Origin of the sequence: Dyella flagellata, assembly GCF_030160275.1 — a bacterium.
GTDB lineage: Bacteria > Pseudomonadota > Gammaproteobacteria > Xanthomonadales > Rhodanobacteraceae > Dyella_B > Dyella_B flagellata.
In genome coordinates, this window is record NZ_BSOA01000003.1 from 54846 (window position 1) to 111140 (window position 56295).

The 56295-nt window shown below is 62.0% G+C and carries 53 protein-coding genes (1 of these 53 cut by a window edge); 15 read left to right on the forward strand and 38 right to left on the reverse strand.

What is annotated here, in order from left to right; genetic code table 11:
• The 9 genes from fliG to QQJ96_RS01755 all read right to left on the reverse strand — a co-directional run.
• Nucleotides 1-323 carry the start of a flagellar motor switch protein FliG gene (fliG, locus tag QQJ96_RS01715; protein ID WP_284330188.1) on the reverse strand. 691 nt of this gene lie to the left of the window's left edge, so only the first 323 of its 1014 coding nucleotides appear in the window; it begins with the start codon at nt 321-323; its stop codon lies off the left edge, out of view.
• Nucleotides 313-1986, reverse strand: a complete 1674-nt coding sequence (gene fliF, locus QQJ96_RS01720) for a flagellar basal-body MS-ring/collar protein FliF (RefSeq protein ID WP_284330189.1) — start codon at nt 1984-1986, stop codon at nt 313-315. The genes fliG and fliF overlap by 11 nt, the downstream gene beginning before the upstream one ends.
• A 72-nt stretch (nt 1987-2058) precedes the next feature.
• A complete protein-coding gene (fliE, locus tag QQJ96_RS01725; protein ID WP_284330190.1) occupies nt 2059-2391 on the reverse strand; it encodes a flagellar hook-basal body complex protein FliE in 333 nt (110 codons plus the stop codon).
• A gap of 36 nt (nt 2392-2427) precedes the next feature.
• Nucleotides 2428-3891, reverse strand: coding sequence for a sigma-54 dependent transcriptional regulator (locus QQJ96_RS01730; protein WP_284330193.1), 1464 nt, complete (start codon nt 3889-3891; stop codon nt 2428-2430).
• Between the two features lie 364 nt (nt 3892-4255).
• Nucleotides 4256-4852 (reverse strand): PilZ domain-containing protein, encoded by a 597-nt coding sequence (locus QQJ96_RS01735; RefSeq protein ID WP_284330194.1) that lies wholly within the window; start codon nt 4850-4852, stop codon nt 4256-4258.
• Between the two features lie 93 nt (nt 4853-4945).
• A complete protein-coding gene (gene fliT, locus QQJ96_RS01740) occupies nt 4946-5251 on the reverse strand; it encodes a flagellar protein FliT (RefSeq protein ID WP_284330195.1) in 306 nt (101 codons plus the stop codon).
• Nucleotides 5248-5682: a flagellar export chaperone FliS gene (gene fliS, locus QQJ96_RS01745; RefSeq protein WP_284330197.1), complete on the reverse strand. Its 435-nt coding sequence runs from the start codon at nt 5680-5682 to the stop codon at nt 5248-5250. The genes fliT and fliS overlap by 4 nt, the downstream gene beginning before the upstream one ends.
• 2 nt (nt 5683-5684) lie before the next feature.
• Complete coding sequence (fliD, locus tag QQJ96_RS01750; RefSeq protein ID WP_284330198.1) at nt 5685-7136, reverse strand: flagellar filament capping protein FliD; 1452 nt, start codon at nt 7134-7136, stop codon at nt 5685-5687.
• 184 nt (nt 7137-7320) lie between these two features.
• Nucleotides 7321-8553 carry a flagellin N-terminal helical domain-containing protein gene (locus tag QQJ96_RS01755; RefSeq protein ID WP_284330199.1) on the reverse strand — a complete coding sequence of 411 codons (1233 nt, stop codon included), beginning with the start codon at nt 8551-8553 and terminating at the stop codon, nt 7321-7323.
• A 343-nt stretch (nt 8554-8896) separates the two neighbouring features.
• On the opposite strand from QQJ96_RS01755, the gene QQJ96_RS01760 reads away from it, so the two are divergent.
• Nucleotides 8897-13888, forward strand: a complete 4992-nt coding sequence (locus QQJ96_RS01760) for a glycosyltransferase family 92 protein (protein ID WP_284330200.1) — start codon at nt 8897-8899, stop codon at nt 13886-13888.
• A gap of 64 nt (nt 13889-13952) precedes the next feature.
• Here QQJ96_RS01760 and yiaA read toward each other — a convergent pair whose 3' ends face one another.
• Nucleotides 13953-14357, reverse strand: a complete 405-nt coding sequence (gene yiaA, locus QQJ96_RS01765) for an inner membrane protein YiaA (protein ID WP_284330201.1) — start codon at nt 14355-14357, stop codon at nt 13953-13955.
• Nucleotides 14358-14652: 295 nt separating this feature from the next.
• On the opposite strand from yiaA, the gene QQJ96_RS01770 reads away from it, so the two are divergent.
• On the forward strand, nt 14653-14895 hold the full coding sequence (locus QQJ96_RS01770; protein WP_284330202.1) for an AAA family ATPase: 243 nt from the start codon (nt 14653-14655) through the stop codon (nt 14893-14895).
• Between the two features lie 195 nt (nt 14896-15090).
• On the forward strand, nt 15091-15465 hold the full coding sequence (locus QQJ96_RS01775) for a hypothetical protein (RefSeq protein WP_284330203.1): 375 nt from the start codon (nt 15091-15093) through the stop codon (nt 15463-15465).
• Between the two features lie 83 nt (nt 15466-15548).
• Here QQJ96_RS01775 and QQJ96_RS01780 read toward each other — a convergent pair whose 3' ends face one another.
• Nucleotides 15549-15845 carry a hypothetical protein gene (locus QQJ96_RS01780; RefSeq protein WP_284330204.1) on the reverse strand — a complete coding sequence of 99 codons (297 nt, stop codon included), beginning with the start codon at nt 15843-15845 and terminating at the stop codon, nt 15549-15551.
• 229 nt (nt 15846-16074) lie between these two features.
• On the opposite strand from QQJ96_RS01780, the gene QQJ96_RS01785 reads away from it, so the two are divergent.
• On the forward strand, nt 16075-16374 hold the full coding sequence (locus QQJ96_RS01785) for a hypothetical protein (RefSeq protein ID WP_284330205.1): 300 nt from the start codon (nt 16075-16077) through the stop codon (nt 16372-16374).
• A gap of 1 nt (nt 16375) precedes the next feature.
• Here the strand turns inward: QQJ96_RS01785 and QQJ96_RS01790 are convergent, their stop codons facing one another.
• From QQJ96_RS01790 to QQJ96_RS01855, 14 genes are all read right to left on the reverse strand, one after another.
• Entirely contained in the window at nt 16376-17095 is a 720-nt protein-coding gene (locus tag QQJ96_RS01790) for a class I SAM-dependent methyltransferase (RefSeq protein WP_284330206.1), read from the reverse strand.
• Between the two features lie 45 nt (nt 17096-17140).
• Nucleotides 17141-17809: a class I SAM-dependent methyltransferase gene (locus QQJ96_RS01795; RefSeq protein ID WP_284330207.1), complete on the reverse strand. Its 669-nt coding sequence runs from the start codon at nt 17807-17809 to the stop codon at nt 17141-17143.
• A 39-nt stretch (nt 17810-17848) separates the two neighbouring features.
• Complete coding sequence (flgL, locus tag QQJ96_RS01800; RefSeq protein WP_284330208.1) at nt 17849-19087, reverse strand: flagellar hook-associated protein FlgL; 1239 nt, start codon at nt 19085-19087, stop codon at nt 17849-17851.
• 14 nt (nt 19088-19101) lie between these two features.
• Entirely contained in the window at nt 19102-20997 is a 1896-nt protein-coding gene (gene flgK / locus QQJ96_RS01805) for a flagellar hook-associated protein FlgK (protein ID WP_284330209.1), read from the reverse strand.
• Between the two features lie 106 nt (nt 20998-21103).
• Entirely contained in the window at nt 21104-22063 is a 960-nt protein-coding gene (gene flgJ / locus QQJ96_RS01810) for a flagellar assembly peptidoglycan hydrolase FlgJ (protein ID WP_284330210.1), read from the reverse strand.
• 102 nt (nt 22064-22165) lie between these two features.
• Nucleotides 22166-23299 carry a flagellar basal body P-ring protein FlgI gene (locus QQJ96_RS01815; protein WP_404649378.1) on the reverse strand — a complete coding sequence of 378 codons (1134 nt, stop codon included), beginning with the start codon at nt 23297-23299 and terminating at the stop codon, nt 22166-22168.
• Nucleotides 23299-23985, reverse strand: coding sequence for a flagellar basal body L-ring protein FlgH (gene flgH, locus QQJ96_RS01820; RefSeq protein WP_284330211.1), 687 nt, complete (start codon nt 23983-23985; stop codon nt 23299-23301). Before flgH ends, QQJ96_RS01815 begins: the two co-directional genes overlap by 1 nt.
• 9 nt (nt 23986-23994) lie before the next feature.
• Complete coding sequence (gene flgG, locus QQJ96_RS01825; protein WP_284330213.1) at nt 23995-24780, reverse strand: flagellar basal-body rod protein FlgG; 786 nt, start codon at nt 24778-24780, stop codon at nt 23995-23997.
• A gap of 20 nt (nt 24781-24800) precedes the next feature.
• Nucleotides 24801-25541: a flagellar basal-body rod protein FlgF gene (flgF, locus tag QQJ96_RS01830; protein WP_284330214.1), complete on the reverse strand. Its 741-nt coding sequence runs from the start codon at nt 25539-25541 to the stop codon at nt 24801-24803.
• 14 nt (nt 25542-25555) lie between these two features.
• Nucleotides 25556-26782 (reverse strand): flagellar hook protein FlgE, encoded by a 1227-nt coding sequence (flgE, locus tag QQJ96_RS01835; protein ID WP_284330216.1) that lies wholly within the window; start codon nt 26780-26782, stop codon nt 25556-25558.
• Nucleotides 26783-26831: 49 nt separating this feature from the next.
• Entirely contained in the window at nt 26832-27509 is a 678-nt protein-coding gene (locus QQJ96_RS01840; protein ID WP_284330217.1) for a flagellar hook assembly protein FlgD, read from the reverse strand.
• A 2-nt stretch (nt 27510-27511) separates the two neighbouring features.
• Nucleotides 27512-27940 carry a flagellar basal body rod protein FlgC gene (flgC, locus tag QQJ96_RS01845; protein ID WP_284330218.1) on the reverse strand — a complete coding sequence of 143 codons (429 nt, stop codon included), beginning with the start codon at nt 27938-27940 and terminating at the stop codon, nt 27512-27514.
• Nucleotides 27940-28347 (reverse strand): flagellar basal body rod protein FlgB, encoded by a 408-nt coding sequence (gene flgB / locus QQJ96_RS01850; RefSeq protein ID WP_284330219.1) that lies wholly within the window; start codon nt 28345-28347, stop codon nt 27940-27942. The genes flgC and flgB overlap by 1 nt, the downstream gene beginning before the upstream one ends.
• A gap of 193 nt (nt 28348-28540) precedes the next feature.
• Nucleotides 28541-29467 carry a chemotaxis protein gene (locus QQJ96_RS01855; RefSeq protein ID WP_284330221.1) on the reverse strand — a complete coding sequence of 309 codons (927 nt, stop codon included), beginning with the start codon at nt 29465-29467 and terminating at the stop codon, nt 28541-28543.
• Between the two features lie 160 nt (nt 29468-29627).
• On the opposite strand from QQJ96_RS01855, the gene QQJ96_RS01860 reads away from it, so the two are divergent.
• The 5 genes from QQJ96_RS01860 to QQJ96_RS01880 all read left to right on the forward strand — a co-directional run bounded on the left by QQJ96_RS01860 (nt 29628) and on the right by QQJ96_RS01880 (nt 33955).
• Nucleotides 29628-30938 carry a methyl-accepting chemotaxis protein gene (locus QQJ96_RS01860; RefSeq protein WP_284330222.1) on the forward strand — a complete coding sequence of 437 codons (1311 nt, stop codon included), beginning with the start codon at nt 29628-29630 and terminating at the stop codon, nt 30936-30938.
• On the forward strand, nt 30935-31714 hold the full coding sequence (flgA, locus tag QQJ96_RS01865; protein WP_284330223.1) for a flagellar basal body P-ring formation chaperone FlgA: 780 nt from the start codon (nt 30935-30937) through the stop codon (nt 31712-31714). Before QQJ96_RS01860 ends, flgA begins: the two co-directional genes overlap by 4 nt.
• Before the next feature lie 105 nt (nt 31715-31819).
• The gene (gene flgM, locus QQJ96_RS01870; RefSeq protein WP_284330224.1) at nt 31820-32131 is read left to right on the forward strand and encodes a flagellar biosynthesis anti-sigma factor FlgM; all 312 of its coding nucleotides are present in this window, start codon (nt 31820-31822) and stop codon (nt 32129-32131) included.
• 11 nt (nt 32132-32142) lie between these two features.
• Nucleotides 32143-32589 carry a flagella synthesis protein FlgN gene (locus tag QQJ96_RS01875; RefSeq protein WP_284330225.1) on the forward strand — a complete coding sequence of 149 codons (447 nt, stop codon included), beginning with the start codon at nt 32143-32145 and terminating at the stop codon, nt 32587-32589.
• A gap of 79 nt (nt 32590-32668) precedes the next feature.
• Nucleotides 32669-33955, forward strand: a complete 1287-nt coding sequence (locus QQJ96_RS01880; protein WP_284330226.1) for an EAL and HDOD domain-containing protein — start codon at nt 32669-32671, stop codon at nt 33953-33955.
• 104 nt (nt 33956-34059) lie between these two features.
• Here the strand turns inward: QQJ96_RS01880 and QQJ96_RS01885 are convergent, their stop codons facing one another.
• The 4 genes from QQJ96_RS01885 to QQJ96_RS01900 are packed head-to-tail and all read right to left on the reverse strand — an operon-like array spanning nt 34060 to nt 36472.
• Nucleotides 34060-34416, reverse strand: a complete 357-nt coding sequence (locus QQJ96_RS01885) for a helix-turn-helix domain-containing protein (protein ID WP_284330227.1) — start codon at nt 34414-34416, stop codon at nt 34060-34062.
• Nucleotides 34413-34649: a type II toxin-antitoxin system HigB family toxin gene (locus tag QQJ96_RS01890; RefSeq protein ID WP_284330228.1), complete on the reverse strand. Its 237-nt coding sequence runs from the start codon at nt 34647-34649 to the stop codon at nt 34413-34415. The genes QQJ96_RS01885 and QQJ96_RS01890 overlap by 4 nt, the downstream gene beginning before the upstream one ends.
• Nucleotides 34646-35179, reverse strand: coding sequence for an energy transducer TonB family protein (locus tag QQJ96_RS01895; RefSeq protein ID WP_284330229.1), 534 nt, complete (start codon nt 35177-35179; stop codon nt 34646-34648). Before QQJ96_RS01895 ends, QQJ96_RS01890 begins: the two co-directional genes overlap by 4 nt.
• Before the next feature lie 6 nt (nt 35180-35185).
• Complete coding sequence (locus QQJ96_RS01900; protein WP_284330230.1) at nt 35186-36472, reverse strand: acetyl-CoA C-acetyltransferase; 1287 nt, start codon at nt 36470-36472, stop codon at nt 35186-35188.
• Between the two features lie 230 nt (nt 36473-36702).
• On the opposite strand from QQJ96_RS01900, the gene QQJ96_RS01905 reads away from it, so the two are divergent.
• Together QQJ96_RS01905 and QQJ96_RS01910 are read left to right on the forward strand one after the other, a co-directional pair.
• Nucleotides 36703-37824, forward strand: coding sequence for a hypothetical protein (locus QQJ96_RS01905; protein ID WP_284330232.1), 1122 nt, complete (start codon nt 36703-36705; stop codon nt 37822-37824).
• A gap of 452 nt (nt 37825-38276) precedes the next feature.
• Entirely contained in the window at nt 38277-40751 is a 2475-nt protein-coding gene (locus QQJ96_RS01910) for a sensor domain-containing protein (protein ID WP_284330233.1), read from the forward strand.
• A gap of 27 nt (nt 40752-40778) precedes the next feature.
• On the opposite strand, the gene QQJ96_RS01915 is transcribed toward QQJ96_RS01910, so the two are convergent.
• From QQJ96_RS01915 to QQJ96_RS01945, 7 genes are all read right to left on the reverse strand, one after another.
• Nucleotides 40779-41804: an HDOD domain-containing protein gene (locus QQJ96_RS01915; protein WP_284330235.1), complete on the reverse strand. Its 1026-nt coding sequence runs from the start codon at nt 41802-41804 to the stop codon at nt 40779-40781.
• Between the two features lie 160 nt (nt 41805-41964).
• Nucleotides 41965-43902 (reverse strand): M61 family metallopeptidase, encoded by a 1938-nt coding sequence (locus tag QQJ96_RS01920; protein ID WP_284330236.1) that lies wholly within the window; start codon nt 43900-43902, stop codon nt 41965-41967.
• 246 nt (nt 43903-44148) lie between these two features.
• A complete protein-coding gene (locus QQJ96_RS01925; RefSeq protein ID WP_284330237.1) occupies nt 44149-45690 on the reverse strand; it encodes an amino acid permease in 1542 nt (513 codons plus the stop codon).
• A 180-nt stretch (nt 45691-45870) separates the two neighbouring features.
• Nucleotides 45871-46287 carry a DoxX family protein gene (locus tag QQJ96_RS01930; protein WP_284330238.1) on the reverse strand — a complete coding sequence of 139 codons (417 nt, stop codon included), beginning with the start codon at nt 46285-46287 and terminating at the stop codon, nt 45871-45873.
• Between the two features lie 233 nt (nt 46288-46520).
• A complete protein-coding gene (locus QQJ96_RS01935; RefSeq protein ID WP_284330239.1) occupies nt 46521-47789 on the reverse strand; it encodes a sterol desaturase family protein in 1269 nt (422 codons plus the stop codon).
• Entirely contained in the window at nt 47786-48517 is a 732-nt protein-coding gene (locus QQJ96_RS01940; RefSeq protein WP_284330240.1) for a lysoplasmalogenase, read from the reverse strand. The genes QQJ96_RS01935 and QQJ96_RS01940 overlap by 4 nt, the downstream gene beginning before the upstream one ends.
• Nucleotides 48518-48655: 138 nt before the next feature.
• On the reverse strand, nt 48656-48919 hold the full coding sequence (locus tag QQJ96_RS01945; RefSeq protein WP_284330241.1) for a hypothetical protein: 264 nt from the start codon (nt 48917-48919) through the stop codon (nt 48656-48658).
• A 174-nt stretch (nt 48920-49093) separates the two neighbouring features.
• On the opposite strand from QQJ96_RS01945, the gene QQJ96_RS01950 reads away from it, so the two are divergent.
• From QQJ96_RS01950 to QQJ96_RS01960, 3 genes are all read left to right on the forward strand, one after another.
• A complete protein-coding gene (locus QQJ96_RS01950) occupies nt 49094-50131 on the forward strand; it encodes a hypothetical protein (RefSeq protein WP_284330242.1) in 1038 nt (345 codons plus the stop codon).
• Between the two features lie 187 nt (nt 50132-50318).
• On the forward strand, nt 50319-51047 hold the full coding sequence (locus tag QQJ96_RS01955) for a hypothetical protein (RefSeq protein WP_284330243.1): 729 nt from the start codon (nt 50319-50321) through the stop codon (nt 51045-51047).
• Between the two features lie 11 nt (nt 51048-51058).
• Nucleotides 51059-51643, forward strand: coding sequence for a C39 family peptidase (locus tag QQJ96_RS01960; RefSeq protein ID WP_284330245.1), 585 nt, complete (start codon nt 51059-51061; stop codon nt 51641-51643).
• A gap of 77 nt (nt 51644-51720) precedes the next feature.
• On the opposite strand, the gene QQJ96_RS01965 is transcribed toward QQJ96_RS01960, so the two are convergent.
• Nucleotides 51721-52797: a hypothetical protein gene (locus QQJ96_RS01965; RefSeq protein WP_284330246.1), complete on the reverse strand. Its 1077-nt coding sequence runs from the start codon at nt 52795-52797 to the stop codon at nt 51721-51723.
• Between the two features lie 487 nt (nt 52798-53284).
• Nucleotides 53285-54361, reverse strand: coding sequence for a hypothetical protein (locus QQJ96_RS01970; protein WP_284330247.1), 1077 nt, complete (start codon nt 54359-54361; stop codon nt 53285-53287).
• A 450-nt stretch (nt 54362-54811) separates the two neighbouring features.
• On the opposite strand from QQJ96_RS01970, the gene QQJ96_RS01975 reads away from it, so the two are divergent.
• Nucleotides 54812-55747, forward strand: coding sequence for a GNAT family N-acetyltransferase (locus tag QQJ96_RS01975; protein WP_284330248.1), 936 nt, complete (start codon nt 54812-54814; stop codon nt 55745-55747).
• Nucleotides 55748-56295: the final 548 nt, after the last annotated feature.

Here is a 56295-nt window from a genome sequence, read left to right on the forward strand (position 1 = left end):
GTGGAGCGGCCCAGCAGAATGCGATCGATCAGGCTGCCGGCCTTGGTTTCGCCCAACGCGCTGACCAGCACTTTGCGGATGTAGTCCTCAGTGCCTACGCCGAGCGCGGTCTGGCGACCGATGTCGTCGCTGAGGCGACCAAGTACGTGCTCGACCTGGTCGCGCGAAACGTTGCTGAGCGTGGCCATCGCGGTGCCGACCGCCTGTACGTCGCGCGCACTCAAATGCTTGAGCACCTCGGCGGCATCTTGTTCGCCCAGGGTCAGCAGCAGGATGGCGGCACGCTGCGCGCCGTTGAGCGCCGGGTTGTGCTCAGCTGCCATCTTCGCCCACCCAGTTCATCACCACTTGCGCGACCTGCTTGGAATTTTCCTGCACCAACTTGCGAGCGAGGCCGATCTTCTGCTCGTACGCCATGTTCTGGATCTGCGGTGAAGTGATACGCACCGGCTCATCATGGTCGTCGTCGGCGATGCGCACGGAAACCGTGGGCACCGGCCCGGCCAGGGCCGGCATCGGTTCGGGCGCGCGCAACAGGCCCTTGAGCAGGGGCCGCAACAAGCCGAACGCGATCAGCAGCGCGATCAGGATGCCGACGCCCTGCTTGATCAGGTCCAGCATGCCCGGCCGCAACCAGAACGGCTGTGCCACCGGCGCGGCATCGGGCGCCGTATCGTCGGAAAACGCCTGGTTGATCACCGTGACGCTGTCGCCGCGCTGTTCGTTGTAGCCCACCGCGTTCTTGGTGAGATCGGTCAGATGCTGTATTTCCTGCGCGGTGAGCGGAATGCTCTTGCCCTTGCCGTCCGGCGCAGGCTTGTTGTCGACCACCACGGCGACCGTCAGGCGCGTCATCCGGCCGGCAGGATCGGTGACGTGGCTGATGGTACGGCCAAGTTCGTAGTTGCGCGTAGCACTGGACGAAGTGTCGGTCGGTGTTGCGTTGGCGGTATTGCTCGCTGCGGCGTTCGCGGCGGGTGGCGTGCCGGCGTTGGGCTTGGCCGCGGTGGGCTGCGCCACGGTATTGGGTGGCTGGTTGCTGAGTGCGCCGGCGACCTCGCCGCTGGCGCCGTCATGTTTTTGGTCGCTGCTGGTTTGCTCACTGCGCAATGCCGGCTTGTCACCGTCATAGCTCTCGCTGGCTTTCTCGGTTTCGCTGAAATCCAGCGCCACGTTGACCTGGGCGCGCACGCGACCGCTGCCGACCAGTGGCGTCAGCAGCGTTTCGACACGCTGCGCATAGCTGTTTTCCATGCGCGTGACCAGGCGCATGTGCGCATCGCCCACCGCGGCCGGGCTATTGGGATCGGAAACGGTGAGCAGCGTGCCTTGCTGATCCACCACGGATACCTGCGAGGGATCCAGATCCGGCACGCTGGAAGACACCAGGTGCACGATGGCCTGGACCTGGCTGTTGTCGAGCTGGCGGCCGGGATACAGCGTGAGCAGCACGGATGCACTGGCCGGATGATTGTCGCGGATGAAGGCGGACGGTTTGGGCAGGGCCAGATGCACGCGCGCGGCGCGCACGAACTGCAAGCCGGCGATGGTGTTGCCCAGGTCCGTTTCGAGCATTTCGCGGTAGTGCGTGCTTTCGGCCAGATCGCTCATGCCGAACGGTGAATCGCTTTGCGGCAACGTGGCGCCAGCCGTGCTGCCTTGTGGCAAGCCTTGGGCTGCGAGCTTCAGGCGGGTGTCCGCCAACACCTCGGCCGGCACCGAAATGGAAGCGCCGTCCGCACCAAGCCGAAAGGGGATATTGCTGGTCTGCAGGACTTGCGTTACCGCCGCCGCATCTTTGGGATCAAGTCCGGCATACAGCAAGGTGTAGTTGGGTCCGCGTGACCACAGCACAATGCCGACGCCCAGGGCCACGGCTGCGGCAACACCCACCAACAACATCAGCAAACGCGTTGTCGGATTGCGCAGGAGAACTTTCAGCTGGTCCTGGCGCGAGTTGGTAGTAGCGGGAATGTTGTCGGCCATCGGGGCGTATCAGTAATTATTTTTGCCGTCACTCCCCGCGAACGCGGAGATCCAGTAGCGAAGCGCTTGCGATCAAACCGGCATGTTCATGATAGTGGTATACGCATCCACCAGCTTGTTGCGCACTTCCACCAGGCCGCGAAAGGCGAGATCCGCTTTCTGTCCCGCGATCGAAGTCTTGACGATGTCGGCGCCGGGATCGCCGCGCTCGAATGCGTTGACCTGCTTTTGCGCTTCGTTCTGCTGCGCGACCACAGATCCGATGGACTGCTTGAACAGCGTGCCGAAATCCGTGCCTGCGCCCTTGGATGCGGCGGACAGCGCGGCGGACGGCATGCCGCCGGTAGCGAGCGAACTCAGCGCGCGCATTTGCGAAAGCACACTATTGACGTCGATCTGACTCATGTCGGTTTTCCAACGCTTGAGCGGTTACTGGGTGCTTCAAGCAACGGCTGTGCCACTGTGTGGAGATGCTTCATTGCCGCGGCAGGCCGATTGCAAACCGTACTTGCGCAGCTTCTCCACCAGTGTGGTGCGCTGCATGTGCAGCAGCTTCGCCGCATGTGCCACGACGCCATCGGTGATGTCCAGCGCTTGGCGGATCAGCCCTACTTCGATGTCGGCCAGGTGATCCTTCAGATCCACACCACCTTCCGGCAATAGCACTTCGGTATCCAACAGGCTGCGGTGATGATGCGTCGGCACGGGCTTGGCCTGGCCATCGAGCATCGCGCGGATCACGCTGCCGCCGGTTTCGTCGATCGGCTGAGCGCCGCGGTATTTTTCCGGCAGGTCGGTGGCACGTACTTCGCCGTTCGGATAAAGAATGGCCAGGCGCTCGACCAGGTTGGAAAGTTCGCGCACATTGCCCGGCCAGGAGTGCTGGCGCAGCGACTGCAGCGCACTGCCGCTGAAGCGCACGCTCTGCAGGCCGCGGCGCTGCAGGCGCTGATTGAATTCGGTGATCAGTTCCGGCATGTCTTCCAGGCGCTCGCGCAGCGGCGGCATCTCCAGCGGAAACACGCTGAGGCGGTAATAGAGGTCTTCGCGGAAGCGGCCTTCGGAGGTGGACAGTTCGAGATTGCGGTGGGTGGCGGCAATGATGCGCACATCGCAGCGCTGCGTACGGTTGCTGCCGACGCGCTCGTACACGCGCTCCTGCAGCACGCGCAACAGTTTCACTTGCATCGGCAGGCTCATGTCGCCGATTTCATCGAGGAACAGTGTGCCGCCCTCGGCCATCTCGAAGCGGCCCTTGCGGGTGCTGATGGCGCCGGTGAAGGCGCCCTTCTCGTGACCGAACAGTTCGCTTTCCAACAGTTCGGCCGGAATCGCGCCGCAGTTGATGGCCACGAACGGCTTGTCGCGACGCGGGGAGCAATCGTGGATGGCGCGCGCCACCATTTCCTTGCCGGTACCCGATTCACCCAGCACCAGCACGCTGGAATCGAACGGCGATACCTGGCGGATCAACGCATTGACGCGTCCCATGGCGGTCGAACTGCCCACCAGGCGCAGCGGCGCCGGGCTGCTGCTGGCGCGCAAGGTCGGCGCGCGGCGCACGGCTTCGGCCAGGCGCTCGTAGCGCAACGGGAAATCCAGTACTTCAATCTGTGTCGCATAAGGCGAGCCGAGCTTGGTCAGCCGGTCCAGCTGCGGCGAATCGGAACCCACCAGCACCAGCAATTGGTCCGCCGGTACGTCTAGCGACGCCAGCAATTGTTCGCAAAGCGCTTCGTCCTCGATTCCGCCGATATACACCGCTCGCCAGTCGTGCGTTTGGGAATCGGTAGGCAGCGACGCGTCCCAACGCTGCGGGAAAAATCCCATGAACTGCATGGCCGAGGTGACGATGTCGGCACGGGTCCCGTTGGATTCGATGATGAGTACGTTGCTATTTGGCATGAACACGAGTCCTGCTGCGTTACTGCGACTGCTAATGAACAACGACGATCCCGCATCAAATGTCGTGTGTCCCCTGCGTGTCAGCGGTTCGCCGCGACACGTGTGCCAATCCAGCAAGAAGAACGCCAAAAATTTCGCGGCAATTTGGGTCTGTGCGGCACATCCCGTTTGCTGCGTGACGGATTTCGCACGTCGAACCTCGACGCCTTCACATTTGCAGCCCACCAAAGAAACCGTTTACATCAAGCACTTAGATCGATTTTTATACTCGACGGCAGCGACGGTTCAGCTGCCCGAAATGCTGGGCCCCGCGTAGGCGGGGTGGAAATCCGGCATTTACGGATGTTTCATCGCGTGATAACGATCACATTCTGTGCTTGCTGCCCAACACAGTTTCCGACGCGCCTGTCAGTCTCGCCGAGGCCACTTTGCGTCGGTGGTGACAAAAAACGAAACGTTCCAACCCATCCTCGACCACTTCGCTTAAATCCTGAAAGAAAAGGAAAACGTTGTCACCGGCTAGCGTTTTTCCACGCGCCACCGGCAGCTCCAGTGGCAAGGCGCGACAGCCGTCAAAATGCAGGCGCACAAGCAGGCCCCTGTCAGGCGGAAGCAGACTTTCCGGCACGACCAGACCCACGGCGTTGAAGCTCACCGCCTGGCGCGGGGGCAACAGCGTGGCGGGAAGCAGCAGCCGATCGACGATGTCGAGCAATACGTTGAGCTTGCTGTCCATCCGCTGCAGCTCCTGCATCAGCGGGTCGTCGTCGTCCTTGGGATTGTCGGCCTTGCGCTCGTCCAGCGAGGCGAGCGACCGCAGCACATTGAGGTTACGCTCGTTAAGACGCGCGATGTCCTCGGGCGTGGGCTCGAAAGGCTCGATGGCTAGATGCACGTGACCTTCATAGGTCACCCGCTCGGAAAACGCCTGCCATTTTTCTTCGGTTTGCGTGAATTGCATAACACCCTCCCTTGCGCCGGCTTTATGACGGAACGCCAGCTACAGGCAAGCATCATTCATGAGCCGTGCCATGAACAGTGCGAAGGCCGGGTATTAGAAAGATGAGGTAACGTAGTGGCTCAACGCCCGATGCTTATACTGGTGCCGGCTAAGCTCCTGCTCCACCGCCTCGTGCGCTTGCTGCGCACGTTCCAGCAAAACGAGGTTGTGCGCCTGCAAGGTAGCCAGTAGTTCTTGGTGCTGGAGGCCAAGCGAACCGCTTTGTACGTGCTGCAAGTGCAGCTGTCGGCGCGCGTCCAACTCGATAACCAGCGTCCAGTTGCCGGCGGCCGCCGCATCGCACATTTCAATGGTGAGGGCCAACGCCTGCTGCAGGTCGTCTTGCACGCTGCCGTTCATGGCACCGCTACTTGCGCCTTCATCTGGGCCAGTTCGGCCAGGTACGGTTCGCGGATCGCATGCCAGGCTTCGCGGATCGGAGCGATCAGCCGCTCGCATTCGTCGAGCGCGCGCAAATCGTCATTGAGCTGCGCATGCAACAGGCGGCGAGTGATGTAGTCATATAAGGCGTCGAGGCGCCCGGTGAGTGTGGGCTCCACGTTGTGATCGAGGCTTTCGCGCAAAGCGACGAGGATGCCGATCGCCTTGCCGAACGCCTGGCCCTTGGCGGGTATGTCCTTGTGCAGGATGTGGCCACGCGCCTGGTTGATGCGGTCGACCAGGCCATCGAGCAGCATCGCCAACAACTGGTGACGGTCGGCGCCCTCCAGGCTGCCTTGCGCACGTGTCTGCGCATACAGCGAGCTGCCAAGTCGGGATGGGTAACTCATGATCAACCCTTGTTGCTGGTATTGCTCATCGCATTGACCGCCTGCGTGAGGTACGAGCTGGTGTTGTTGAGCGAGGACATCAGGGTGCTCAGGTCGGTGTACTGCTTGACCAGTTGCTGCTGGTAAACCGCCATGCGCGCGTTCAGAGCGGTTTGCTGCGATGACAGCGAGGTCAGGTCGCTGTTTAGGTTGTTGACGCGCGACTGCAGCACGCCCGAACTGCTATTGAAATTGGTGACCAGGGTGCTTAGCTGGGTGGCGATACCGTTGGTGCCGGTGAAAAGCTGCTGCACCGACAAGGGATTGCTGGCCAGTGCATTGGCCAGCGTGGTCGAGTTCAAGGCGAGGGTACCGTCCGCGTTGCGGGTGATGCCCAAGTTGGCCAGGCTGCCGATGCTGCTGGCGGAAACCTTGCTGCCCAGTACGCTGGAGATCTGGCGCTGCACCGCCGACAACGTGGCATCGCCCAGCAGCACGCCGGCCACCTTGGTGGTGCTGTTGTAGCTTTGCAGCTGGTTTACCGTGTTGGCGTAGGTGGTGTATGCGCTGACGAAATCGTTCACCGCCGTCGTGATCGGCGTCGTGCTTTGCGCAACGGTAAGCTGTGAAGTACCGGTGGCCGCAAGGTTCAAGGTCACCCCGGTCAGCGCGCCGCTTACGCTATTGCTGGGGCTGCTGACCGAGATGCCATCGATGGTCAGCTGGGCATTGCCGGCCGTGGTGCTGGGCGTGTTGAGCGCACTCGCCAGCGAGGTGACACCGGCGCTGCTACCGGTGCCGGCGCTAATGCTGAAGGCATTGGCCGTGCCGGTGCTGGTCGAGGTGAGCACCAGCTGGCTGCCATTCACGCCCGCCACGATGGTGGCGGTCACGCCGGGATTGCCGCTGGCGTTGTTGATGCTGCTAGCGATGGAAGACAGCGTGTCGGTGGCGCCAACCGAGACGCTCACGCTCTTGCTACCCACCGTGATGTTGAGCGTGCCGGTGCCCACCGTGGCCGTGCTGGACTGTGCCGCACTGATGCTTCTCTGGGCCGTGGCGAGCTGGGTCACGTTGAGGCTGTGGGTGCCGGGCGAGGCATCCGGTAGCGTGGTCACCGTGCCGAGCGCGGTGCTGGACAGGGTCGCATTGAAGGTGCTGTAGGTATTGGTGGAGGTCAGCTCGTTCAGCGCCGACTGCACGCCCGAAAGCGCGGTCTGCAAGGCGGTAAGCCCGGCGATCTTGTTGTTGTCTTCGTTGGTCTGGTTGGTGATCTGCGCCTGCGGGCCAGCTTCCTGCGCGTTGACCAGTGCCGAGATGATGGAGTTGACGTCCAACCCCGTGCCCAGGCCCAGCGAGCTGAGCAGGCCCGTACCGCTGATGCTGCTGCCGGAGCTGCCGGTGGTGGAAGTGGAGCCGGCGCTCGCGCTGGTCAGCGCGCCCGAGCTACCACCTACACTGGAAATGCTGCTCATGAAAGGCCTCGTCGAAGGATTTCTGCTGTCATCGAGCTGCCGGCAAAACTCACTCTTGGCTTGCTACCTGGACCGAATGAGAGCTTTGCCCGCCGCTCGTGTGGGTTTTCTGGCGGCTTGGACGCCGCCAGAACCCCTTCAAGCAAAATCCCGGCCATGGCTGGTGCCATGGCCGGGCCACTAGTTACTGCAACAACTTCAGGATCTGCTGCGGCTGCGAGTTCGCGGTGGCCAGCACCGAGATACCTGCCTGCTGCAACACCTGGGTCTTGCTCAGCTGTGCCGTGGTCGCCGCAAAGTCGGTGTCCTGGATCGAGCTTTGCGAAGCGGTCAGGTTGGTCTGTTCCGCGCTCAAGGTGGCGATCGTCGACTGGAAGCGGTTCTGCACGCCGCCCAGCTGGCTCTGGAAGTTGCTGACCTGGGTCAGCGCCACGTCCACGCGGGAGATCAGGTTGTTGGCATCGTCCACCGTCAAAACATCGCCGCCCGCCAGCGAACCGGAGGAGTTGATCACCGAGCCGTCGGTGTAGCTGGCACCCGTGGCCGCAAAACCGGTGGCCGAGGAGCCCACGCCGCTAGCGCCGAAGGCAACAGCACCGGTGGTCAGGTTGAACGCCGTACCGGCCGCACCAGTCAGTGCCGCACCCGTGACGGCCAGTTCGCCGGTGGAGTAGATGTTGATGCCGCCGCTGGCATTGACCGCCGCACTGACGCCCGCGATGCCCGCTGCGTTGATGGCATCAGCCAGGCCCTGTGAGCTGCTCGCGCTGGCGCCGCTCAGGCTGTAGCTCTTGCCATCCGAACCTTCGATGCTCAGGCCGCTCAGGCTGATCGACTGGCCCGATACGCCGCTGGCATTGACGAACGCACCACTGAGGTTCTTGGTGGAGATTTCCGACACCTGGCCGAGCTGCGAGGTGGTGGCGCCTTGGCCGAGCTGCACGTTGATGGCCTGGCCCACGTTCGAACCGATCTGGAACGACAGCTGGCCGACCGAACCATTGAGCACGTTGGTGCCATTGAAGCTGGTCTGGTTGGCGATGCGGGTGATTTCCGACAGGTACTGCTGCACCGAGGTATCGATCGCGGCGCGGTCGGACGACTGGTACGTGCCGTTGGCCGACTGCACGGCCAGGTCGCGGATGGACTGCAGGTTGGAGGTGATCTGGCTCAGCGCCGAGCCCGCGGTCTGCGCCAGGTTGATGGCATCGCTGGCGTTGGTGCTGGCCTGGCCCAGGCCACCGATCTGCGTCTGGAAACGCGTGGCGATGGCGTAGCCGGCGGCGTTGTCCGCGGCGCTGTTGATCTTCAGACCCGAGGACAGATCGCGGGTGGCGGTGGCCAGCGCGCTGCCCGACTTGCTCAAGTTGTTCTGGGCCTGCAGCGAAGCGATGTTGGTATTAAGAACGAGTGACATGGAAGTCTCCTGAAACCGGTAAGCGGTACTTGGGCCGGCGGGATCCGTCACCTAGCTGTGCCGACCGCCTCAGGAACTTTTTCGGCGCCCGGGGGCATTACTTGAGATTTTTTTTGCAGCCACACCAACGAGATGGCGGCGAAAAGTGTGATCGACAGCGCTAAAGATTTTGGTGCTGCTGTCGAAGACGCGCCCGCTCCTCGATGAAGACCTACCGCCCGGCGCGATCATCCGTTGGCACCAACATTGCTCCCACCCCCTCATACCTGGTGCGGACGCACCGGAAGCGTCGGAATTCCGACGCCTGCGTGCCCGTGCTCTATCGATCAGACGAGGAAACCACATGCGTTGCGTGCTTGCGATTTGCGCAGTGTTCAAAGACGAAGCCACGTACCTGCGTGAATGGGTCGAGTTCCACCAGCTCATGGGCGTGGAGCGTTTCTACCTATATAACAACAACAGCTCCGACCCCTATCTAGATGCGCTTGGGCCGCATATCGCCTCCGGCGCGGTGATCCTGCACGAGTGGCCGCAGCACCCCGCACAGCTACAAGCGTACGAGCACTGCCTGAAGACGCACGGCAGCGAAGCGGACTGGATCGCCTTCATCGACCTGGACGAGTTCCTGTTCGCGCCCGATGCCAGGCTTTTGCCCGATGTGCTGGCCGAGTATGCGGATCACCCCGGCGTAGGCGTGAACTGGGTGATGTTCGGTTCCAGCGGCCACACCACGAAGCCGCCGGGCGGCGTACTGGAGAACTATCTGCGGCGCGGCCCGCTTGAGGGCGGCATTCCCTACCGGCAGGCCGACGGCAGCTATCGCCCGGAGAATGCGCACATCAAGAGTATCGTACAGCCGACCAAGGCCCTTGCCTGCACCAATCCGCACTTCATGCGCTATGCCGACGACGCGCACGCGGTGGACGAAAACGGCCGTCCGATCGACGGGCCTTTCACTAAAAACGTGTCGGTGGAAAAGCTGCGCATCAACCATTACTGGAGCAAGTCCGAAGAGGAATGCCGGCTGAAATTCGCCAAGCCCTTGGCCGACAGCACGGGCTCCAGGGACTGGAACTGGTTTCTGGAGCACGAGAAGGTCCTCAATGAAGTGCACGACGACGTAGTGCTGCGTGTCGTTGCACACCTGGGCGTGCAGCCGCCGCAGTGGCCGCTGGATACCTTCGTCCGCGATGAGGAGGGCGTGTGGCATTCACCGCTGCGCGAGCATCCGCCGCACAAGGCCATCCACGCCATCGCCACGCGCCTGCATGACGTCGTGCGCGAGACACCAGACACGAGCTTGTATTCGGCGGTCTTGGCGAAGGAGATTCACCACCGTACCAGCGCCTTGCATCTATCGCCCAGGCGCGCCAATGCATTGCATCTGCTCGAACCCATTGCCGAAGGCAGCCGTGTGCTGGACCTCGGTTGCGGCGGCGGCGTCAGTACCATGGCGTGGGCCGAGCGCGGCTGCAGCGTGGACGCTGTCGAGTTTGCGCCGCACTGGGCAAGGGTGGCGGCAGCGCGACTGCGCGACTATCCGCAGGTGCGCGTATTCCAGGCCAGCTTGCGCGAACTGTCGCTGCAACCGGTCTATGACGTCGTTTCGTTGACCCTGGCGGACGACTATGCCGAAGCATGGCCGCGCGGCAACCCGCTGCGCGAAGCGCTTGCCTTGGCGGCAAGCGCGTTGAAACCCGCGGGCACGCTAATCCTGGCCGTGCCCAACCGCCAGGCTTCGGCCGGCCAAATGCATCTGCCCACGCGCGTGCAGCTCGACGCCATGCTGCGTGCGATGGGGCTTGCGCAGATCGACCTCCAGCTCGCGTTTCCCGATGCGCTGCTGCCGGAAGTATTGGTCTCGGCACATGCGTCGCAGGCCACGCCGGCTTGGCGCCCGGACGAACTGATCGCACAACGCCCGCTGCTGCGCGAAGCCGGCAAGGAAGCGACCCAGTGGGAGCTTCACGCCGAAGCGGGCACGCTGAGCGAACATGCACCCGGATGGCTGTGGATTGCCCGCCGCGAGGGCGCGCCTTCGCCGCTGCATCCTGATGTCCTGGCGCACAGCTTCACTGACAATCGGGTACCTGCACTCAACACGGTCACCGAATATGTTGAGCGTGATGGCGCCATCCAAGCCGTACCGCGACCCATGCAGCCTGGGCAGGACTGGTACGGGTCCGCTTTCGAACCAGTGCAGGAACCCTACCTGCTCCCGCCAGGACGCTCGCTGCTGGTCTTGCTGCGCAAGGCCATCTACCAGCAGCGCACCGACCTGCTGGTAGGCCTGCTGCGCAAGTGGATCGCACTGATCTACACGCAAGCCGACGACGAAGACAAGATTCCCGGCGAGTGGCTCGACGCGCTGCCTGCGCACATCTATTTGCAGGCCGATGGCGAAACCCTCGCCTTGCATGGCGGCGAATGGCGTGCGCGACAAGCGGTGGAGAAACAGATTCCAGTCTATGTGGGCCTGTGGCAGATCGCCTACGAAGCCGGGCTGGAAACCCTGCTCGGCCAGGCATCGCCGGCCGAACGTGTCACATGGTTGTGCAAGCGCTTGCAGATTGACGCCTCGGCGGAATGGATCGGGCACGGCCGCAACATCAATGAAGCCTTTGCCCGCGAAATCCACGAAGGCGACTGCTGGAACCGTACCGATCGCCACCTGAAGATCATCCCGGAATGGCTGATCCCGCCACCGGTTTCGGATGTCTACCGACCTTGGCAAGCGCAGCTGCAACTCAGCGACACGGCCGTGGCCCAGGCCATGCGCCGCATCGAAATGTATGGCAAGCCACGCGTGCAGGTGATCGTGATCGATCATGCCAACGACGTGCAGGCCGTGCAGGCGACACAAGCCAGCCTGGAACAGCAGTATTACCCGCATTACCAGCTGAGCGTGATTGGCAGCGACGACGATCTCATGCTGCGCCTGCATAGCGAAATCGCCGCTAGCGACACCGATTGGGTGCAATTGCTTTACGCCGGCGACCTGCTGCATCCGGCCGCCTTGCTGCTGCTTGCCGAACGCGTGGTTTCTCATCCCTATCTGCGCGCTGTCTATTTCGATGAAGACGCCAACAATCACGGTGTGTTCGAGCAGCCGATCTTCAAGCCGGATTTCAACCTCGACATGCTGCGCAGTTATCCCTATGCCGGTCGCGCGCTCGCCTTCCAGCGCCAGCGCTGCGTCGAGCTGGGCAACCTGCAGGCGCGCTATGGCGACATGGCCCTCTACGACTTGCTGTTCCGCTTGATCGAAACCGACGGGCTGCAGTCCATCGGCCATATCGCCGAGGTCATGCACCATGCCGCACTGCCTTTTGGCCAATGGCTGGCGTCGGAAGAGGTCAAGGCACACAGCGCCGGCATCGTCTCCGACCACCTCACACGCATTCGCGTGGCGCATCGCATGGAACCGGGCGCCCTGCCCGGCTTCAACCGCGTGGTGTACCAGCATGCGCGGCAGCCGCTGGTGTCGATCATCGTGCCGACCAAGGACCAGCTGCCGCTGCTCAACGGCCTGATCGACAGCCTGCTCTCCAAGACCTGTTACCTCAACTACGAGCTGCTGATCGTCGACAACAACACCGAAGAGCCGGCCGCTTGCGCCTATCTCGACGGCATCGAACGACTCAACAGCCCGCAGCTGCGCGTGTTGCGCTATCCGCATCCGTTCAATTATTCCGCCATTAACAACTTCGCGGCCGCGCAGGCGCGGGGCGAATACCTGATCCTGCTCAACAACGACACCGCCGTGCTGCATGCCGAATGGATCGAGGCGCTGCTCAATCATGCGCAGCGCCCGGAAGTCGGCATCGTCGGCGCCAAGCTGCACTATCCCGATGGACGCATCCAGCATGGCGGCGTGGTGCTGGGCCTGCGCGGCCCGGCCGACCACCCCTTCATCGGCCAACCGATGGAAGCGGACGGCTACATGCATCGCTTGCGCGTGGACCAGAACTACAGTGCGGTAACCGCGGCATGCCTGATGATCCGCAAAGCCGTCTACGACGAAGTAGGCGGCTTCGACGAGCAGGATTTCAAGGTTTCCTACAACGACGTCGACCTGTGCCTGAAAGTGCAGCAGGCCGGCTATCTCACTGTGTGGACGCCGTACGCACGCCTGATGCACGTGGGCAGCGTAAGCCAGACCAAGGTCGACACGACCGCGCAGGAGGCCAAGCAGAAACGCTTCCAAGGCGAACAGGGCGCGATGTACCGCAAGTGGATGAAACTGCTTGCGAGAGACCCCGCGTATAGCACCAATCTCAGCATCGACGGCGCCGGTTTCGAACTGGATCCGCTGCGTGGCAAAGCCTGGCAACCGTTCGCCAGCCCCTTGCTGCCGCGCCTGTTCTGCGTGGCGGCCGACGAACACGGCTGCGGCCATTACCGCATTCGCCAGCCGTTCGCCTCGATGCAGCGCGAAGGCATGGTTGAGGGCCTCATCGCCGGCATGCACCTGCCGCCGGTGGCGATGGAGCGCTTCCAGCCCACTTCGCTGGTGCTGCAACGCCAGATCAACGAACACCAGATCAAGCTGCTGGAGAGCTATCGCGACTATTCCAACGCCTTCAAGGTGTTCGAACTGGACGATTTGATCCAACAGATTCCGGTCAAGAGCATGTTCCACGGCCTCATGCCCAAGGACGTTGTGAAATCCTTGCGCCGCGCCGTAGCCACGGTGGACCGCTTCGTGGTTTCCACCGATGCCCTGGCCGAGGAATTCAAAGGCTTCCACTCCGACATCCGGGTGGTGCTGAACCGTCTGCCGGTGGACTGGTGGAGCGACCTGTCTTCGCAGCGTCGCGTCGGCCGCAAACCGCGCGTCGGCTGGGGTGGCGGCTCCAGCCATCGCGGCGACCTGGAACTGATCGCCGACGTCGTGCGCGACCTGGCCGACGAAGTGGAATGGGTGTTCTTCGGCATGTGCCCGGACAAGCTGCGACCTTACGTGCACGAATTTCACACCGGCGTGCCCATCCATGAGTACCCGCGCAAGCTCGCCTCGCTAAACCTCGACCTTGCGCTGGCGCCGCTGGAAGAGAACTCGTTCAACGAATGCAAGAGTAACCTGCGCCTGCTCGAATACGGCGCCTGTGGCTTCCCGGTGGTCTGCACCGACATCGTCGGCTACCGCAACGACCTGCCTGCCACCCGCGTGAAGAATCGCTACAAGGATTGGGTCAGCGCGATCCGCATGCATCTGGAAGACATGGATGCGACGGCAAGCATGGGCGATGGCTTGCGCGATGCGGTGCGCAAGGATTGGATGCTCGAAGGCGACAAGCTGGTGGCTTGGCGGGATGCGTGGTTGCCGAACTGACCACGCATACCTGTAGGCTGGGATGCCAATCCCAGCTTCGTGACGCTGGGATGATCATCCCAGCCTACGAAATTTCCGCCACCGAACCGTCGCGGGTGTTCTTTTGCACAGCGATCGCGGCAAACAGGCTCAAGGCGTAGGCCATGCCATAAAAGCCCTTTTCGCTGGCCGACAGCGTGGCGTTGTAGAGCCCTATCACCAGCAAGGCGATAGCGATCAGCGTCGATGCCCAGGCGAGACCATAGTAAAGAGCGGTGACGGGAATGCCTTCGAGCCGGTCGCGCACGCTCTTTTGCACGGAAATGGCCGCGAACAAGCCATACATCAACACCGCGAAGTAGTAACCCTTTTCGTTGAGCTGCATGCCGGCATGCCAAAGCCCGATGAGAAAGGCCACGACCCCGGCCAACAAGGCCACCCAGGATGCGGCGACAAATGCGAAGGAAGGTTTTTGCGAAGTGCCCTGCATGATTCATCTCCTTTGAGTAAAAGCATCAGCCGGAATGAAGGGCTCCCTGGCTCGCAAGACATTCAGTGGCTTGCGCCGTGCGCCCCCGTTCGCATCGGCCGTGCTCCATCATAGCGATGTACGCAGAAGATGAACAATGCGTAGGCTTGGATGCCAATCCCAGCGTTCTTTGCAGCATCGTGATGCCGGGACTGGCATTCTGAGGTGTCCCAGCTTTTCTGGCAGTCATTCCCGCATAGATCAGATCTACGTTGATGCCGTTTCAGAGCGATTCGTCATTCCGGCGAAGGCCGGAATGACGAGCAAAACGCTACGCTACCTCTTGTGGATCGCCGCACTGGATACACCGCGACCGCCGTCCCTGATGGTACTGAACGAACCAGGGATCAGCCTGCATCCCGATCTCCTGCCCGCCCTCGCCCGCCTGATCGGCCAGGCCACTGCGAAGAGCCAGGTGGGGGTGATATCGCACGCGTCCCGACTGATCGCTGCGCTCGAAGACTTGCCTGCAACGCCATCGCGCTGGAGAAAGAACTGAACCAGACGCACATCGCCGGTCAACGCGAACCGGATGAACCGGCCTGGCGTTGGCCGCAGCGATAAGCGAAACCGTGCGCAGGCTGAGGCGCCAAAATCTGCATTTTCAAACTTCTTTTATGGCTGCGAGGGCCGTCCCTGTTTATACATATCTGAGCAGTAGCGACGCCCATCCCCCTTGCATGAGAGTTGATCCATGCCCGCCATAGATCATGTGGTACACGTATGCCCCTCGGTTCGCAACGAACCATCACCCACACCCCATCCGCCCGACAGCCGTCCTCCCGATGGAGAGCTTGGGCTGGATAAATTGAACACCTACGCAGCCAAACTGGCTGGCATTTCATGGTCCGAGCATGTCATCCGCATCCTGCTGGAACGCAATGAAGCCTACAAGCAGAGATACCCTACCAGCTCTCCCACCAAACGTATCTGCTGGCCGCTCAATCCCGTGCAAACCACCGCATTGCAAACAGCCTTGTATTTCCTGCAGCAACACGCCGATACGCTCAGCCCTCCGCCGTTGAGCAGATATCCCTGCGATGAATCCACTCAGATCGCTTCTGAATGATGGATACGCATCAAGCGTCGGCCATCACGATCGACCACCAGGGGCCTAGCTGAACATCTCTTACTCAACCAGCCCCTTTTCTACTAAAAATCGACGCCAATAATTGAATCAATTTCGTCGACCACGTCGCTTTTGGCGCCCAGAAAAACCAACATCCATTGCGCATCCACCCCTTGGAAACGGCTCGCTACCTCCTTATAAATTAAAGCGCGCAAATCTTTGTTAGATACAGTCATAGCCGTTTCTGGCGCCCTGAAAAGCACAAATTTGCCGCCATCTTGGATCTCAAAATCAGCAGCGGCACTTATTCCTTGGAGTGTTGAAGAAAGCCAATCCGCGACATCCTTCATTTTATCGTCGAGATCAGAAATATTAGTCATAACTACTTACCCGCCTTGTTGAAGCAGGAGTATTTACCATTTGATAAGCCTTGGGAGGTACTGTACATCCTTTTGCTTCGGCTCTCGCAATCATCGCCTGGCGGCAACGGATGCCACCCACCATGCAAACGTCAAAGCGCGACGTCATAGCAGCAGCACCTACCAATCTAAACCGAGATGATCATTTCTTACTCAACTGGACACCGATTCGCTGGCTGGCGACGCGCGCATGGCCCTGGCTTACGACATCGTCAATACCACCTCCTACATACCGGAGGACGGCCTGGCGTTGTCGCTGAAAGGCACACGCAGCATGTTTGTCGCCCGTGTGGAGCTAACGGATTTCGCACTGGATTGCGAAGTAGCCGATCCGCGCACGCGAATCGGCGAGATCCTGGATGCTTGCGAAGCAACCCTGGCCACGCACGCTGCGTTGCTAGAGGATTTCTCCTGGCTTGAGTTAGCTATCCCGCACGGTCTGGATCAATTTAAAGCAACCTATGGCTCGGCCACGCGGGCGAGCGCATGATTCAAGTCAGCTTGAACAATTTCCCCGGTATATTCTGAAAACCGGTCGCACTCGCCAGCATCGTGCCACGATGGTAGGAGAAGTTCTTGTCGGTGGTCGGCTGGAAGAATTCGATGAAATCCAGGCTGCGCTTGCCGAGCACAAAGCCACCGATCAGCGGCGGATTGACCGCATACATCAGCGGGATCAGCGCCATCATCGAGCTGGCCGGCACGCCGATCAGGTGTTCTTCCAGGTCGCCGCTTTGTTGGCTGTGCTGCGGATAAAACCACAGCGGCGTGCTGATGAAGAGAAAGGAATCGTTGCCCATGCCGGTGAGCAGGGTGCGTAGCAGCCACTTCGCGGTTTCCGCGCTGAGGTGCTCGATCACGTCCAGCAGGCAGATGATGTTGTACTTGGCGAGGCGATCGGAGGGGATGCTTTGCGCCAGGCCGTGCCAGGCGTTGCGGTAGATCTTGCGTTCGAACAGGGCATGGTTGGCGAAGGCACCCTCGAAGCCGTCCACGCCGTCGACGGACCAGTGCTGGGTGGCAGGATGGCTTTTGATCAATTCGCCAAGACCGCCCCTGCCGAAGCCGATGTCGAGCACTTCGACGTTCGCGGCATTGTCCTGCATGATATGGAAGATCAGCTCTTTCGGCGACGCCGAATCACCCGCGGGCAGCAGCTGCGTGTCGATGGAATCGATCTGTTGATAGTCTTTAAGAACTTGCCGCAGCATGCCCAGGCCTTCGATGGATGAGGGTTGATGAATGATGGTCTCGAATCAGACCGGGATGACTTTGACGACGAACTGGAACACGTTCGCATCCTGCACGGCCTGCTCCGGGTCCCCACCGGCCGCCTGGGCCATGGCGCGGATGTACGGGGCGAACTGCGCGCCATTGGGATTGTTGAGCATGCGCGTGACGCCGGTGACGATACCGAAACCCGCTCGTTGGAACATCTCCAGCAGGGTGACGCGGGTAAACCAGCGCAGATGGGTGCGGTCCAGCAGGCCGGCAGGTTCGTAGCGGAAATCGCCGCAGCTCAAGCGCGCCTGGATGCTCCAGTGCTGCACATTGGGAACGCAGGCCAATAGGCAACCGTCGGCAGGCATGATCTCGCGCAGGTTGGCCAGCAGCTGCCAGGGATCGCGCAGATGCTCCAGTACATCGGCAAACACCCAGCAATCAGCGTGAAAACGGTCGCGCAGGAAGTCCTTGTCCATGGCTTCAATGTCGAAGGAAAGCACTTCGTCGCAATGGGCGGCGGCCATTTCGGTGTATTCCGGCACGATATCCACGCCCACGTAATGCGCCTGCGGATTGCGCTTCTTGTACTCGCGGGCGAGTACGCCGGAACTGCAGCCGATCTCAACGACGCGCTTGCGGTCCAGTGGCATCAGGTTGAGTACGTCCTGGTTGTGAATTTGGTTGACGGGGGTCTGTTGCATGATTGGGAAACTCCTCAGTCGCAAGGCCGCGCGAACGGATCAGCGCAGGTAGTCGAACAGGCTGGTGCCCTGGATCTTGGCGAACACCTGTTGCGACGCTTGCAGCGCCGTGGATTGCAGGGACAGGTTGCTGATGGCCGTGGCCATGTCTACGTCCTGCACGTCTGACAGCGCGCTCTTGTAGGTCACGTTGAGATCGGAATAACTGCTGCTTTGCTGCTGCAGGGTATCGATGCGGCTGCCGACCGAAACCTGTGCGTTGGAAACGGAGTTCATCGCCTGGTTCAGCGATTCGAGCTGGCGGTTGAGGGTGTTGGTGATCGAGGTCGAACTGCCGCCGCTCTGCAAAGCCGAGATCATGTTGTTGAGCGTAGTGAAGACGTCCTGATTGTTGGACGCGTTGTCCGACTTCAGACTGACCGTGTCGCCGGCTTTCGGCGTACCGCTCATGCTGATGGTGACTCCGTTGAAGCTGATGCTGCCGCCGTCGGTGTAGGTACCGGTAATCGGATTGCCGCTGCTGTCGGTCACCGGATTGCCGGCAGCATTGGTCACGCTGTAGCTGCCGTTGGCGCCGAAGGTGATGGTGTCGTTGACTGGCCCTGCCGCAGTGGCAGCACTCCATGCGGCCGTATTGGTAATGCTGTTGGAGCCCACCACCAGCGTACCGGTATTGCTGCTGCCCGCACTGGCTACAAAGGAACCGTTACCGGCGGACAGGTTCATGAAAATGGCGCTGCCCGAATCGCTGCTGGCCACCTGCAAGCCGGTGCCGATCGCGGTGAAGGACTGTTGATCGTTGCCGGCATAGCTGACCGCGCCAGTGCTGCTGTTCGTCACGAACGGTGTGGTGGTGGTACTGGTGCCGGCAAATAGCGCCTGGCCATTCCCATCGGTGGCGTTAGCCAGCTGCACGAGCTGGTTGCGGTATTGCGTAAGCTGCGTCGCCATGTTGCCAAGGTCGGCGGACGACATGGCCCCGTTGATCGCGCTCAAGCCGATGTCGTTCACGCTGTTCAGCAGGTTGCCGATGGTGCTGAGGGTGGAAGACTGGGTGGACAGGCGCGTATTGGCGGCATTGATGTTGCTGGTGAACTGCGTGTTCTGGGCAAGGATGTGGTTGAGCCCCACGATTTGCGCGGCGCCGGTGGGATTGTCCGAGGCCACGTTGATGGCCAGGCCGGTACTCACCTCGTTTTGGGTCTGCGCCAGCGTGCTCTGCTGGTTCAGCATGGTGCTGAGCTGCAGTTGATACGTCCAGACGGTGGAAATGCGCATGGGAACCTGGGCCTTTAACCGGATTGAAGAGCGGTGATCAGGCTGCTGAAGATCTGCTCGGCGGTGCTGATCACCTGCGCCGATGCCTGGAAGGCCTGTTGGAATTGCACCAGGTTGGCCGCTTCCTGGTTCAGGTTCACGCCGGCATAGCTTTGCTGCGCGCCCATCGCCTGGTTGTACATACTGGTTTGCGTGCTGAGATTGGCGCTTGCCAGGCTGCCCGCGCTGCCGATTTGCGCGGTGAGGTTGCCGTAGCTGGCCACCACCGAAGTCTTGCCGCCATTGATCACGCCGGTGTTGGCCAGCGCCGCCAGCGACAAGGCATTGCTGTTGTCGTTGAGGCCATTGCTATTGGCCGCCACCGTGAACTTGTCGCCACTGGCCGGCGTACCGCTCAGGCCCAGGCTCCAGCCATCGGCGATGATCGGCTGGCCGGAGGTATACGTGCCGGTCGTGGTGTTGCCTGCGCCATCCGTGATCGTGTAGTTGCTGCCCGCGCCAAACGTAATGGTCGCGCCGGAAAGCAGGTTGGCGTTGGCGGAATTGGTGACGCTCACTGCACCCGGCTTGCCGCTGCCGGCATTGCTCGTGGCCGCCGAGGCGGTGAGCGCAGCGGCGGCGGCAATGCCGTTTGGATCGGTCATGCTGAGCGCCAGCGAGGTCGAAGCGCCGCGCGTTGGCTGGATTTCATAACTGTCGCCGGTCTGCGCCGTGCCTGACACGCTGAAAGTAAGGCCAGCGGCGGAAAGCGTGCCGTTGGCATTGGCAGTGAGTGCAACGCCTTGGCCGCTGGTGGTCGACAACGTCCAGCCATTGGTGCCCGAGCCTGCACCGGTGTAGCGCAACACGTAGTCCGACGTCGTGAGTTGCGCGACGTTGCTCACGGACGCGGTCACCGCGGCGGCGCCGCTGGAATTCTTGCTGGAGGGCAATACTGCGGGCGCGCCGACGCTGAAGATAGGTTGGCCTTGTTGGCCATTGAGGTTCAGGCCCGCTGCCTGTTGTGCGTTGACGCTGGAAGCCAAGGCGATCGCCGACTGACCTAGCGCGTTCTGCGCCGGCTGCAGCACGTTGTCGCGATAACTGATCAGCGCACCAAGGTTGCCGCCGCTCAGCTGCGAGGTGATGTCGTTGCCCGCGCTGTCGAACACTTCGGTGCTGCCCGGATCGTACTGATTGGGCGCGCTGGACAGTGCATACGATTGCGCGCCGCTCACCAGCGTTCCTCCGGCCGAGGTATACACACTGATCGATCCGTCGTTGTTGCTCGATGCGGAAATGCCGGTCAGCCCGGCCAGTTGTTGCACCAGGCCATCGCGCTGGTCGAGCAGGGCGTTCGGGTTGCCGCTGGTGCCGGCCTGCAGGATCTGGTTGTTGATCTTGGCGATCTGCGCAGCCAGGTTGTTGATGCTGCCGACGGTGCTGCCGATCTGTTGATTGACCTGGGTCGATTGCTGGCTGAGCTGCTGGCCAAGCGTGTTGAACACGCTGGTGAGCGAAGAGGCACTGCCCAGTGCCGCTTGCCGCACCGAGGTAGAGCTTGGCGAGTTCGCCACGCTGCTGAAACCGTTGTAGAGGTTGTCCAGCGCGGTCTGCAGGTTGCCACTGTTGCTCAGGAAGCCATTGAGCGAAGTGGTGAGGCCGTTGGTGGTGGTAGCGCCTTGCAGGTTGCTGTTGCTGCTCCACAGCGCCTGGGTGAGGTACTGGCTGTAGGCGCGCTGCACCGCCGTCACGTTCACGCCGGCGCCAATGGTGAATTGGCCGTTGCCGCCCGCGATCACTTCAGCTTGCTGCACGCTTTCCTGGCTGTAGCCGCTGGTGCTGGCGTTGGCGATGTTGTTGCTGACCGTGCTCAACGCCACCTGGGCGGCATTGAGGCCGGAAATGCCGATGTTTAGGATGCCGGACATGAAAGCATTTCCTTGAATTTAAAAGCCGAATCCCGCTGCAGTAGGCTCTCCTCCTCCCCTGCAAGCAGGGGAGGGAGCGCATGGCTGGAGGCATGGAAGTTCTCGTTCATAAATTCGGCATTCCCACCGATTTCTTGAGCGCATCCAGGGCCTGCCGCATCGCGCTGCTGTTGGCGATGGCCGCCACCTTGCCCGCGTACTGCGGGTCGGTGGCATAGCCGCCCTCGACCAGCGCCCGGGCGTAAGCCATCACGTCGTCGCCACGGCCGAGCGCGCCGGCATAGCGGGGATCCTTGCCGATCAGATCGGCGTAATCGGCCAGCGATTCGGCGGTGGACTGGTAGGAGCGGAATTGCGCTTGCTTGCGTACCGCGATGCCACCTTCGTATTCCACGGTAGGCACGTTCACGCGCCCGCCGCCCCAGCCGCCGCCGGCCTTGATGCCGAACAGGTTGAAGCTGCTGCTGCCGTCGGAGTGGGTGGGCATATGTTGGCCCCAATGGGTTTCCAGCGCGGCCTGCGCCAGCACCGTGCGCACCGATAAGCCCAGTTCCTTGGCTACGATACTAGCCTGCGGCGCGAGTTCACGCACGAAGGCCTCCGCATCCTGCGGCAGCCAGGCCATAGCCTTGCGCGCGGCGGAGTGCGTGGCATCGGCTACTTCGAACAGACGTTGTTTCCAGTTGTCGACCAGGCCAGCGGCGTGCGGGTCTACCGCCCCGGCCTGATTGGCTTGGCCTTGCGCCTGGCCGTGTCCGCCGAGCTGGTGAATCAGCAGTTCCGCAATGCCCAAGCCTTTGCCGTGCTGGGAAAGATTCAAGGAAAGCTGTTGGTCGTACATGTCCTGCCAGGCGTCGGTGGCCTGGCTTTCGAACAAGGGATCGCCGAAGTTCGCCGCGCGCATCGACTTCAACAGCATCTCGGTAAACATCGACTCGAACTGCTTGGCCACGGCCGGCAGCGCGGCATTGCTGTCGGTATCGGCTTGATGACGCAGCGCGCCGAACCCGGACAGATCGGTCCAGGTGCTAAGCGTTTGCGCTGCGACGTTACCGATATCGGCCATGTCATCACCCGCGTGTAGGCTGGGATGACAATCCCAGCTTGCTTGGGACTTGCGATGCTGGGATTTCATCCCAGCCTACGAGGCTCACGGCAAGACCGATCATCAGATCACCACCAGATCGGCATGCAGGGCGCCGGCTTGCTTGAGCGCCTCAAGGATCGAAATCAGGTCCGAGGGTGTTGCACCGACCTGATTGACTGCACGCACGATCGAATCCAGGCTTACGCCAGGACCGAACTTGAACATGTGCGCGCCCTGTTGGGTGATCGACACGGAGCTGTTGGGCACCACCGCGGTCTGCCCATTGCTGAAAGGCCCGGGCTGACTGACCTGCGGTTGCTCGCTGATGGTCACCTGGATCGAACCGTGCGCCACGGCAGCCGTGCTGACACGCACATCCGAACCGATCACCACCGTGCCGGTGCGCGAGTTGACGATCACGCGTGCCGGCGCATCGCCGGGGGCGACCTCAAGCGATTCGATCGCGCCCAGCCAAGCCACTTTCTGGCTCGGATCGGCCGGGCCGCGTACATCGACCGAACCCCCGTCTAGCGCACGCGCCGTGCCCGCACCGTACAGATGATTGATCGCATCGACGATGTGGTTGACGGTGGCGTAGTCGGCCGTGTTGAGGTTCAACACGATATCGCCACCGCTGCTGAAGGAATTGGGCACCACGCGTTCGACCGAGGCGCCGTTGGGAATGCGTCCGCTGGCGGATATGTTGATCTGCACGCTCGAACCACTGCGGCCCGATGCGCTTACGCCACCGACAACGACACTGCCTTGTGCAATGGCATAGACGTTGCCGTCTGCACCGCGCAGCGGCGACATCAGCAGCTCGCCGCCGCGCAGACTCTTGGCGTTGCCGATCGAGGCCACCGTGACATCGATGGCCTGGCCTGGCTTGGCAAAAGCTGGCAGCTCGGCCGTGATGGTCACCGCGGCGACGTCTTTGAGCTGCGGCTGGATGCCGGTGGATGGAATCGACACGCCGAACTGCTTGAGCATGTTTTCCAGGCTCTGCGTGGTGAACGGCGCCTGCGTGGTCTGGTCGCCGGTGCCGTCCAGGCCCACCACCAGCCCATAGCCGACCAACTGGTTGCTGCGCACACCGGCGACCTGGACCAGATCGCGGATCTTGTCGGCGTGGGCGGTGGGAACGAAGCCCAGCGTCGAGACAAGCATCGCGACTGCGCCGGCGATCAAGCCATGTTTACGCCATAGTGCGCTCATCAGAACGGCATCCACTTGGAATTGAAGAACTTCGCCAGCCAACCCTGCGTATTGGCTTCGTTCAAGGTGCCGCGGCCGGTATAGGTGATGCGTGCATCGGCCACGCGGGTGGAGTCGACCGAGTTGTCCTGCCCGATGTCCTGGGCGCGCACGATGCCGGAAATGCGGATCAGCTCCTGGCCCTGGTTGATGGTCAGCCATTTCTCGCCTTTCACCAGCAGGTTGCCGTTGGAAAGACGCTGCGCAACCGTCACGGTGAGTTGGCCGGTCAGCTGGTTGCTCTGCGTGCTGCTGCCGGCACCGTCGAAGCTGTTGGCGGAGTTGAGCGAGGAATTGGCCGTCTGCCCGGCAATGCGCAGCGACTGCCCGAGGATCTGCGGCGCGCCGACATTCACCTTGTCGCTCTTGCTGGTCGTGGTCTCGGACTTCTTGCTCGCCTGCATCGCCTCGACCAGGTTGATGGTCAGGATGTCGCCGATGCGATGCGCGCGTGCGTCGTTGAACAGCTCCATGTTCTGCATGTCGTGATAAATCGAGCCATCTGGTGTCGGCGGCGTAGCCTGATCAACCGGCGCCGTGGCGGCCCATTGCGCGTCTTCCCGCCGCTGGTGCTCCTGGATGGCGCCACAACCGGCCAGTGCGGCGGCGAGCAACGAAACAGAGGCGATGCGAAAAAGGATCGACATAAGTCACCATCAAGTCTTGCTGATCACGAACTGCAACATGTCGTCCACGGCACTGATCGACTTGGAGTTCATTTCGTAGGTACGTTGGGCCTCGATCATGTTCACCATCTCCGCCACCACGTTGGTGTTGGAGGATTCCAGCGAGCCTTGCGCGAGCGTGCCCATGCCGTTGAGGCCGGGCTGCCCGGTCTGCGCCGTGCCGCTGGACTGGGTTTCCAGATAGAGGTTCTGTCCCATCGGCTGCAGGCCGGCGGGATTGACGAAGTTCGCCAGCTGGATCACGCCCACTTGCGTCGGCTTGGTCGAACCATTGCTGGTGGCACTGACCGTGCCGTCCGTGCCGATGGTGACGCTATTGACGTTGGCCGGCAGAGTGATCGAGGGCACCAGCGGATATCCGTCGCCGGTCACGATCTGGCCGGTGGAATCCTCATGCAGCGAGCCGTCGCGCGTATAAGCGACCGTGCCATCGGGCAGGCTCACCTGGATGAAGCCGTCGCCCTGGATTGCAACGTCCAGCGAGTTGCCGGTCTGCGTGATTGCGCCTTGCGTGAACAGCTTTTCGGTGCCGACGACTTTCACGCCGGTACCGAGCAACAGGCCGGTGGGCGCTTGCGTTTGCTCGGTGGTCTGGCTGCCGGGCTGGCCTTCGTTCTGGTACATCAGGTCCTGGAACGAGGCGCGCGAGGTCTTGAAGCCGGTGGTGCTGGCGTTGGCCAGGTTGTTGGAGATCACGTCCATCTGCGTCTGTTGCGCATCCAGGCCGGTCTTGGCGATCCAGAGGGAAGAGAACATGGGCTACTCCGTGGTATGCGTTAACTGTTCTGCAGCAACTTGGTGCTGGCGTCGGCGTCGTCTTCGGCAGTCTTGAGCGAACGCACCTGCATTTCGTACTGGCGCGACAGCGAGATCATCTTCACCAGCTCCGAAGAGGGATTGACGTTGCTCGCTTCCAACGCGCCCGAAGTCAGCGTCACCGTGCTGTCGGCATCGGCGGTGCTGCCGTCCTTCATATGCATCAGGCCGTCGGCGCCTTCGATCATTTGCGTGGGATCGGGATTGACCAGCTTGATCTGCCCGACGGCGGCAATGGTGCCGGGCCCCTGCCCTTTCGGCACGGTGGAAATGGTGCCGTCCTTGCCGATGGCGATCTGCGCGCTATCGGGTACGGTGACGGGACCTGCCGTGCCCATCACCGGATTGCCGCGCGCGTCGCTGAGGCTGCCGTCGGCGCCGAGCTGCAGATCACCCGCACGCGTGTAGGCTTCTGTGCCATCCGGCGCTTGTACCGCGATCCAGCCCGGACCGTTCACTGCGACGTCGAGCGTACGGCCGGTGTGCTGGATCGAGCCTTGCGTCTGGTCCTGTCCCTCGCCTTGCGCCACCGCATTGATGCGCGTGTTGGCGCCAGGTCCGAGCACCGGCACGCTTTGAAACGCGCTCAGCTCGCTCTTGAAGCCCACCGTGGATGCGTTGGCCAGGTTGTGGCTTACCGCATCCTGCGCACGCATGGTCTGCGTGGCGCCGGTCATCGCTATGTAGACGAGATGGTCCATACGCTATGACCCGATTAACCGCGCGAGACTGCCTGGAACAGCGACTGCGACAGCGAATTGACCGTGCCCAGCATCTGCGAATTGGCCTGGTAGTCCTGCTGTGCCTGGATCATGTTGACCAGCTGCGCGGTGGTGTCGGAGGTGTTGGAGGTTTCCAGCTGGCCTTGCTCGATGTTGCCGAACTGGCCAACGCTGGCCGTACCCAGCACCGGTGTGCCCGATGACTGCGTTGCCACCCAGCGGTTGTTGGCGATTTGCTGCAGGCCCTGCAGGTTGGCGAAGTTGGCCACCGCGATCTGGCCCAGCTGGCTGGTCTGGTTGTTGGAATAGATCGCCGTGACTACCCCATCGGTGCCGATCGTGACGTTGTCCAGCACGCCGGCCTGGTAGCCGTTCTGGTTGATGGTGCCGGGCGAGTAGGCGGTGCCGAACTGCGTGGTGTTGGTCACGTTCAACGTCATGGTGGCGGGAAAGGTGGCGCCATTGGTCGGCTGCACCGGCGTAAAGCTGAGACTGCCGTTGGCTGGCGTGAGCAGCGCACCGGCGGTGCTGAAGTTCATCGCCGCCGTACCTGCGCTATTGCCGTCGATGTACAGGTGCGCGTTCCAGCTGTTATTGGCGCTCTTGACGTAATAGATCGTGGCCGAGTGGGAACCGCCTTGCGAGTCATACACCGTCAGGGTCGACGCATTGTTGTAGGTGGTGGAATCGGCTGGATTGAACGGCGAATTAGCAGGTACCGCAGCGCCGGCCGGGAGATTCGAGCTCACGGTGATGGTGCTGGTCGGCGTTGCCGCGCTCTGCGCCGTATTGAGCTGCAGGTTGGTGAGTGTGCTGGTGTTGAAGCCGCCCGCCGCATTCGGCGGGTAGACCTGCACATTGGAACCGTCGGCGGTCACCACATAGCCGTTGGCGTTTTCGTGAAACGCGCCATCGCGGGTGTACTGGTTGCCGGTGCCGTTGTTGACGACGAAGAAACCATTGCCGCTCAGCGCCATGTCGAGGCTGCCGTTGGTGGTTTCCAGGTCGCCTTGCGAAAACTGCTGGGCGACGTCGGTGAGTTCCGCACCGCTGCCCACCGCCACCGAGCTGAGATTGAGGCCGGTCACGGCATACACTTCGGCGAATTGCGCCGTGGAACCTTTGAAGCCGACCGTGCCCGCGTTGGCGATGTTGTTCGAGATGACGTTCAACTGCGACTGGGCCGCATTGATGCCACTGAGCGCCTGATTGAGAGCCATGTTCTTTGTACCCCCTGGATGATGACGATGCCTGCGAAAAGCCTGCGCGTCAGTTGATCTGTGCTACCTGGCCCAGCGGTACGCCGCCGATGCCCGCTACCTGCAAATACGTGCCGGTGCCGCTGCCGCCGTAACCGACGCCGGTCACTTGGCCGGCGGCATAGGTGGAAAGCGTGCTAGTGCTGCCGTTGCTGGCCGAGATGCTGTAAGTACCGCTGGCGACGGCATTGCCGTTGCTGTCTTTGCCGTTCCACGAGAACTGCGCAAGGCCGGCCTGTTGTGGCCCCAGGTCGATGGTGTTGACCACGTTGCCACTGTTGTCCTTGATGGTGACGACCACGTCGCTTGCGGTGCTTACGTTCACTCCGCCATTCACCGCACTGCCGGTATAGGCGAGCGTGTTGGAAGGCACCAACACCTGGCGGCCTACCAGGCTGGCGGAGCTGAGCACCTGCGAGGTTTGCAGGTCGCTGCTGAGATTGCTGCTCAAGCCGGTAAGGCCGCTCTGGATGTTCTGCAGCGTGCCCAGCTGGGCGAACTGCGCCAGCTCGGCGGCCATCTGCGAGTTGTCCATCGGCTGCGTCGGATCCTGGCTCTTGAGCTGCGTGGTGAGCAGCTGCAGGAAATCCGACTGCGTCATGGTCGAACCGGTCGGCGTGCTGGTCACCGTGCTGCCGGTCAGGCTCAGGCCTGTCGCTGAATAACTCGTGGTGCCAATCGCATTCATGCTCAGCTGCCCAGGTTGATGGTCTTGATCATCAACTGCTTGGTGGTGTTCATCACTTCCACATTGTTCTGGTAGGAACGCGACGCGGAAATCATGTTCACCAGCTCGTCGACCGGATTGACGTTGCTGCCGTAGACGTAGCCGCTCGCATCAGCCATCGGATTGCCCGGCTCGTAATGCGATTCCACCGGCTGCTGACTCTCGGTGACGCCCTCCATGTGCACGCCCACGTTGGCGGCGTTGGTCGTTGCGCTCGCGCCAGCTTGCGTCTCAAGCAACGGCGCAAACAACAATTCCTTCGCTTTGTAAGCGGTATCGGGACTGCTGCTTACGCTGTTGGCGTTGGCCAGATTGCTGGCGACGGTGTTGAGCCGCAACGATTCGGCGGCCATGCCCGAACCGGCGGTGTCAAAAATCTTCATCAGGGACATCAGCTTTGTCCTCCACCATTGATAGCCAGGCGCAGCTGCTGGATCGTGCTGTTGATGAAACTGAGGCTGGCCTGGTAATGCACCATGTTGCTGGCGAACGCGGACTGCTCCACCTGCGCATCGACGGTATTGCCGTCCATGCTCGGCTGCAGCGGCACGCGGTATTTCAAGGCATCGGCGGATTGGCTCGTGAGCGTGACCTGGCCCGGTGTAGGCGCGCTCAATTCCAGCGCTTGCGAAGGCTCACCGCTCGCTTGCTGCAACACCTGGCGAAAGTCGACGTCGCGCGCCTGGTAATTGGGCGTGTCGGCATTGGCGATGTTCGACGCAATCACTTCGGAGCGGTGCTGCCATACATCCAGGGCCTGGCCGCTCAAACCGAATACGTTGTCGAGAAGATTGCTCATGACCTTCAGTCCCCGCGGCAAGAGCCGCCTGCGAGGGGTTTGAGCAAGTTGCATGCCACGCTTTGCGCATGCCGTGGAAACCGCATGGCGAAGCCATTTGCGGCTGCAAACCGCGCCTGCTTGCGAGGCGCGGTGACGTTATGCCGGCGCGCCGGGACGGATTCCCGACATCACCGTTGCGGCGAATCCACTGTCAATTTGTTGACGGGTCCATCAACTCCAGTACCGTCATCGCCAATAGATCAGGCTGGAATTTCGCGATGAAGCGGTCGGCGCCGACTTCGCGTACCAATGCCTCATTGAAGATGCCGCTGAGCGAGCTATGCAGCACCACCTTGAGCGAGCGCAGCGCGGGGGTTTCGCGAATCGCGCGCGTCAAGGCATAACCGTCCAGGCGCGGCATTTCGATATCGGAAACCACCAACGCTACGCCTTCGCCGTCGCCTTGCGCCATGTTGGTAAGCCATTCCAGCGCTTCCTGCCCGTCCTGGGCCATCACGCAGTCGATGTGCACCTGTTTGAACAGATTGATCAGCCGCCCGCGTGCGACGACCGAATCGTCCACCACCAAGATGCGGCGCAGGCGCAAGTTTCGCTGGCCGGCCTGTTGCTGCAGATGCGGCGAAACATCCGCCACCGTGTCCTCGATACTGGCCAGTACGTGCTCCACGTCGACCACCGCCATCAGCTGGCCGTCGATGCGGCTCACCGCGTTGACGCGGTTGCCGAAGCCCAGCGTCGCCGCTGGCGCTTCCAGCGATTCGCCGGTGCAATGCACGATGCGCTGGAAATCCGCCACCAGGAAGCCCTGCATGGAGCGGCTGAACTCGGTGACTACCACGTGCGCTGTAGCCAGGTCCGACAGCGGCGGATAGCCCATTGCTATACCTAAGTCGATCACCGGTATGGTCTTGCCGCGGTAGTCGAAGCTACCGGCCAGCCAGGCGTGCATACCCGGCAATTTTTCCATCGCCGGCTTGCGCAATACCTCGCGCACCTTGAAGACGTTGATGCCGAACAGTTGCCGGTCACCCAGGCGAAACAACAGCATCGCCACGCGATTGTGGCCGGCCAGCCGGGTGTGGCTTTCCACGCTGTCCAGCAGTGTGGCGGTACTCATGCGGTTCCTGGATGGCGTAGTGGGACATGCATGTATCGGCGAAGCAGCGGCCGACTTGAGGCGCGCGCCGACGTCAAAAACCATGGCACACGCTTTGCTTCCTCAACTTTCGCACGCCGCCGCCGATCTCAAGGCAACCATCAAGGGAACGCTTTTTTCTATGAGTCTGATCCGCAGCCAGCACCTGGCCGCCCTGATCCAAGCCGCACTCGCCGGAAACGAGGCGGAAGTCGCGCGGCTGGGCAGCAAATACCCCAAGGCGGCCGGCTTGCTCGCGCCGATGTTCGCGCGCCTGGCGCCACGCGCGCCGGCGGCGGTGGCCTTGCAGTCGCTTGAACAACAGAGCCTGGTATTGACCCATTCACAGACCTTGCACCGCGCGCAGTCCGCGCTGGAGCATTCGATCGGCGAAAGCCGCGACAGCGTCGGACAGTTGACGGATGGCAGCGCCGGCATGTCCGCCACCCTGCTGCAGGCCCAGGGCAGCATCGAGCAGGCAGCCGGCGCCGGCGAGCAAAGCGCGACGAATGTCAGCGAACTCAACGGCCAGTTGCGCCTCCTGCGCAGCGCGCTGTCGGCCATGAACCAGAGCCAGAGCCTGCTGACCGCGCAAGTGGCGCAGATCCGCGCGCTCACCACCAGCGTGCAGGACATCGCCCACCAGACCAACCTGGTCGCCTTGAACGCCGCGATCGAAGCGGCGCGCGCGGGCGACGCCGGCCGCGGCTTTGCCGTGGTCGCCGACGAAGTGAAACAGCTGGCGGAAAAGACGGCCCAGGCCACGGCGGAAATCGAAACCGTCACCAGCTCGATCGGCGAGTTCTCGCTGCAGATGAACGGCAACGTGCAGCAGAGCCTGCAACGCCTGGAACGCGCGCAGACCGGTGTCACCGCTACCGAGCGCAGCTTGCAGCAAGGCAGCGAAACACTACAGGACGCGAGCGGGCGCCTGCGTTCGCTGCGCGACAGCCAGGATGCCGCGCAGGTACGCGCCACCACGTTGAAGGCCACGCTGGGCGCCTTGCTACGCCGCGCGTACGAGACACGTCGTCACGGCGAGGCACTGGGCCGGGCCGCGGGGCTGGCCCACCGTCTGTCCCTGAGCTGGCTGGAAGGGGAAAGCGGCAACGACGTCGCCAGCCTCAGCCTGACCGTGCGCGAATCGGTGGTCGGTCTGCGCCAAAGTATGGAGCTGGCGTTGCAGGAACCAACCTCGCTCGACCGGCGCTGGTTCGACACCGAGGTATTGAAGCGCAGCCTCGACCGGTTGACCACGCGGCGTGGCGACCAGGCTTGCAGTGCCAGCCTGCACGAATCGGCCGCGCGCTTGCGCGAGCATGGCGAGGTCTTCATGGAATTGCTCGGTAACGGGAAATTGGAGCTGGCCGCGCAGATGTCCGACAAGCTGGAGAGCGAGCGTGAAATGATCAACAACCAGCTGGCGACGATCCTGGCGGGCGATGGGGCATGAGGTTCTCGCGCGCCCAATTCAAGCGCGTAGGCTGGGATGACAATCCCAGCGTCGGCTGGGCGCAAAAAAAGCTGGGATTGGCATCCCAGCCTACGCGAGTCGCATTCGCGGCAATGTTGTTGGCGTTTGCCCCCATTGCCCACGCCGATACCACGGCCGCCGATCTGCGCGCCGCCGCCGAACAAGCCGTCCGCACGCAATATGGCACGGCGGGTAGCCGCGTCGTTATCGTGCCCATACCGCTCAATCCACGCCTGCATCTGGCTGCCTGTCCGCAGGCGCTGCAAACACGCCTTCCGGCGCGTCAGGGCACCCCCTCGCGCGTGGCCGTGGCGGTGAGCTGCCCCACCGTGCCGGGCTGGACCATCCGCGTCCCGGTGCAGATGCAGGTGTTCCGGCAAGTGCTGGTCACCAACCACCCACTGGCGCGCGGCGACATGCCCGGCCCCGGCGACGTGCATGGCGAAGAACGCGACGTGGCGCGGCTGGGCTATGGCTACATCGAAAGCCTCGACCAGATCCTGGGCCATTCGCTGGACCGCCCGCTGATTGCCGGCGTGGTGCTGGAGCCGGGCGACTTCAACGGCCGGCAGACGGTGCATTCCGGCGAGGAGATCGAGCTGGTCGCCCAGCTGGATGGCATTCAGGTGCGAACCCGGGGCATGGCCCTGGACGGCGGGGACACCGGCGCCCGCCTGAGGGTCCGCAATGACGATTCCGGCCGGATCATCAATGGCGTAGTGATCGGGGAAGGCCAGGTACAGGCCCTCCCCTAAAGTTGGTCGAACCGACATACTCCAAGGGATCGGCGAGGGTCCTTAAAGTTTTCCGGGAGGGCGCCGATACCCCCGGTAAGGCATATCGAGAGAACGCCAGGAACCATGAACACTACGATCTCGTCCAACGGCTTACCGCAGCTCCCGCTCGCGACGACCACGGCCGAAAACAGCTCCGCCCAGACCACAACGGCCACGCCCTCCGCCAGTTCCTCGGCCACGCCGGCCGACGACAGCGTGAAGCTGACCGATTCGGCGCGCGCCCTGCATGAGGCCAGCAGCGCCAATGCGCCGGTCGATACCCAGCGCGTGGAGCAGATCAAGCAAGCCTTGGCCGCCGGCACGTACAAAGTCGACCCGCACGCCATCGCCAGCAAGCTCGTCGCGCTGGACGGCCAGATCGGCGGCACGAAGTAAGAAGCCATGCCATGAGCCCGAACCTGCAGGCTGAACTCGGTGCCGCGCTGCGCGCCGTTCTGGACGAAATGAGCGCGACCACCTCGCAACTCATTGCCGTTCTGAACGAAGAACGCGAAGCGCTCAATCTCGCCGACGCCAAAGCGCTCAATCGCGCCGGCGAAGCCAAGCAGATGCTGATGCGCCGGCTCGAACAGCTCGACGTCGAACGCCTGCACCTTTGCAATACCTCGACCGAGGCCGCGCAGCAGGTGGAAGTGCAATGGCAGGAGCTGCTGAAGTCGCTGGCGGTTTGCCGCGACCAGAATCAACTCAACGGCGCGCTGGTGGGCCAGCGCCTGGCACAGGTGCGGCGTGCACTCGCCGTGCTTACCGGCGACGATACGCAAGCCGGTACTTACGGACAGAACGGATCGCTGCGGGAGACGCACCGCTCCGTGCAACTCGCGCAGGTGTAGAAGTTTTTTCTCCGGGCGCCCTGCCTCCAGGCAACCGGCTCGTAGCACTCGCTTCACCCACAAGTTTGGTACCCCTGCCATGATGACGAGTACAGCTGAACCGGCGACCAGGCCCTCGAACAACGACAGCAGCATGGTCAGCGACATGCTGCTGCCGGTCGTGCGCAGCCCGATACTCGACCTGGAGGAAGAGCTGTTCGCCTACGAACTCGTCTTCTACCGCCAGGGCGCCGGCACCGATGCCGACACCACCCTGGTGGGCGGCGTGCTTTCGGGCATCACCGATGGCGCGATCACCCGCCTGGTCCGGGGCAATCGCGCCTTCATGCGCCTGCCGCGCAAATTGCTGCTCGAAGAAACCGACATCCTGGCGCATACGCCGCGTCTGGGTGTGATCTTGCATCCGATCCATGTGCGCGATGCGGCCGTACTGCATCGCGCGCAACAGCTCGCCTTGCGCAAGTGCCCACTGCTGCTGGACCTGGGCGATCTCGACCCCAGCTCCAGCGAACCGCACGGCCCGCTGGAGCCACTGCTGCGGCTAGTTAGCTACGTGCGCCTCGATGCCAAGGCGCTTGACGCCGATACGCTGGCCCGTCGCTGCAAGCAACTGTTCGAACGCGGCATCGGCGTGATCGCCGGCAACGTCGACGACCATGCGACCTACGCTCGCTGCAAGACGCTACCGTTCCAGGCGATCCAGGGTCGCCACCTGCTGGTGCCGCAGCAGATCGAAGTACCGGTGCTGACACCCAGCCGCCTGAGCATGTTGCGCCTGATGAGCGCCTTGCAGGACAACAATGCCGGCCCAGTGGAACTGGGTGAAATCATTCGCGACGACGCCGTGCTCAGCTACAAGCTGCTGGGCTGCGTGAACTCCGCCTACTTCGCGCTGCCCCGGCAATTGAAGTCGATCCAGCAGGCAGCGATCTTCTTCGGCGTGGCGCGCCTGCGCAACTGGATCTACACCATGTCATTGGCCAGCACCGACGATCGCCCGCCGGAGCTGCTGCGCACTGCGCTGATTCGCGCGCACATGTGCGAAAAGCTGGCCCAGGGCATGCCCGCCGGCCTGCAGGAAATGGCCTTCATGGCGGGACTGTTGTCCTTGCTCGACACGCTGTTGTGCGCACCAATGGAATTCGTATTGAGCCACCTGCCGCTGGCGCCGGAAATCCGCGAAGCGCTGGTGGAAGGACGCGGTCCCTTTGCGCCGCTGCTTGAACAGGTATATGCCTGGGAAGCCGGCGACCTCAAGGGCGCGCACATGCAGCCACAGAACATCCGCAAGATGGCCGGTGCGTATTACGCTGCGACGCAATGGGCGGACCAGGTGTATTCGTTCGCCGAGCAGCGTCCGCATTGACTGTAGGCTGGGATGCCAATCCCAGCTTTTCATGCGAATTCGTGATGCTGGGATTCCATCCCAGCCTACGCGGCTAAATCTACCTTCAAGACTTGAGACATCAATTAGCCGATCAGACTCTCAGCAGGGATGCCAAGATTACGGTGCAATTTGCGAATCATCTCGATCGTAAGACCGCGTTTGCGGTTCAAGACTTCATAAACCCGGTTTGCCTGGCCGATGGAAGGCACAAGATCCTTGATCGTCAGGCCACCTTGTTCCATGCGGAACTTGATCGCTTCAACGGGATCGGGCAAGCCAATGGGGAAATGCTTGGATTCGTAGGCCGCGATCAGCGTGGTCAGGATTTCGAAACAGTCTCCGTCCGGGGTGTCAGGATCAGGTTCGTTGTCAAAGTAAGCGGAGGCCTCACGTAGGGCTTGCTCGTAATCCTGTTGAGTGCGGATGGGATGAATGTTCATACGTCCTCCACGGTTGCAGCATCGACCTTGTCGTATTCAGCATGAGTACCAATGAACTTGATATAGGCAGCCTGAAATCGATAAGCCACGGCCACGATTAAGCGGTAATCATTGCCCTTGATACTGAACACCACGCGGCTTTTTCCGACGAAGCTGGCGCTGGCATATTTGCTTTTGATGTCTTGAGGGGTTGCCCACGAAGCCGTCTTGGCCTCGTCGTAATAGCTTGTCATCTCGGCGCCAACTGCCCCGTTTCACCGCTGAAGCGCATCGGCAAATCGCCGCTCACGCCTTGCGGGTGATCCGTCGGCACCGCAAAGCGCCAGTGCCGCGCGATGTCCATCGCATTCGTATCCAGGATCGCGTCGCCGCTGGATTGCGCGACCGTGGCGGCCGTGACCTGCCCCTGCCCGTCGACCGTCAGATGCAGCAACACATTGCTCACCGCATGATCTTCCATCCGCTCGCTGGGCAGCGACGACATGGGCGTCGCAATCGGCTGCAACGTAATGGGGAAGTTGGCGGGAACGGCTGGTGTTGCGGCAACTTCGCCTCGTGCCGGGATGTAACGAGGACGGGCGACCACCATCGCAGCCCTGGAGTGCTGGTGACCGCGGTGTAGCAGATGGATGTTGGCGATGCGCGGCCCGGTTTCCGGCGGCGTGGCGCTACCCGCCGTCTGCTCGCTCAGCCACTGGGTGCCCGCCGCGCCGATCACCAGCGCAAGCAGACTCAAAGTAGCAGTGACACGCAGACGAGGCATAAGGACTCAAGGACGTTCGAGTATCGCCACCACGCCCATGCCGCCGGCGGTGCAGATGGAAATCAGGCCGCGGCCGGAGCCTTTCTGCTCAAGCAGTTTCGCCAGCGTGGCGACGATGCGCGCCCCGGTGGCGGCGAACGGATGGCCCACGGCGAGGCTGGAGCCGTTCACGTTGAGCTTGGCCGGATCGATGCTGCCGAAGGGCGCGTCCAGGCCCAGCCGGTGCTTGCAGTAGTCGGCCGATTCCCAGGCGCGTAGCGTGCACAACACCTGCGCGGCGAAGGCTTCATGGATTTCGTAGTAATCGAAATCCTGCAGGGTGAGTCCGTTGCGCTTGAGCAGGCGCGGGACGGCGATCGTGGGCGCCATCAGCAGGCCTTCGCCGTGCACGAAATCCACCGCGGCCACTTCCGCATCGCGCAGATAGGCCTGGATCTTCAAACCCCGCTTGGCTGCCCAATCTTCGTTGGCGAGCAACACAGCCGCAGCGCCATCGGAGAGGCCGGTGGAATTGCCGGCGGTGAGGGTGCCGTGGCCGGAGGTCTTGTCGAAGGCCGGTTTCAACCCGCCCAGCTTGTCCATGCTGGTATCCGGGCGCAGGAAGCCGTCACGCTTCACGCCACGGAACGGGACCACCAGGTCGGCAAAGAAGCCGGCGTCATAGGCGGCCGCCAGCTTGCGATGGCTGTCCAGCGCGAGGCGATCCTGCACGTCACGGCCGATATGCCATTCGCGCGCCATTTTTTCGCAATGATCGCCCATCGACATGCCGGTGCGCGGCTCGGCCACACCGGGAAAAGATGGCTTCAACTCGCGATAAGAAAAACCGCGCACGGCGGTTTTCAGCTTGTCCAGCGGCGTCCTGGCGCGATTGACCGCCAGCAGACGCTTGCGCAGGCGCTGGCTGAAGACGATCGGCACGTCGCTGGTGGTGTCCGAGCCTCCGGCAATGCCGGCCTCGATCTGTCCGGCCGCGATCTTGTTGGCGACCAGAATGGTGTTGTCCAGCGAGGTACCGCAGGCGCGGGCGGTGGTGATGCCCGGCGTGGTCGCGGCCAGGCCGGAGCTGAGCAAGGCCTCGCGGGCCAGGTTCCACTCGGAGGAGTGCTTGATCACCGCCCCCATCGCCACCTCGCCCAGCTCCACACCGTGCAGCCCGAAACGTTCGACCAGCGCGCCCAGCACCTTCACTGACATGCCGAAGTTGCCGACGTCCGCATAGGCAGTGTTGTTGCGACAGAACGGGATGCGTACACCGCCGACGACGCCAACGCGCTGCTGCGTGTTTTCCATAGCCTTGAAAGAGTCCCAGTACATCGATTCAGCAAGGCTAACCCGCTCGGCGCCCTGGCGAAAGCCCGAAACGGCGGTTGCTCAGCGAATGGTTACGGATAGGTTGAGAAAGTCTTCATCGCGCCGTCAGCGTCGCTAGACCCGTGCTGAGCGCCACGACCGCCCCAAAGGCCGGCCAAAGCGGCCTGTTAAACTTGCGCCCTCCATATAGATAGACAGGTATCACCCGCGTGGAATCCGCCGGTTCGCTGCAAGCCCTGCCCGCCGTCCTGGCCCTGGAACTGTCGCCGGGCGAACACCCGCAGCGATTGAGTCTCAGCCGCGATGAAGCAGCCGAACTGGCCGCGCTGGTGGCCGAAGATCTGTGCGGCCTGGTGCCCGAAGTCGCCCAGGCGCGGCTGAGCTTGGGCGGTGCCGTGTTCGATGCGGTGGAACTGTTGCGGCCCGGCTTTCCGGTGTGGGCGACGCTGGACGAGCTGGCGCGCCGAGTCCCCCGCGGCCAGCTGGAAAACGTGGTGGCCTTCGGCCACCACGATGGCCGCATGCCGGCGCAGCCGCTGGAGCCGGATCCCGCTTATGCAGACGGCCCGATGCGCCTGCTGCCGCTGAGCCTGCTCGCATCGGAGGATTTGGCCACGGCCCTGTCCGAACGCATGGAGGTGGAGCTGGTTGGCCGCGGCGAGGCCGGCGCACGCACCGCCGATTGGCTGATGCGCAGTTTGGGCATACGTTTGGAACACGCCCGCTATCTCAGCCGCAACGATCTACTGGCGCTGACCTGCGTGCAGTACGAACACGTCAATCTGGCGCCGCTATGGCAAATGCTCGAAGCGGCGATGCTGACGCCCTACCGGCCCGAAGCCACGCTGAGCGCGCGTGGCCTGGCGCTGCGTTATGCCGAAGGCAAGGTCTGGATGCAGTCGCCGGCCCAATGGCTTGCCGGCCAAGGCGGCGAAACACCCCAGCGCGAGCATGCGTTCGCCGGCGCGGTGTTCGAGCTGCGCCAATACGCTGCTCTGCTTGAGGCCCATGGCCTGCCGCTGCGGCTGGAAGCGGAGTCCCCGCTCCAGGGACCAGGCTGGCTCGCCGAAACCCTGGCCACGGCCGATCCCGCCTATGGCGCGCCGGCCTTGTTCGCGCACGAAGCGGCCGGACTCGGCGTAGTGGCAGTGACCGTGGCGCAAGCCGGCCCGGCCGGACGCGCCCAGGTGCTTGCCCATGGCTATCCCCTGCAAGCGGCGGCGCTCGGGCCTTTGGTGACAGCGCTGGCGGACAGCTTTGGCGCCGGCAGCGATCTGTATGCGCTGGGCCGGATCCAGCTCGACGAACAAGGCCAGCTAGGGATGCCCTGATCTATTCCACGTACCCGTCACCGCACTGTATGCACGCCTCGCTTCGCCCCGGCGGCGAAGGCATACCGGGAGTATGTCTAGACGGCGGGGCGAAGCGAGGCGTGCATACAGTGCGGCCCCAACCCTTTGAATTTGAATGACGGGGTGACGTCCAGAAGGCCCGCAGGCCGTGCCCCGCGGCTTGAACAGACGGCCAGTCTGCCCTGTGCCGCGCGACACGCCCTGCGGGCCTTCTGGACGTCATGCCGGGCACGTGGAATAGATCAGGGCATCCCTAGGTGCACCTGCCGCCGCATTGCATTGATTTGATCTGTAAAACCTGGGTTTGACCGGCGCCGAGTTCATCCTCCCCCCGGCGTGAAAGGGAGCGCGCTGGACTGTGCCAACAGGAGGATGCATTTGGCACGCCGTCCGGCGCATGATGTACGGACACACGAGCGCATCGGAATCGCATGCCCAAGCTGACGCACCCCGTCGAAGGCGATCCGTCAGACCCGGATCTGCTTGCCCACGTCGTGCAGAGCGTACCGGCGCTGCTTACCTATGTTGATATGCGCGAGCACTTCGTGTTCGCCAACGAGGCGCACCGGCGCTGGTTCGGCCTCGATCCGGGCCAGATCGTGGGCAAGCCGGTCAGCGAAGTCCTGGATCCGGAAAGCTATCTGCGTATTCGTGCCGCGCTGCTGCAGGCCTTGGGTGGCCACCCTTCCAGCTACGAAGGCCAGCTGTTCGATCGCATGCAGCACCGCTACGTGCATGGCAGCTTCACGCCTGACCGCGACGACCAGGGGCGACTGCGCGGTGTACTCACCGTATTCACCGATATCACCGAGCGCCACGCGCTGGAAGAGCAGTTGCGCGAAAGCGAGCAGCGCTTTTCGCAGGCGTTCCAGCACGCCGCGATCGGCATGGCGATGATTCTCCCCGATGGCCGCTACCAGCGTGTGAATGCCGCCCTGTGCAACATGCTCGGCTACAACGAAGCGCAGATGCGCACGATGAGTTGGCGCGATGTGACGCATCCGGACGATCTGCCGGTGAGCGAAGCGCTGGCTACGCAAATCATCAATGGTCGGCGCGAGGCGTTCCAGACGGAAAAGCGCTACCTCCATCGCGACGGCCATGTCGTGCACGTACTGGTCAGCGTCTCGCAGGTGCGCAGCGATTCGGGGCAGCTCAATTACGTGGTAAGCCAGGTCCAGGACATTACCAAGCGCAAGCAGTACGAGGACGCCTTGTTCCGCGAGCGCCAACTGGCGGAGGTCACCTTAAATTCGATCGGCGACGCGGTGATCACCACCGATGTCGCGCTCAACATCACCACGCTAAACCCGATCGCCGAAGCCATGACCGGCTGGTCCAGCGCCGATGCGAAGGGATGTCCGCTGGACGATGTCTTCCGCCTGCGTGACATCAACAACCGCCAGCCGCTCGATAACCCGCTGCGTCATGCGATGCGACGCAACGCCAGCGTGGATTTCAGCGGCCGTGCGATCCTGCTCCACCGCAACGGCTTCGAGACGCCGATCGAGACTTCTTCGGCCCTGATCCACGACCACACCGGCAACGTTACCGGCGGCGTGCTGGTCTGCCACGACATCAGTGAAACCCGCACACTGGCGCTGAAGATGATCCAGCTGGCCCAGCACGACACGCTTACGGGCCTGCCCAATCGCAGCCTGCTGTACGCGCGCATTGAACAGGCCACGGCGATGGCAACGCAACGCCATCGCCAATGCGCCCTGCTTTACCTGGACCTCGATCACTTCCGTCGCGTCAACGACACGCTTGGCCATGGTGTAGGCGATCAGGTCTTGCAGGTCGTGGCGCAGCAGATCCGCAGCGTGCTGCGCGATAGCGAGGACATGGCGTTCCGCTACAACGGCGACGAATTCGTGGTGCTGCTGCCGCGCGTGGATGACGCCGACGAAGCCGCCAGTTTCGCGCGCAAGCTGCTTGATGCCTGCTCGCAGACGCAGGTACCGCACCTGCCGCCGCTGGAGGTCCGCGCCAGCATCGGCATCAGCCTGTTCCCGCGCGATGGGATCGAGCCGGATGCGCTGGTGCGCACGGCCGATGCGGCGATGTACGAAGTTAAAACCCAGGGCCGCGATGGCTACTGCTTCTACGCCCCGGAAATGAGCCAGCGTACCGCCGCCAGCCAGCGCATCGAAAACGTGTTGCGCCACGCGCTGGCGCACAATGAGTTGCTGCTGCAATACCAGCCCAAGGTGGACGCGAAGCTCGGCCATATCGTCGGCGCGGAGGCGCTGCTGCGCCTGCACGTGAACGGCGAAGAGGTGTTCACGCCGGACCAGTTCATCCCGGTGGCGGAGGATACCGGCCTGATCGTTTCGATCGGCACCTGGGCGCTGCGCGAAGCCTGCCTGCAGGCGCGCAGCTGGCAGCGCGATGGACATCCGATCGCGATCTCGGTGAACGTCTCGCCCTTGCAGTTCCAATACGCCGGCTTCTACGAACGGCTCGACGCCATCCTCAACGAGACCGGGCTCGACCCGCGGCTGCTCGAACTGGAACTGACCGAACGCACCATGATGAGCGGCGGCGATGGCACCATCCGCCTGCTGCGGCGCATCCGCCAGCGTGGGGTGCGGCTGTCGCTGGACGATTTCGGCACCGGCTACAACAGCCTTTCCTACCTCAAGCATTTTCCGGTCGATGCCTTGAAGATCGAGCGCGCGTTCGTGCGCGACATCACTCAGGATGCGGAAACGGCAGCCATCACCCGCGCCATCATCGGCATGGCGCGCAGCCTCAACAAGGACGTGATCGCCGAAGGTGTGGAAACGGAGGTGCAAAGCGCCTTCCTGCGCGATGCGGGTTGCTCGCACATGCAGGGCTTTTTGTTCGGCGCACCGATGCCGGCGGAGAAGTTCGAGGAAAGGCTGGTCGTAACTGACGACTGACGGGTAGGTTGGGGGTTGCACCCCAACCTACGTCCGAAACGCCCGGCGCAACTCCTGCTGCGCACGCTCCAGCAATACGTCCGGCAGGCGGTCCACCCGCGCCGACGCAGGCGGCGTCGCGCGATCGACCACGTGATTGTCGGCCAGCATCTGGATCATCGCCAGGTGATCGGCCGCCAGCAGCGCGTTGCCCAGTTCGGTCACCGGCGCCCTAGCGCGTACTTCCAGCCGCTCACGCAGTGCCTCGATCACGTTGGGCGGCAACTCCCAATGCTTGGCCGCGCGCAAGGTGAGATGGTTCGCCAGATGGACATAGCCGATCAGGAAGGAACGGCTGAAAACGCCGAGCGTGGGTGGCGCCTCCTGGTCCAGCACGCGAATCATCGCACCCACGCCGGCATTGCAGACGATGCCGGCCAGGTACGCTTCGAACGGGTCGCCCTGTCCACGCGCGAGATACGTGCTGGCGTGCGCGCAGCGTTCCGCATGATCCCATAGCCGCTGACCGGCGGCGTGGCCGAGCATGCCCGCGCTGGCCTGCAGGATCGGCTTCATCACGTGCTGGGTCACCATCTGGCGCAAGCCGTCATGACCGAGCAACACGACGGCGTGCTGCAAGCTGGAGATCGGCCGCGCGGTGCGATAGTGCGCGCTGCGGCTGACCCGCATCACCTCGCCGACCAGCACCGGATCACGCCCGATCAGCTTGGCCACCTTGGTACCGTCGGAGTTGTCGCTTTTGAGCAGGCGCAACAGCTGTGGCAGCACCTCCGGCAGGCGCGGCAAGGTGGAGATGTCGAAGCGATCGCCGCCACACAGCTCGTCCAGCCGCCGCAGCATCACCTGCTCCTGCAGCCGCATCTCCACTTTCTCGGAGCTCGGCATGCCGAGCACCAGACGATAGAACCAGTCCTGGATGTCCGCACTGCTCAGCGCCGGCACCGGCTCCTGCGGCGCCCCGTCTTCCGGCCATGGCAGGACCACGCCGAGGCGCGGCCGCTCTTTCGGCGGCGGCGCTTCGCTTGCAAACAGTCGCTTCCAGAATCCGCTCATGTCCGGCCTAGCTGGCTCTCATCGGACAAGGTATCGGCAGGAAGGAGCAAGGCTTGATGGGGCGGGGTCCGTAGGCTGGGATGACAATCCCAGCATTGCCATGCACGCCGCGTCGCAATGCTGGGATTGTCATCCCAGCCTACAAGACCGACTTGCCGTGTTATTTGGTACGCGGCGCCACGATCGCCCCGATCAAGTCCTTGCCGTCCGCCCGCACCAGGTGCGGGTAGCGCAAGCCTTCGTGGTAATCCACCTTCACGGTGCTGTACACGTCCACGTTCTTCACCAGCAGCTCGATCGGTGCCTGCGACGTCTTGGCCGCCGTGACGGCATCCTTCAGCGCGTCGGTGGAGAAATCGCGGCCGTTGACGGCGACGATGGTCAGGTTCGGCACCAGGCCCGCCTTGAACGCCGGCCCATTCCATTGCACGTCGCGGATATGGCCTTTCTGGCTGACGGTCAAGCCGAGCGAATAAGCCAGGCTCAAGCCGTGGCGAATGCCTTCCCACGCTTTCTCCTCGGCGTTGGGCGTGTCGTTGAACACCAGCTTCCAGCCGCCACGCTCGATGCCGTGCTCGGGCAGTTGCGCGCCGGTGTAATCCAGACGATCGCGCAGGAACTTCGCCCAGTCGAACGGCTGCACCTGGTTGAGCGTGTTGATCACGTCATCGAAGGTATAGGTCTTGGTGACATAGCTGCCGTTGTCCATGCCATAGAAGGCGTGCGCGAAATCGTCCAGCGAATGCTTGCCGTTGCTGAGCTCGCGGATCTTGGTGTCGACGTCGAGCCACAACAGCTGGCCTTCCGGATAAAAGTCGGTATCACGGACCCAGTTGATCCAGCTTTCCGAACCGTAATAGGTGAGCGGCGCGGCATCGGCGGTGTCCTGCAGCGAGCGCCATGCGCGGCCGGTGCGGTAGGTCATTTCCCCGGCGATGTTGGCGATCGAATCGCGATACTGCTCCGGCGTCCACAGGCCCGCGCGCGCGGTAAGAATGCCGCACCAGTAATCGGTAAGGCCTTCGTACACCCACAGCAGGTCGTCCTGCATCGGCTGGTTGAAATTGGGCGTCCACAGATCCGCCGGGCGGCGGAACTTGCCGTTCCAGGAGTGCACGAATTCGTGCGGCATCAGGCTGGCGGCCACCCGGTGCATATCGTCGTCGGTGAAGAAGTTGGCCGGCAGGCGGTCGTCGCTGGACTGGTGATGCTCCAGTCCGAAGTGCCCGGTATGGTCCGACAGAGTGAGCAGGAAGTCGTAGTGGTCGTAGTGGTGCGCGCCGAACAGCAGGTTGGTCTGCGTCACCACGTTGCGCTGCTGCTCAAGCTGCTTGTCGGTGAGCTTTACATCCTTCGCTCCATCACCCACCACGTTCAAGTACACCGGCGCACCGCCCTTGGGCGTGAGTTCGACGCGGTTGAAGTTCGCGCCCGCGATCAGCGGCGAGTCGACGAAATTGTTGAAGCTCAGCGGCTTGAAGCGGATGGTGTTGCCCGATTGACCGTCCACGCTCAGCGCGGAGCCGAATTTCCAGCCTTGCGGCAGCTGCACGCTGGGCTGGATCTGGATCTGCCGCGTGTAGTAGCCCGCCGGATAGAACGCCACCTGGTTGAATTCCATGTCCACCAGATCGGGCGAGGTCGATACGCTGGCGCCGAAATTGCTGCCCTCGCCTTCGCCCGGCGACAGGAACTGGAAATCCAGATCCAGCTGGCTGGCATCCTGCGGCACGTCGACGTGGATCGCGTACATGTCGCGCAGGTCGCGGCGCCACGGCAGCTGCTTGCCATTAGCGCGGATGATCAGGCCCGACACGTTCGCCACCGGTCCAGACGGCGCATGCTCGCCTGGAATCCACTTCGGGTAGAACAGCGTGAGGGCACCTGGCTTCACCGGGACGGTTTCGTGCGAGCGGAAGATGCGCTTGCCGGCATCGGTGAGATCGACGTTGACCGTCAACGTGCCCGAGTAAGGCTGATCGACCGGCGCCGGCACATTGCCGGAGAACTCCGCTTGCGCGGCGGCGCAAACCGGTAAGGAACAGGCGGCCGTCACGGCGGCGGCGATCAGGCTCAAACGCAGGGCTTTGGACTTCACTTCAAACAACTCCGGCTAGGGCTGCCCAAGCCGTTAGCGCGCCGGGACAGCAGAGGATGATTGCCGCCTCTTTCAGGGCGGATTGCCGGCGATGTTAGAGCGAAGACCCTGCGCGACCTCCCCTGCCAGAGGTCATGTTGCTGCGCATTTTATGCGCAGCTTGCCAGAATGGTTTACGAAGTTCGAAGCGCAGTGCAGTTATTGACTGTCTTGCCGCAACGCGCAAAAGCTTGCAGCAAGCCGTGCCTATTTCTGCTCCATCCGGCTATGCCGCATGCCGTAGCCGAAGTAGATCAAGCAGCCCAACCCCATCCAGAGGATGAAGCGCTCGAAGGTAATCCACGGCAGGCCGCCGATGCGCTGCCAACCATCGACACCTTGCCACGGCACGCCGAAGATCAGCAGCAGCGAAAACAACACACCCAGTGGCGAAACCAGCGCCAGCGCCGGCGCGCGGAAGCTGCGCGCCACGTCCGGCTTGCGAATGCGCAGCACCAGTACCGCGCTGCAGATGATGATGAAAGCGCTGAGCGTGCCGATGTTCACCAGCTCGGCCACCTCGCCGATCGGCAGCAAGCCGGCCACCAGCGCGGTGAACACGCCAAGGATCACGGTCGGCCGTGCCGGCGTGCCGAAGCGCGGATGGATTTGTGCGAACCAGGCGGGCAACAGACCATCGCGCGCCAAGGCAAACCAGATACGCGCGGCGCCCAGCATAAAAGCGAACAGCACACTGGTTACGCCGATCACCGCGGCAACGGCGATCGTCACGCTCAGCCAGTGCAGCCCGATCGACTGGAACGCTTGCGAGACGGACGCATCGCCGCCCAGATGGCTGTAATGGGTAATGCCGGTGAGCACCAGCGATACCGCGATATACAGCACCATCGCCACCACCAGCGACAGCAGTACCGCGCGTGGCAGGTCGCGCTGCGGAAACTTGGCTTCTTCCGCCGCGGTGGTGAGCGTGTCATAGCCAAACACCGCGAAGAACACCACGCTCGCACCGGTCAATACTCCGGCCCAGCCGAAATGCCCCACGCCCTGGGCATCGACGATGCGCGTGGGAATGAATGGCTGCCAGTTCGCCACGTGCACATAGAACGCACCCACCAGCACCACCAGCAGCACGCCGATCACCTTGATCGTCACCACCAGCGTGTTGAAACGCGCGCCCCATTCGGTGCGTATCGTCAACAACGCGGCCACCAACAACGAGACGCCGGCGGCAATCACGTTGAAGCGGTGCCCATCGCTTGGCGCACTGATCGCTTGCGCGCCGTGTACGCCGAACAGCTGCTGCAGGTAGTACTCCATGGTCTGCGCGCTCATGCTCTGCTGCGCCCATTCCGGCAGATGGATGCCCGCCGAACCCAGCAGCACCTGCACATAGCCGGACCAGCCGATCGCCACTACCGCCACCACCAGCGCGTATTCCAACAACAAGTCCCAGCCGATGACCCAGGCGACGAATTCGCCGAGCACCGCGTAACCATAGGTGTAGGCACTGCCGGTGACCGGGATCAGCCCGGCGAATTCGGCGTAGCACAACGCGGCACACGCACTGCCGAAACCAGCGATGATGAAGCTCAGCGCTACGGCAGGCCCGGCGTTCGCCGCCGCCTGCTGTCCGGCCAGCACGAAGATACCCACGCCGATGATGCCGCCGATGCCGATGGCGGTGAGCTGCCACAAGCCCAGCACACGGCGGAAATCGCCACGCCGCCCCGCTTCCGCCTGCAACTGTTCGACGGACTTGTGGCGCAGCATCCGGCTCAGGACACTCATCGGCAACTCTCCCAAACGAAAGCGCCGATCATAGCGAAAGCGGACGGACGGTACGGCTGCCGGAAGAGATATCCGACGATCCGGTCTTGTTGCGCTGCAAACTAAGGAAGCATGTAGGCTGGGATGCCAATCCCAGCTTCCTTCTCGCTTTGCGATGCTGGGACTGCCATCCCAGCCTACCTAGCGCCGATCGAACGAATACTTGCCCGGCCCGCACAGGCATAGCAGCAGCAAGCCCCCGGCAATGCTCAGGTTCTTGTAGAAGTGGATCATCGTGTCCAGGCGCAAACCGCCCGTCAGCACCCAGAACCGGTGCCCGATCAGGGCGGTCACCACAGTGTACAGGGCAAGCAGCAGGGCCAGCGGCCGCGTATAGAAGCCGACCAGGATGGCCACCCCTACCACCAGCTCCATGATCAACGCGCTCGCCGCGGCAAGCGTGGCGAACGGCAAGCCTTCCGATTCCATGTATGAGGCCGTGCCCGAAAAATTCAGGAACTTGTCCCAGCCGAACAGCACGAACAGGGTGACCAGCAGTATCCGGGCGACCAGCAGCAGAACGTCCCTGTTGCGTTCGAACAACTGTGTGTAGCGCATGATCATTCTCCTGGGAGAACAACACATACCATCCGGCTCGGTCGACGACGCCAGGCCAGGCGGACCCTCTGGCGCTCACTATGGAACAAACCGCATTACGTTCCAACTCGGATCGGACACAGATTTGCAGACTGCTTGCACGCCGGCGCGCCAGGGCAGGCCCAAGCTTCTTGCCGGGAGAGGCCCGTCATGCCGACAGCCGCCGCTTGTTGCGGCGCAACTTACCCGACGGTTCAGCCCAACGCCGGCCGGATCGAATCGGCATGGCGGCGCTCGTGGCCGGCTATGGGCAATAGCGCCAAGGCGCCTATTCCAAACACCGCCACCATCACCACGACGAGCCGTCCGTCCAGATGGGCGACGCCGAACCAGCGCTCGCTAACCGCGACCAGCACAGCGGTTCCAGCCGTACGCAACAGCTCCAGCCACATACCGATGCGCCGCCCCTCCAACAGGAAGCCCAGCGCCCACAGGCTATATACCAGATACATCGCATAAGCCGCTGCCGGCAGCCACGCCAGCTTTGGCGCGACATCAAGAAAATTCACCCCGATCAGCAGCAACAGCGCGAACTGCGCGATGCAATAGAACTTCAGCGCCGGCGATATCGGCGGGCTGTACCGGGCATGATGAAGATCGAAACCGGCTTTCGGGAAACGCGCCGCCACATCGGATGGACGCCAGCCCGGCGGCTTGATCCACACGCGCAGCTTGTCCAGCCAGTGGCGCGCATGCCAGCTGTCCTTGAGCATCGCCCCGTACACTTCCACGTTCGCCCACAGCGGATTGAAGCTGTTGAGCGGCGAGCGCGTGCCATAAATCGGAGGGTCGTCGTCATTCTCTTGGACAAACGTGCCGAACAGGCGGTCCCACAGGATCAGGATGCCGCCGTAGTTGCGATCGAGGTAACGGTCGTTCACCGCATGATGCGCACGATGATTGGAGGGTGAGCAGAACACACGGTCGAACCAGCCCAGCCGGCCGATCACCTCGGTGTGCACCCAGAACTGGTACAGCAGATCGATCAGTGCGACGACCGCGAACAGTTCGGTGGGATAGCCGAGCAACGCCATCGGCAGATAAGCGATCCACCCCAGCAGGAAACCGCTGCCGGTCTGGCGCAGCGCCGTGGTGAGGTTGTAGCGCTCGCTCTGGTGATGCACCACGTGCGCGGCCCACAGTACGTTTACCTCATGTCCAAGGCGATGCAGCCAGTAATAGAGCAGGTCGTAGAGCAGCAATCCGCTGATCCACACCCATAGGCTGTTCGACGGCAGGGTCCATGGCGCCAGATGCGTGGCGCACCATCCGTAGATGCCGATCGCGAACAGCTTGGTGAATACGCCGACGATCTGCGAAAGCATCCCCAGCCCCAGGCTATTGATCGCATCGTTGCTGTCATAGGCATCGCGACCGCGCCACTTCGCCAGCAGCAATTCCACACCGATCAGTAAGAAGAAGCCCGGTATCGCCCAGGCCATGATGCGTTCCGGAGTGATCATCGTCCACCCACCTGTGCGCGATGGCGTTCGACCGAACGGGCCAGCAGCCACAACGCCGCATAATACGTCCCCAATATATATAGCGTCGCCCACGGTAACGCGGCGCGAAAGCGATCCCACGCGAGCAAGCCGTCGCTGGCCATGAACAGCAAGGCACCTAGACCGGCGGAACGCGCGCACGCGGCCCGGGCATCGCCCTGTGCCTTGAGCCAGGACGCCCGCCCCAATGCCTGACCTGCCATCGTGGCCAGGACGCCGATGTAAGCCAGCACCGGTACCCGCATGGCCGGTGCAATGCCTGGCCATAGCAGCACCGCCATTCCCGCCCCGAACGCCAGGCAACCGAGCCAAGGTTGCCAACGCGCCGCAAACCGCACGTCGCTGCTGAATGCTGCAATGAAGCAAACATGCGCCAGCAGAAAGCTGGCCAAGCCGGGCACGAACAGATCCTGGGGCAGCATCAAGAAGATGTCGCCCAGCAGGCAAAATGCGAGGCCGAACAGCATGCGTCGCCGAAACACCTCCGATACCGGCCTCGTCACTCGCCAGGCCGACAAAAAAATCAGGCAAGTAGCGAGCGGCTTGCACACCCAGTGCAGCCAATGCCACGCATCGGCGCCACCGTGCGTGGCCAGCGAGCCGAGTATTGCCGCGGCCGCCGTTGCAGCGACAAGCGCGACGCCCCTGCCCGGTGCCGGCGACACTTGCGTGGAAGACACTGCGGACATGCTTTCGTTCCTGCTCAGAAGTGTCCGCCGATCATAACCGGGAGCGCCGCCATGGCGATGGCGCCCCGTTTCAAACACCCTTGAACTTGGCGTTACCGGATTCTTGCCAGATTTGGATGCCTCTATTCAAGAGATGTGTCACACGCTTTTCGCCGACACGAAAAGCGTAAGTTTCGCGACAAAAAGAAAGTGCACGCGCGCAAGGCCCCATAACCGAAACGCACGCACGGCGAATATCCCTACCTTGGCAATGAGCGCATTGCTTCGAAGCTGCACCGCCGCCAACGCAAACGTCCTCATGCCATTACCAATGACAACGCTCTTTGCATTTGTGCATGCATCACTGGTCTTTGCAGTGAATGACGCACACTTGCATGCCGTCAACAAAAACAGCGCGAACATTCACACCCGCTGCACGAGCGCGCGAGGAGATTGAGCCCGCCTTGCATACAAGGCACATGTCCTGGGAAGACATGTCGGGGAAGAAGTCATCCTAGTCGCGACACCCGGACACCATCTCCTTGGTCCAGGAAGGATTGCGTTTTCTCATCTATCAAAGATAGGAGTGCGCCATCAATGTCCTCATTCGCACCGAAGTACCACTCGTGGCTGGGCGTGCTGATGTTCACCGCGCTCAGTGTATTTGGCATGCAAGCCAATCCGGCAAAGGCCGCAGACCAGATTGGAAGTCAACCGCAACTGCGAACCGTCGCATCGCTGACTGAAAGTGCGCGACCCGCGGGTGTGCCGGAGAATTACGTCATCACGCCGCAAGGTTATTTCCCGCTCGCATGCGTGCACCATCTGCAACCCGGCGAAAAGCTACGTCGAAACGGCGGCATCGAAACTGTGGATGGTTCGTTGCGCAGCGTCGCGCCATGTACCCGCCCGCACTACACCCGAGACGGCACGCGCATAGATCCGGATGGCAAGGTGACGCGCCGCGCAGGCTTTGCTTCGCTGAAACGCAGGGACGGCCAGGCCGTCAATGGCTGGGTGGATGATGCGAACTACGAAAGCGACATTGCCATCGGCAACATCACTTCCTATTGGGTGGTTCCGCAGGCACCCAGCAACCCGGGCAATGCCATCAATTTCTTCTTCAATGGCCTGGAGCAATCCAATACGAACCCCAATGCGACCATCCTGCAGCCGGTGCTCGACTGGGGCAATTTCGGCCAGGGATGGCACATGACCAACTGGAACTGCTGCCTCAACGGCGTGTCGTATTACAACGGCCCGTTCAACGTGAACACGGGCGACACCATCGAAGGCATCGTCGCTTCGACCTGCTCACAAGACCCCTGCGACAACAATAGCGCAACGATCACCTCGATCGATCTCAACACCGGCCAAAGCCTCGCTTACCAGACCGACGCCTACAATCCGTTGCACTGGGTTTTCGGCGGCGTACTGGAAGCCTACAACATCAGCCAGTGCAGCCAATTTCCCGCCAGCACGTCGGTGGACTTCTACGACATCTCCGTCACCGACATTTACGGCACCACGGTTGCTTCGCCACCGTTCGCCGGTGAAGTCGACGCCAGTTCATCTGCGCAGCAGTGCGGCTATCAAACCTCTGCATCGCCGACCGACGTAACGGTGTATTACTGATCGCCCAAGGCCACGGAAGGCCTTCCGGTCAAGCATGGGCTGACTCATCGCGTCTGGCTGCTGCCCGATTCAGCGGGGCTGCACTCATGAAAAGCGTAAGCCGGCGAGCGCCGGAGTCCTGCTGGATGGATACCCGTCGGTTTTTTCAGCATCAGGGAAACGCTTTGACTTCAACCGGAGCATACCTATGCGAGCATTTGGCATCGCGCTGTGGCCCGCCATGATGGCCACGCTGTTGTGCACCACTTTTATCCAACCCGTCATGTCCGCGCCGATCAACAACGAGGCACTCGACGCCATCGACGCTGCCCAGGGCACGGCACAGCGCCAGGCCGCGGAACGGGGGCTGTTCGAGCTAAGCAATCGCCTGACGGCTTTGCCCAAATCGGGGACACCAATCTTCGCCGTCAGCGACTATCAGGAGCTGCGCCGCGCCCGGATCGGCGTCGGCTTCGAGGTCAATCTCATCGATCCGCAAGCACTGCTGTCTGGAAACAGCATCGGTGCCAGCACATACCCCAGCAACGAATGGCGCTTCATGGTGATGGTCGACAACCAACCGGTAGGGCTTGTTACGGTGGCGCCCCTCAATGGCCGATGGAAAATGGTCTCGGCCGGGGCTAGCGAAATGGCGCAGGAGCTGTCGCACATAGTTTCGCAATATACCCAGCACGAGCCCGCTGCTCGCCTGCGCTTCCTTCGCAGCCAGCAAGGCGTGGCGGACTTCGTCGAGGTGACTCCCTCCGGCAAGGACGCTCCTTCGCAGTATGTTCCCTTGCTAAGTGCGCGCATCATGCTGAAGCAATCGGCCATGACCGCCGGTTCCGTCGTGCCAGCCCTCGCCGAATCGCAGGTCGCGGCTAGGTTACGCGCCAGCATCCGGCACGGCCTGAGCGCCCCCTCGTTAGCCCATTGAAGGAGATATCCATGAAAAAGAACTTGGCCTATCTGCTTGCCGGGGCGCTCAATTTCGCGATTCCTCTGTGCGCTAGCGCAGCCGCGTTGCAGCTCAACGTTCCGATCGTGACACAGCAGCACAGCGAATGGTGCTGGGATGCCGATGCCAGCGCGATTCTTCAGTACCGTGGCGCCAATGATAGTCAGTGCGCCATCGCCAATTGGGTCTACGGCATCGACTACGCCTGTGGAAACTATTCGTTCGACTGGTATGACAATGCTAATTCGCCTAATTCCTTGACTGGATCGACCGGCATCTCAGGCATACTCTGGAATCTTGGTGGCCGCCACTGGTACTACTACAACCAGGCGATCTCCTACAGCACGGCGGCCAATGCCATCAGCCAAGGCAATCCCGTCGTTATTCTCTGGGAGTGGCAAGGCGGCGGCGGACACTTCGTCGTACTCGACGGCTACGACGACAACGGACAGATGCTGTACTTCATGAATCCCTGGCCAGGCGAAGGCGCGGGCTACGGCGATTACGATTGGATCGCCAACGGCACCGGCAATATGGGCACGCACTACTGGTCCGAATCGCTGATTACCTACTGAGCCGATTGGCGCTTTCAGCCCCTCTCCCAAGCGGGAGAGGGGCATAGGTGAAAATCCACCAAGGTTCGATTCAAGCCCTAAAGTGACAACTCGCAGGCGTTGTTCTTGTCCGAATAGGTACTTTGCATCGCAAAGACGCCGGTGCTCATCGTCACGTTCCCCGACGCTCCCTGCCCCGAACTGATCCACGCGCAAACATCACCGGTTTCGCTACCGCGCTTGGTGACCCATCCCGTGGAGGGGAATTGATCGGTGAGCGTCTCGGCATACTCATGGCCTTCGACGATGGAAAAGCCGTCGGCAACACCTGCCGTACCCGAATTGACGAAATTCTTTCCGCAACTGGAGCCTGCATCGTAGACATACGGCATATTCGTATACGCGACATCCCCGACCGACGACGCCGTGTAGTTGTGCCAGGCGCAGAAATTGGCACCGGCGTTGAAGCCATCCGGGTTGGTTCCGGTCGGCGAAAGGATCACGTATTGCACATAGCGGTTGGACGCCGCAGTCGTGTTACCGAAGTGTGCGGCGGCATTGAGCGCTTCTTGCGTCAACTGTGCCGTCGTCGCCCGCTGCGGCGATGGCGCGCTGTTGTCGTACCACACACCTGCCAACACCGTCCCGCTGGCGGGATACGGGATGAAGTTTGCATTGCTCGGGCAGGAAGTCGAATTGTTCACGGCGGCAGGGCCATCGCAATATTGCGTCATTACCGTGGACCAGCCTTCACCCGAGCCCAGCCCCAGGAACAAGTTCTGCAGATAAGGGGCCGCATTCGCCGGATCGTTGGAGAACGTTGCCAAGCTGCCGCTGGATCCCTGCGTGCCCCATTGCGACCCGTAGAACACCAGATACACTTTCTCCGGGCCACTGGTGACGGCGGCATGGGCGAAACTGGCGTCCGTCGTGCCCCCGCCGTAGTACAGCGTCTTCGTCGATACTTTGAGCGAGCTGGCGGCCGACTCATAAGCCTGCATCACGTGCCAGGTCTCCATGGTGGGGATCACACCATGGCGATACGCGTGGCCATAAGAAGGCGAATAGGGATTTTCCTGCAACGGCGACTGACCAGCCGCCAGCGCAACACCGGACAGTGCGGCGATCAGGGATGAAAAGGCGATGACCTTACCGTACTTCGAAAAAGCGGACATGTCGTTTCCTCGTTGAAAATGACGAAAGAACCCGCTGTGGCTACGTCGCTAACGCATGCGTCGCCGCACGGGCGTTCATGACACCAATCGAGACGTACTGCGCGACATCCTGCTTAGGAAATGACTTCGTCGAAAGCCCCTGAAGGAGACATTGGAAATTCTCCTACTTTTCATGACGAGGCCGTTCACCCCCTCCCAGTGGCGAACTTGCGTGACCGTAACGGATGATCTCGGCAAAAACAACTTCTGTGTGCCTCGAGAACATACGCGCACGTATCGCCTTGCAAGCTTGTGCATATCTATTCCTTTCGCAGAGCGAATCGCGCACGACAGCCACGACAATTACGATTGGATCGCCCGCACCGGCAACACGAGTACCCACTATTGGCAGTCCGAATCGCTGACTGCCTATTCATCCCGTGCAATCAGTCACCCTCATCGAGCCCGGCAAAACCGCGCGCGAACAGGGCGGAAACCAGCGGCCCGTCTACAGCGTCAGCTCACAGGCGCCGCTCTTGTTGGAATAGGTACTCTGCATCGCGAAAGCACCGGTCTTCATCATCACGTTTCCCGACGCCCCCTGCCCCGAACTGATCCATGCGCAAACGTCCCCGGTTTCGCTGCCACGTTTGGTGACCCAGCCGGAAGAAGGAAATTGATCGGTGATCGTCTCGGCATACTCATGGCCTTCCACGATGGAAAAGCCGTCAGCAACGCCACCCACGCCCGCATTGACGAAGTTCTGGCCGCAACTTGCGCCCGCATCGTAGACGTAGGGCATGTTGGTATACGCCACGTTTCCGGCCGACGACGCCGTGTAATTGTGCCAGGCGCAGAAATTGGCACCGGCATTGAAGCCATCCGGATTGGTTCCGGTCGGCGACAGGATCACGTATTGCACATAGCGGTTGGACGCGGCAGTCGTGTTACCGAAGTGTGCCGAAGCGTTGAGCGCCTCCTGCGTCAACTGTGCCGTCGTCGCCCGCTGCGGCGATGGCGCGCCATTGTCGTACCACACACCAGCCAGCACCGCCCCTCCGGCCGGATACGGAATGAAATTCGCATTGTTGGGGCAGCTGCTCGAACCTCTCACTGCCGCGGCGCCATCGCAATATTGCGTCATCACGCTGGACCAGCCCTCCCCGGTGCCCAGGCCCAGGAACAGGTTCTGCAGATACGGGGCAGCGTTTGCCGGGTCGTTGGAGAACGTCGCCAAACCATGGCTGGATCCTTGCGTGCCCCATTGTGAGCCGTAGAACACCAGGTACACCTTTTCAGGCCCGCTGGTGACGCCGGCATTGGCGATGCCTGAGTCATTGCTGCCGCCGCCATAATAGAGTGTCTTGCTGGACGCCTTGAGATGGCTGGTAGCCGACTCGTAAGCCTGCATCACATGCCAGGTCTCCATGGTGGGAATCACACCATGGCGATACGCGTGGCCGTAGGAAGGCGAATAAGGATTCACCTGTTGCGGCGACAGTCCTGCCGCCAACGCAACACCGGACAGTGCGGCAACCAGTGATGAAAACGCGACGGCCTTGCCGTACTTCGAAAAAGCGGACATGTCGTTACCTCGCTGCAAAGAACGAACGAACCCGCTGCGGCTATGCCAGATAAGCGTGCACCGCCGCGCTGGGCATTGATGGTACTGCTCGAGATGTCACCCTGTTTGGAAGATAGCTTCGTCCCAGATCCCTAAAAGGGGCATTAAGAATGCGCCAACAATCCATGACCAAGCCGTTCACCATCCCCCGCGTTGAACCTGCGGTACTCAAGCGGAAAGTTCGGACCAAGACAACGTCTACATGACCAGCATCATCCTGATTGAGTCGAGCTTCTATGCCAAAAAAGAACTCTCGAAACCCCATAGGCTGGACCTGTTGTGCCTTGCGGCTTAACATAGCCAGTTCCGCGTCATGATGACGTTGATAAAGCCATTCCAGCTGACGCAATCCGCTTCAAAGCACTGCGTTGTGCAATCGCATTCGCTTTTTGACCCCCAAAGATATCGCACATGGCCCATGAGACCTTACCGCTTTCCCGCTTAGGATCTGGCCTGCGATCGTTGAACACCAGCCAGATCAGCGCAGAAGAATATGCGCGTTGCTATCACGAGTGGGGCGGAAGCTTTATCGTTCATCCGGAAGTCCTGCAATATTTTGAAGAAACGCACAACGTCAAAGTCCGTTATCGCGGTTATTTCAAGGATGGGCGGTGTGTGGGGGCAGCGCCCGTATGGGGCGCGTTTGTGGCGGGCGACCATTCGGCATTGCATGCTCACCAACTGGACCGCAAGGAAGATTTTGGCTATCCGGTGATCTATCTGCCAATCGACCCTGAATCCCATTGCCATGTCCTTTACAAGGCGAAATATTTGTTGAGCCTGCAGCGGCGGCAAATCGCCGGCGCCATGTTCATGAAGCGCAAGCAGATGGCCATACTCAAGCAATTGCCCGACGAGCTGGAAGCCGGCAAAAAGGAATACCAGATCAAGGAACGCCGCTTCGAGCGACAGGGCGGGGTAGCGCGCGATGTCCAGGAATTTAGCGCTGAGGAAGTCGCGGCCATCTACATCGAGCTTTTTCAGCAACGCTGGGACCGACCGCCCCAGGGCGCCGAATCGCTGAGCAAGACATTTGCGGCGCTGAAAAAATTCCTGTTCGGGAAAGTGCTCTGGCTGGATCAGCGCCCCATTGCCATCCAGATCAATTACCGCGCCGATACCCTCCGCACAATCTCGATTGACTACGTCAACGGCGGCGTGGTGAAGACGCTCAAGAACCTCAGCCCCGGTTCGCTGCTGTCCTATATCAACGGGTGCAACGCCTGCGAGGAAAGCCGACAAAGCGGCAAGCTGCTCATTTACAGCTACGGCAAGGCCAATACGGAATACAAGGACCAATGGTGCCACCGCGTATCGCGCGGACTCACCGGATTCTGGTTGCCCTAGGGATGCTCTGATCTATTCCACGTGCCCGGCATGACGTCCAGAAGGCCCGCAGGGTGTGTCGCGCGGCACAGGACAGACTGGCCGTCTGTTCAAGCCGCGGGGCACGGCCTGCGGGCCTTCTGGACGTCACCCCGTCTTTAAATTCAAAATGTTGGGGCCGCACTGTATGCGCGCCTCGCAGCGACCCAGCGTCTAGACAGACGGCCATGCCTTCCTCGCTCCTCAAACCAGGCACGTCCCTGTGCCTTCCCCGCGTGCGCCACTGGGTCGCTGCGAGGCGCGCATACAGTGCGGTGACGGGTACGCGGAATAGATCAGAGCATCCCTAGCTAATGAAGGATTGTGGGTCACCCGTTGCAAACGATGGGTGTCGCGCAACCACCAAGCTAAATCCGACCCATGGTCGGAAATCCTTGTATCGAGGCTTGCATTCGGTAAGTTCCGATTTGATATCGCTAAAGCCGCCTATATTCCACAATCAGGAATATCAAAGCAGTCATCTCGCTCATCTCGCGTTCGTTGAGGTGCGCTTTGTGGAGGAAAAGTCT

Bases quoted from the DNA above. Each gene is read 5' to 3' on its own strand.
- QQJ96_RS01975 (WP_284330248.1), top strand. From the start codon at position 54,812: ATGGCCCATGAGACCTTACCGCTTTCCCGCTTAGGATCTGGCCTGCGA.
- QQJ96_RS01770 (WP_284330202.1), top strand. From the start codon at position 14,653: ATGACGAGCAAAACGCTACGCTACCTCTTGTGGATCGCCGCACTGGAT.
- QQJ96_RS01940 (WP_284330240.1), bottom strand. From the start codon at position 48,517: ATGTCCGCAGTGTCTTCCACGCAAGTGTCGCCGGCACCGGGCAGGGGC.
- QQJ96_RS01735 (WP_284330194.1), bottom strand. From the start codon at position 4,852: ATGCAATTCACGCAAACCGAAGAAAAATGGCAGGCGTTTTCCGAGCGG.
- QQJ96_RS01955 (WP_284330243.1), top strand. From the start codon at position 50,319: ATGCGAGCATTTGGCATCGCGCTGTGGCCCGCCATGATGGCCACGCTG.
- QQJ96_RS01965 (WP_284330246.1), bottom strand. From the start codon at position 52,797: ATGTCCGCTTTTTCGAAGTACGGTAAGGTCATCGCCTTTTCATCCCTG.
- flgH (WP_284330211.1), bottom strand. From the start codon at position 23,985: ATGTCGATCCTTTTTCGCATCGCCTCTGTTTCGTTGCTCGCCGCCGCA.
- QQJ96_RS01960 (WP_284330245.1), top strand. From the start codon at position 51,059: ATGAAAAAGAACTTGGCCTATCTGCTTGCCGGGGCGCTCAATTTCGCG.
- QQJ96_RS01880 (WP_284330226.1), top strand. From the start codon at position 32,669: ATGATGACGAGTACAGCTGAACCGGCGACCAGGCCCTCGAACAACGAC.
- QQJ96_RS01945 (WP_284330241.1), bottom strand. From the start codon at position 48,919: ATGTTCGCGCTGTTTTTGTTGACGGCATGCAAGTGTGCGTCATTCACT.
- flgA (WP_284330223.1), top strand. From the start codon at position 30,935: ATGAGGTTCTCGCGCGCCCAATTCAAGCGCGTAGGCTGGGATGACAAT.
- QQJ96_RS01895 (WP_284330229.1), bottom strand. From the start codon at position 35,179: ATGCCTCGTCTGCGTGTCACTGCTACTTTGAGTCTGCTTGCGCTGGTG.
- fliE (WP_284330190.1), bottom strand. From the start codon at position 2,391: ATGAGTCAGATCGACGTCAATAGTGTGCTTTCGCAAATGCGCGCGCTG.
- fliT (WP_284330195.1), bottom strand. From the start codon at position 5,251: ATGAACGGCAGCGTGCAAGACGACCTGCAGCAGGCGTTGGCCCTCACC.
- QQJ96_RS01815 (WP_404649378.1), bottom strand. From the start codon at position 23,299: ATGAGCGCACTATGGCGTAAACATGGCTTGATCGCCGGCGCAGTCGCG.
- QQJ96_RS01875 (WP_284330225.1), top strand. From the start codon at position 32,143: ATGAGCCCGAACCTGCAGGCTGAACTCGGTGCCGCGCTGCGCGCCGTT.
- fliD (WP_284330198.1), bottom strand. From the start codon at position 7,136: ATGAGCAGCATTTCCAGTGTAGGTGGTAGCTCGGGCGCGCTGACCAGC.
- flgL (WP_284330208.1), bottom strand. From the start codon at position 19,087: ATGCGCATTTCCACCGTCTGGACGTATCAACTGCAGCTCAGCACCATG.
- QQJ96_RS01890 (WP_284330228.1), bottom strand. From the start codon at position 34,649: ATGACAAGCTATTACGACGAGGCCAAGACGGCTTCGTGGGCAACCCCT.
- flgB (WP_284330219.1), bottom strand. From the start codon at position 28,347: ATGAGCAATCTTCTCGACAACGTATTCGGTTTGAGCGGCCAGGCCCTG.
- QQJ96_RS01925 (WP_284330237.1), bottom strand. From the start codon at position 45,690: ATGAGTGTCCTGAGCCGGATGCTGCGCCACAAGTCCGTCGAACAGTTG.
- yiaA (WP_284330201.1), bottom strand. From the start codon at position 14,357: ATGCAGGGCACTTCGCAAAAACCTTCCTTCGCATTTGTCGCCGCATCC.
- QQJ96_RS01885 (WP_284330227.1), bottom strand. From the start codon at position 34,416: ATGAACATTCATCCCATCCGCACTCAACAGGATTACGAGCAAGCCCTA.
- QQJ96_RS01930 (WP_284330238.1), bottom strand. From the start codon at position 46,287: ATGCGCTACACACAGTTGTTCGAACGCAACAGGGACGTTCTGCTGCTG.
- QQJ96_RS01935 (WP_284330239.1), bottom strand. From the start codon at position 47,789: ATGATCACTCCGGAACGCATCATGGCCTGGGCGATACCGGGCTTCTTC.
- flgM (WP_284330224.1), top strand. From the start codon at position 31,820: ATGAACACTACGATCTCGTCCAACGGCTTACCGCAGCTCCCGCTCGCG.
- flgJ (WP_284330210.1), bottom strand. From the start codon at position 22,063: ATGGCCGATATCGGTAACGTCGCAGCGCAAACGCTTAGCACCTGGACC.
- flgC (WP_284330218.1), bottom strand. From the start codon at position 27,940: ATGTCCCTGATGAAGATTTTTGACACCGCCGGTTCGGGCATGGCCGCC.
- QQJ96_RS01795 (WP_284330207.1), bottom strand. From the start codon at position 17,809: ATGCAACAGACCCCCGTCAACCAAATTCACAACCAGGACGTACTCAAC.
- flgG (WP_284330213.1), bottom strand. From the start codon at position 24,780: ATGTTCTCTTCCCTCTGGATCGCCAAGACCGGCCTGGATGCGCAACAG.
- QQJ96_RS01900 (WP_284330230.1), bottom strand. From the start codon at position 36,472: ATGGAAAACACGCAGCAGCGCGTTGGCGTCGTCGGCGGTGTACGCATC.
- QQJ96_RS01950 (WP_284330242.1), top strand. From the start codon at position 49,094: ATGTCCTCATTCGCACCGAAGTACCACTCGTGGCTGGGCGTGCTGATG.
- QQJ96_RS01910 (WP_284330233.1), top strand. From the start codon at position 38,277: ATGCCCAAGCTGACGCACCCCGTCGAAGGCGATCCGTCAGACCCGGAT.
- QQJ96_RS01760 (WP_284330200.1), top strand. From the start codon at position 8,897: ATGCGTTGCGTGCTTGCGATTTGCGCAGTGTTCAAAGACGAAGCCACG.
- flgE (WP_284330216.1), bottom strand. From the start codon at position 26,782: ATGGCTCTCAATCAGGCGCTCAGTGGCATCAATGCGGCCCAGTCGCAG.
- QQJ96_RS01780 (WP_284330204.1), bottom strand. From the start codon at position 15,845: ATGACTAATATTTCTGATCTCGACGATAAAATGAAGGATGTCGCGGAT.
- QQJ96_RS01785 (WP_284330205.1), top strand. From the start codon at position 16,075: ATGGCCCTGGCTTACGACATCGTCAATACCACCTCCTACATACCGGAG.
- QQJ96_RS01840 (WP_284330217.1), bottom strand. From the start codon at position 27,509: ATGAATGCGATTGGCACCACGAGTTATTCAGCGACAGGCCTGAGCCTG.
- flgK (WP_284330209.1), bottom strand. From the start codon at position 20,997: ATGTCCGGCATCCTAAACATCGGCATTTCCGGCCTCAATGCCGCCCAG.
- QQJ96_RS01755 (WP_284330199.1), bottom strand. From the start codon at position 8,553: ATGTCACTCGTTCTTAATACCAACATCGCTTCGCTGCAGGCCCAGAAC.
- flgF (WP_284330214.1), bottom strand. From the start codon at position 25,541: ATGGACCATCTCGTCTACATAGCGATGACCGGCGCCACGCAGACCATG.
- QQJ96_RS01915 (WP_284330235.1), bottom strand. From the start codon at position 41,804: ATGAGCGGATTCTGGAAGCGACTGTTTGCAAGCGAAGCGCCGCCGCCG.
- QQJ96_RS01860 (WP_284330222.1), top strand. From the start codon at position 29,628: ATGAGTCTGATCCGCAGCCAGCACCTGGCCGCCCTGATCCAAGCCGCA.
- fliF (WP_284330189.1), bottom strand. From the start codon at position 1,986: ATGGCCGACAACATTCCCGCTACTACCAACTCGCGCCAGGACCAGCTG.
- QQJ96_RS01790 (WP_284330206.1), bottom strand. From the start codon at position 17,095: ATGCTGCGGCAAGTTCTTAAAGACTATCAACAGATCGATTCCATCGAC.
- QQJ96_RS01855 (WP_284330221.1), bottom strand. From the start codon at position 29,467: ATGAGTACCGCCACACTGCTGGACAGCGTGGAAAGCCACACCCGGCTG.
- QQJ96_RS01775 (WP_284330203.1), top strand. From the start codon at position 15,091: ATGCCCGCCATAGATCATGTGGTACACGTATGCCCCTCGGTTCGCAAC.
- fliS (WP_284330197.1), bottom strand. From the start codon at position 5,682: ATGAGTTACCCATCCCGACTTGGCAGCTCGCTGTATGCGCAGACACGT.
- QQJ96_RS01730 (WP_284330193.1), bottom strand. From the start codon at position 3,891: ATGCCAAATAGCAACGTACTCATCATCGAATCCAACGGGACCCGTGCC.
- QQJ96_RS01970 (WP_284330247.1), bottom strand. From the start codon at position 54,361: ATGTCCGCTTTTTCGAAGTACGGCAAGGCCGTCGCGTTTTCATCACTG.